The organism is Paractinoplanes bogorensis (assembly GCF_018829635.1).
Classification (GTDB): domain Bacteria; phylum Actinomycetota; class Actinomycetes; order Mycobacteriales; family Micromonosporaceae; genus Actinoplanes; species Actinoplanes bogorensis.
Genome location: NZ_JAHKKG010000006.1, coordinates 284,577 through 340,806, shown reverse-complemented (window position 1 = coordinate 340,806; position 56,230 = coordinate 284,577). Strand labels below are relative to the sequence as shown.

At 72.6% G+C, this 56,230-nt stretch carries 55 protein-coding genes (2 of these 55 only partly in view); 32 read left to right on the top strand and 23 right to left on the bottom strand.

Annotated elements, in window-relative coordinates:
* Window positions 1-1,223, top strand: the 3' portion of a protein-coding gene (locus tag KOI35_RS20700) for a serine hydrolase domain-containing protein (protein ID WP_215789146.1). The gene continues 82 nt to the left of window position 1, outside the view; the window shows 1,223 of its 1,305 coding nt (coding positions 83-1,305); the start codon falls outside the window, past its left edge; the stop codon is at window positions 1,221-1,223.
* Here the strand turns inward: KOI35_RS20700 and KOI35_RS20695 are convergent.
* Window positions 1,143-2,045, bottom strand: coding sequence for a DMT family transporter (locus tag KOI35_RS20695; RefSeq protein WP_215789145.1), 903 nt, complete (start codon window positions 2,043-2,045; stop codon window positions 1,143-1,145). The genes KOI35_RS20700 and KOI35_RS20695 overlap by 81 nt on opposite strands.
* Before the next feature lie 27 nt (window positions 2,046-2,072).
* Between KOI35_RS20695 and pdxR the strand changes: the two genes are divergently transcribed.
* Window positions 2,073-3,548 (top strand): MocR-like pyridoxine biosynthesis transcription factor PdxR, encoded by a 1,476-nt coding sequence (pdxR, locus tag KOI35_RS20690; RefSeq protein WP_215789144.1) that lies wholly within the window; start codon window positions 2,073-2,075, stop codon window positions 3,546-3,548.
* On the opposite strand, the gene KOI35_RS20685 is transcribed toward pdxR, so the two are convergent.
* Window positions 3,529-4,332 carry a DUF3097 domain-containing protein gene (locus tag KOI35_RS20685; RefSeq protein WP_215789143.1) on the bottom strand — a complete coding sequence of 268 codons (804 nt, stop codon included), beginning with the start codon at window positions 4,330-4,332 and terminating at the stop codon, window positions 3,529-3,531. The genes pdxR and KOI35_RS20685 overlap by 20 nt on opposite strands.
* Before the next feature lie 89 nt (window positions 4,333-4,421).
* Between KOI35_RS20685 and KOI35_RS20680 the strand changes: the two genes are divergently transcribed.
* Window positions 4,422-5,204 carry an Rv1486c family protein gene (locus KOI35_RS20680; RefSeq protein WP_215789142.1) on the top strand — a complete coding sequence of 261 codons (783 nt, stop codon included), beginning with the start codon at window positions 4,422-4,424 and terminating at the stop codon, window positions 5,202-5,204.
* Entirely contained in the window at window positions 5,197-5,682 is a 486-nt protein-coding gene (locus KOI35_RS20675) for an NUDIX domain-containing protein (protein WP_215789141.1), read from the top strand. The genes KOI35_RS20680 and KOI35_RS20675 overlap by 8 nt, the downstream gene beginning before the upstream one ends.
* Here KOI35_RS20675 and KOI35_RS20670 read toward each other — a convergent pair.
* Together KOI35_RS20670 and KOI35_RS20665 are read right to left on the bottom strand one after the other, a co-directional pair.
* Window positions 5,679-6,083, bottom strand: coding sequence for an NUDIX hydrolase (locus KOI35_RS20670; RefSeq protein WP_308121085.1), 405 nt, complete (start codon window positions 6,081-6,083; stop codon window positions 5,679-5,681). The genes KOI35_RS20675 and KOI35_RS20670 overlap by 4 nt on opposite strands.
* 30 nt (window positions 6,084-6,113) lie before the next feature.
* On the bottom strand, window positions 6,114-6,326 hold the full coding sequence (locus KOI35_RS20665) for a hypothetical protein (RefSeq protein ID WP_215789140.1): 213 nt from the start codon (window positions 6,324-6,326) through the stop codon (window positions 6,114-6,116).
* A gap of 125 nt (window positions 6,327-6,451) precedes the next feature.
* Between KOI35_RS20665 and KOI35_RS20660 the strand changes: the two genes are divergently transcribed.
* Window positions 6,452-6,757 (top strand): hypothetical protein, encoded by a 306-nt coding sequence (locus tag KOI35_RS20660; RefSeq protein ID WP_215789139.1) that lies wholly within the window; start codon window positions 6,452-6,454, stop codon window positions 6,755-6,757.
* Here the strand turns inward: KOI35_RS20660 and KOI35_RS20655 are convergent.
* Together KOI35_RS20655 and KOI35_RS20650 are read right to left on the bottom strand one after the other, a co-directional pair.
* The gene (locus tag KOI35_RS20655) at window positions 6,734-7,537 is read right to left on the bottom strand and encodes a L,D-transpeptidase (protein ID WP_215789138.1); all 804 of its coding nucleotides are present in this window, start codon (window positions 7,535-7,537) and stop codon (window positions 6,734-6,736) included. The genes KOI35_RS20660 and KOI35_RS20655 overlap by 24 nt on opposite strands.
* A 32-nt stretch (window positions 7,538-7,569) precedes the next feature.
* Complete coding sequence (locus KOI35_RS20650) at window positions 7,570-10,179, bottom strand: ATP-binding protein (RefSeq protein ID WP_215789137.1); 2,610 nt, start codon at window positions 10,177-10,179, stop codon at window positions 7,570-7,572.
* Between the two features lie 35 nt (window positions 10,180-10,214).
* Here KOI35_RS20650 and KOI35_RS20645 point away from each other — a divergent pair, with 35 nt between their 5' ends.
* Entirely contained in the window at window positions 10,215-10,745 is a 531-nt protein-coding gene (locus KOI35_RS20645; RefSeq protein ID WP_215789136.1) for an alpha/beta hydrolase, read from the top strand.
* Here the strand turns inward: KOI35_RS20645 and KOI35_RS20640 are convergent.
* From KOI35_RS20640 to KOI35_RS20625, 4 genes are read right to left on the bottom strand one after another with little or no spacing between them, the layout of a single operon-like run.
* Window positions 10,742-11,521 (bottom strand): HAD-IIA family hydrolase, encoded by a 780-nt coding sequence (locus KOI35_RS20640; RefSeq protein WP_215789135.1) that lies wholly within the window; start codon window positions 11,519-11,521, stop codon window positions 10,742-10,744. The two genes, KOI35_RS20645 and KOI35_RS20640, sit on opposite strands and share 4 nt — an antisense overlap.
* Window positions 11,521-12,546 carry a ferrochelatase gene (locus KOI35_RS20635; protein ID WP_215789134.1) on the bottom strand — a complete coding sequence of 342 codons (1,026 nt, stop codon included), beginning with the start codon at window positions 12,544-12,546 and terminating at the stop codon, window positions 11,521-11,523. Before KOI35_RS20635 ends, KOI35_RS20640 begins: the two co-directional genes overlap by 1 nt.
* A 20-nt stretch (window positions 12,547-12,566) precedes the next feature.
* Window positions 12,567-13,334 (bottom strand): enoyl-ACP reductase FabI, encoded by a 768-nt coding sequence (fabI, locus tag KOI35_RS20630; protein WP_215789133.1) that lies wholly within the window; start codon window positions 13,332-13,334, stop codon window positions 12,567-12,569.
* A 13-nt stretch (window positions 13,335-13,347) separates the two neighbouring features.
* Entirely contained in the window at window positions 13,348-14,052 is a 705-nt protein-coding gene (locus tag KOI35_RS20625; protein ID WP_215789132.1) for a beta-ketoacyl-ACP reductase, read from the bottom strand.
* 87 nt (window positions 14,053-14,139) lie between these two features.
* On the opposite strand from KOI35_RS20625, the gene KOI35_RS20620 reads away from it, so the two are divergent.
* The 3 genes from KOI35_RS20620 to KOI35_RS20610 all read left to right on the top strand — a co-directional run bounded on the left by KOI35_RS20620 (window position 14,140) and on the right by KOI35_RS20610 (window position 17,507).
* On the top strand, window positions 14,140-15,453 hold the full coding sequence (locus tag KOI35_RS20620; RefSeq protein WP_308121084.1) for a sensor histidine kinase: 1,314 nt from the start codon (window positions 14,140-14,142) through the stop codon (window positions 15,451-15,453).
* A complete protein-coding gene (locus KOI35_RS20615; protein ID WP_215789131.1) occupies window positions 15,450-16,103 on the top strand; it encodes a response regulator in 654 nt (217 codons plus the stop codon). The genes KOI35_RS20620 and KOI35_RS20615 overlap by 4 nt, the downstream gene beginning before the upstream one ends.
* Window positions 16,104-16,226: 123 nt before the next feature.
* Window positions 16,227-17,507, top strand: coding sequence for an HNH endonuclease signature motif containing protein (locus tag KOI35_RS20610; RefSeq protein ID WP_308121083.1), 1,281 nt, complete (start codon window positions 16,227-16,229; stop codon window positions 17,505-17,507).
* Between the two features lie 147 nt (window positions 17,508-17,654).
* Here KOI35_RS20610 and KOI35_RS20605 read toward each other — a convergent pair whose 3' ends face one another.
* Window positions 17,655-18,299 (bottom strand): hypothetical protein, encoded by a 645-nt coding sequence (locus tag KOI35_RS20605; RefSeq protein WP_215789129.1) that lies wholly within the window; start codon window positions 18,297-18,299, stop codon window positions 17,655-17,657.
* Window positions 18,300-18,668: 369 nt separating this feature from the next.
* Here KOI35_RS20605 and KOI35_RS20600 point away from each other — a divergent pair, with 369 nt between their 5' ends.
* From KOI35_RS20600 to KOI35_RS20585, 4 genes are all read left to right on the top strand, one after another.
* The gene (locus KOI35_RS20600) at window positions 18,669-19,196 is read left to right on the top strand and encodes a hypothetical protein (protein WP_215789128.1); all 528 of its coding nucleotides are present in this window, start codon (window positions 18,669-18,671) and stop codon (window positions 19,194-19,196) included.
* A 612-nt stretch (window positions 19,197-19,808) separates the two neighbouring features.
* A complete protein-coding gene (locus tag KOI35_RS20595) occupies window positions 19,809-21,167 on the top strand; it encodes a sensor histidine kinase (RefSeq protein WP_215789127.1) in 1,359 nt (452 codons plus the stop codon).
* Window positions 21,134-21,841, top strand: coding sequence for a response regulator transcription factor (locus KOI35_RS20590; protein WP_215789126.1), 708 nt, complete (start codon window positions 21,134-21,136; stop codon window positions 21,839-21,841). Before KOI35_RS20595 ends, KOI35_RS20590 begins: the two co-directional genes overlap by 34 nt.
* Before the next feature lie 110 nt (window positions 21,842-21,951).
* A complete protein-coding gene (locus KOI35_RS20585) occupies window positions 21,952-22,596 on the top strand; it encodes a helix-turn-helix transcriptional regulator (protein ID WP_215789125.1) in 645 nt (214 codons plus the stop codon).
* An 83-nt stretch (window positions 22,597-22,679) separates the two neighbouring features.
* Here the strand turns inward: KOI35_RS20585 and KOI35_RS20580 are convergent, their stop codons facing one another.
* From KOI35_RS20580 to KOI35_RS20565, 4 genes are all read right to left on the bottom strand, one after another.
* Window positions 22,680-23,357 (bottom strand): helix-turn-helix transcriptional regulator, encoded by a 678-nt coding sequence (locus KOI35_RS20580; protein ID WP_215789124.1) that lies wholly within the window; start codon window positions 23,355-23,357, stop codon window positions 22,680-22,682.
* Window positions 23,358-23,458: 101 nt separating this feature from the next.
* Window positions 23,459-24,166, bottom strand: coding sequence for a GPI inositol-deacylase (locus KOI35_RS20575; RefSeq protein WP_215789123.1), 708 nt, complete (start codon window positions 24,164-24,166; stop codon window positions 23,459-23,461).
* Window positions 24,167-24,177: 11 nt separating this feature from the next.
* Window positions 24,178-24,900 (bottom strand): sulfotransferase family protein, encoded by a 723-nt coding sequence (locus KOI35_RS20570; protein ID WP_215789122.1) that lies wholly within the window; start codon window positions 24,898-24,900, stop codon window positions 24,178-24,180.
* Window positions 24,897-25,682 (bottom strand): inositol monophosphatase family protein, encoded by a 786-nt coding sequence (locus tag KOI35_RS20565; protein ID WP_215789121.1) that lies wholly within the window; start codon window positions 25,680-25,682, stop codon window positions 24,897-24,899. The genes KOI35_RS20570 and KOI35_RS20565 overlap by 4 nt, the downstream gene beginning before the upstream one ends.
* A gap of 182 nt (window positions 25,683-25,864) precedes the next feature.
* On the opposite strand from KOI35_RS20565, the gene KOI35_RS20560 reads away from it, so the two are divergent.
* The 15 genes from KOI35_RS20560 to KOI35_RS48980 all read left to right on the top strand — a co-directional run bounded on the left by KOI35_RS20560 (window position 25,865) and on the right by KOI35_RS48980 (window position 42,133).
* Window positions 25,865-27,235 (top strand): aspartate aminotransferase family protein, encoded by a 1,371-nt coding sequence (locus KOI35_RS20560; RefSeq protein WP_215789120.1) that lies wholly within the window; start codon window positions 25,865-25,867, stop codon window positions 27,233-27,235.
* Window positions 27,232-28,263: a Gfo/Idh/MocA family protein gene (locus KOI35_RS20555; RefSeq protein WP_215789119.1), complete on the top strand. Its 1,032-nt coding sequence runs from the start codon at window positions 27,232-27,234 to the stop codon at window positions 28,261-28,263. Before KOI35_RS20560 ends, KOI35_RS20555 begins: the two co-directional genes overlap by 4 nt.
* Window positions 28,260-29,399 (top strand): hypothetical protein, encoded by a 1,140-nt coding sequence (locus KOI35_RS20550; protein WP_215789118.1) that lies wholly within the window; start codon window positions 28,260-28,262, stop codon window positions 29,397-29,399. The genes KOI35_RS20555 and KOI35_RS20550 overlap by 4 nt, the downstream gene beginning before the upstream one ends.
* A 115-nt stretch (window positions 29,400-29,514) precedes the next feature.
* Window positions 29,515-31,293 (top strand): fatty acyl-AMP ligase, encoded by a 1,779-nt coding sequence (locus KOI35_RS20545; RefSeq protein WP_215789117.1) that lies wholly within the window; start codon window positions 29,515-29,517, stop codon window positions 31,291-31,293.
* A gap of 1 nt (window position 31,294) precedes the next feature.
* The gene (locus KOI35_RS20540) at window positions 31,295-33,010 is read left to right on the top strand and encodes an acyl-CoA dehydrogenase family protein (RefSeq protein ID WP_215789116.1); all 1,716 of its coding nucleotides are present in this window, start codon (window positions 31,295-31,297) and stop codon (window positions 33,008-33,010) included.
* A complete protein-coding gene (locus KOI35_RS20535; protein WP_215789115.1) occupies window positions 33,007-34,716 on the top strand; it encodes an acyl-CoA dehydrogenase family protein in 1,710 nt (569 codons plus the stop codon). The genes KOI35_RS20540 and KOI35_RS20535 overlap by 4 nt, the downstream gene beginning before the upstream one ends.
* Entirely contained in the window at window positions 34,713-34,985 is a 273-nt protein-coding gene (locus KOI35_RS20530) for an acyl carrier protein (protein WP_215789114.1), read from the top strand. Before KOI35_RS20535 ends, KOI35_RS20530 begins: the two co-directional genes overlap by 4 nt.
* Window positions 34,982-35,911, top strand: a complete 930-nt coding sequence (locus tag KOI35_RS20525) for a 3-oxoacyl-[acyl-carrier-protein] synthase III C-terminal domain-containing protein (RefSeq protein WP_215789113.1) — start codon at window positions 34,982-34,984, stop codon at window positions 35,909-35,911. The genes KOI35_RS20530 and KOI35_RS20525 overlap by 4 nt, the downstream gene beginning before the upstream one ends.
* A gap of 10 nt (window positions 35,912-35,921) precedes the next feature.
* Entirely contained in the window at window positions 35,922-37,301 is a 1,380-nt protein-coding gene (locus tag KOI35_RS20520; protein WP_215789112.1) for a preATP grasp domain-containing protein, read from the top strand.
* A complete protein-coding gene (lysA, locus tag KOI35_RS20515; protein WP_308121082.1) occupies window positions 37,298-38,554 on the top strand; it encodes a diaminopimelate decarboxylase in 1,257 nt (418 codons plus the stop codon). Before KOI35_RS20520 ends, lysA begins: the two co-directional genes overlap by 4 nt.
* Before the next feature lie 17 nt (window positions 38,555-38,571).
* Window positions 38,572-38,847, top strand: a complete 276-nt coding sequence (locus KOI35_RS20510; RefSeq protein WP_215789111.1) for an acyl carrier protein — start codon at window positions 38,572-38,574, stop codon at window positions 38,845-38,847.
* Window positions 38,848-38,852: 5 nt separating this feature from the next.
* A complete protein-coding gene (locus KOI35_RS20505; protein ID WP_215789110.1) occupies window positions 38,853-39,701 on the top strand; it encodes a hypothetical protein in 849 nt (282 codons plus the stop codon).
* Window positions 39,698-40,345 (top strand): hypothetical protein, encoded by a 648-nt coding sequence (locus KOI35_RS20500; RefSeq protein ID WP_215789109.1) that lies wholly within the window; start codon window positions 39,698-39,700, stop codon window positions 40,343-40,345. The genes KOI35_RS20505 and KOI35_RS20500 overlap by 4 nt, the downstream gene beginning before the upstream one ends.
* Window positions 40,345-41,502, top strand: a complete 1,158-nt coding sequence (locus KOI35_RS20495; protein WP_215789108.1) for an acyl-CoA dehydrogenase family protein — start codon at window positions 40,345-40,347, stop codon at window positions 41,500-41,502. The genes KOI35_RS20500 and KOI35_RS20495 overlap by 1 nt, the downstream gene beginning before the upstream one ends.
* Window positions 41,495-42,133 carry a 4'-phosphopantetheinyl transferase family protein gene (locus tag KOI35_RS48980; RefSeq protein WP_215789107.1) on the top strand — a complete coding sequence of 213 codons (639 nt, stop codon included), beginning with the start codon at window positions 41,495-41,497 and terminating at the stop codon, window positions 42,131-42,133. The genes KOI35_RS20495 and KOI35_RS48980 overlap by 8 nt, the downstream gene beginning before the upstream one ends.
* Window positions 42,134-42,214: 81 nt before the next feature.
* Here KOI35_RS48980 and KOI35_RS20485 read toward each other — a convergent pair whose 3' ends face one another.
* The gene (locus tag KOI35_RS20485; protein WP_215789106.1) at window positions 42,215-43,294 is read right to left on the bottom strand and encodes an inositol-3-phosphate synthase; all 1,080 of its coding nucleotides are present in this window, start codon (window positions 43,292-43,294) and stop codon (window positions 42,215-42,217) included.
* A 152-nt stretch (window positions 43,295-43,446) separates the two neighbouring features.
* Between KOI35_RS20485 and KOI35_RS20480 the strand changes: the two genes are divergently transcribed.
* The 3 genes from KOI35_RS20480 to KOI35_RS20470 all read left to right on the top strand — a co-directional run bounded on the left by KOI35_RS20480 (window position 43,447) and on the right by KOI35_RS20470 (window position 47,503).
* Entirely contained in the window at window positions 43,447-44,592 is a 1,146-nt protein-coding gene (locus KOI35_RS20480; RefSeq protein ID WP_215789105.1) for a sensor histidine kinase, read from the top strand.
* A 25-nt stretch (window positions 44,593-44,617) separates the two neighbouring features.
* Window positions 44,618-45,283, top strand: coding sequence for a response regulator (locus KOI35_RS20475; RefSeq protein WP_215789104.1), 666 nt, complete (start codon window positions 44,618-44,620; stop codon window positions 45,281-45,283).
* A gap of 114 nt (window positions 45,284-45,397) precedes the next feature.
* Window positions 45,398-47,503: an MMPL family transporter gene (locus KOI35_RS20470; RefSeq protein ID WP_215789103.1), complete on the top strand. Its 2,106-nt coding sequence runs from the start codon at window positions 45,398-45,400 to the stop codon at window positions 47,501-47,503.
* Between the two features lie 55 nt (window positions 47,504-47,558).
* Here KOI35_RS20470 and KOI35_RS20465 read toward each other — a convergent pair whose 3' ends face one another.
* The 4 genes from KOI35_RS20465 to KOI35_RS20450 are packed head-to-tail and all read right to left on the bottom strand — an operon-like array spanning window position 47,559 to window position 52,186.
* Window positions 47,559-48,962 (bottom strand): condensation domain-containing protein, encoded by a 1,404-nt coding sequence (locus tag KOI35_RS20465; RefSeq protein ID WP_215789102.1) that lies wholly within the window; start codon window positions 48,960-48,962, stop codon window positions 47,559-47,561.
* Window positions 48,950-49,648 (bottom strand): hypothetical protein, encoded by a 699-nt coding sequence (locus KOI35_RS20460; protein ID WP_215789101.1) that lies wholly within the window; start codon window positions 49,646-49,648, stop codon window positions 48,950-48,952. The genes KOI35_RS20465 and KOI35_RS20460 overlap by 13 nt, the downstream gene beginning before the upstream one ends.
* Complete coding sequence (locus KOI35_RS20455; protein WP_215789100.1) at window positions 49,623-50,837, bottom strand: hypothetical protein; 1,215 nt, start codon at window positions 50,835-50,837, stop codon at window positions 49,623-49,625. Before KOI35_RS20455 ends, KOI35_RS20460 begins: the two co-directional genes overlap by 26 nt.
* A complete protein-coding gene (locus KOI35_RS20450; protein ID WP_215789099.1) occupies window positions 50,834-52,186 on the bottom strand; it encodes an MATE family efflux transporter in 1,353 nt (450 codons plus the stop codon). The genes KOI35_RS20455 and KOI35_RS20450 overlap by 4 nt, the downstream gene beginning before the upstream one ends.
* 224 nt (window positions 52,187-52,410) lie before the next feature.
* Here KOI35_RS20450 and KOI35_RS20445 point away from each other — a divergent pair, with 224 nt between their 5' ends.
* Window positions 52,411-53,373, top strand: coding sequence for an alpha/beta hydrolase (locus KOI35_RS20445; RefSeq protein WP_246613443.1), 963 nt, complete (start codon window positions 52,411-52,413; stop codon window positions 53,371-53,373).
* A gap of 362 nt (window positions 53,374-53,735) precedes the next feature.
* Here KOI35_RS20445 and KOI35_RS20440 read toward each other — a convergent pair whose 3' ends face one another.
* The 3 genes in view from KOI35_RS20440 to KOI35_RS20430 are tightly spaced (each overlapping or abutting the next) and all read right to left on the bottom strand, a layout consistent with a single transcriptional unit that may run on beyond the window.
* Window positions 53,736-54,686, bottom strand: a complete 951-nt coding sequence (locus tag KOI35_RS20440; protein ID WP_215789098.1) for a 26S proteasome regulatory subunit RPN10 — start codon at window positions 54,684-54,686, stop codon at window positions 53,736-53,738.
* Window positions 54,683-55,672, bottom strand: a complete 990-nt coding sequence (locus KOI35_RS20435) for a DUF58 domain-containing protein (RefSeq protein WP_215789097.1) — start codon at window positions 55,670-55,672, stop codon at window positions 54,683-54,685. Before KOI35_RS20435 ends, KOI35_RS20440 begins: the two co-directional genes overlap by 4 nt.
* A protein-coding gene (locus KOI35_RS20430; protein ID WP_308121081.1) for an AAA family ATPase crosses the window boundary here: on the bottom strand, window positions 55,654-56,230 show its 3' portion. 542 nt of this gene lie beyond the right edge of the window; only the last 577 of its 1,119 coding nucleotides appear in the window; its start codon lies beyond the right edge, outside the window; its stop codon occupies window positions 55,654-55,656. The genes KOI35_RS20435 and KOI35_RS20430 overlap by 19 nt, the downstream gene beginning before the upstream one ends.

The following is a 56,230-nucleotide window of genomic DNA, read 5'->3' as shown; positions in this document are numbered from 1 at the left end:
CCCTGGGGGTCGTGCGGGACCGCGCGGTGCTGCACCAGGTCTTCGCGGGCGAGCATCCCCGGCCCGACGCCAAGACGCAGTACCGGCTCGGCTCGATCACCAAGACGATCACCGCCACGCTGGTCCTGCAGCTGCGCGACGAGGGCTTCTTCGCGCTCGACGACCTGCTCTACCGGCACCTGCCGGGCACCCCGATCGGCAACGTCACCCTGCGCCAGCTGCTCGGCCACATCTCCGGCCTGCAGCGCGAGCCGGACGGCGCCTGGTGGGAGCGCACCACGGGCGGCGACGTCGACCAGTTGCTGGCCCGGCTCGGCTACGACAAGGTGGCCGGGCCGCCGTTCCGCCGCTACCGGTACTCCAATCTCGCGTACGGGCTGCTCGGCGCCGTTCTGGAACGGGTCACCGGCGAGACGTGGGCGACGCTGGCCGGTAAGCGGGTGCTCGACCCGCTCGGCATGAAGCGCACCACCTACGCGCCGGTCGAGCCGTTCGCCCGCGGTTACGTGGTGCACGAACTGGACGGTTCCCTGCACGAGGAGCCGCGCCTCGACGCCGGCGCGATGGCCCCGGCCGGGCAGCTGTGGTCGACGATCACCGACATGGCCAAGTGGGCCGCCTTCTGGACCGATCCCGCCCCCACCGTGCTGGCCCGCGAGACGGTCGACGAGATGTGCGCTCCCGTGGTGATCAAGGACCTCGAGTCGTGGACCGCCGCCCACGGGCTCGGCCCGCAGCTCTACCGGGCCGGCGAGCGGGTCTACGTCGGGCACACCGGTTCCATGCCCGGCTATGTCGCCCAGCTCGCCGTCCACCGGCGTAGCCGGCTCGGGGTGATCGCCTTCGCCAACTCGTACGGGCTGACCGGCACCACGATCAAGGAGGTCGCCCTGGAGGCCCTGACCGCCGTGATCGACGCCGAGCCGGTCGCCGTCACGCCGTGGCAGCCACCCGTCCCGCCCACCGGCGAGGCGGCGCTGCTGGTCGGCCGCTGGTGGTGGATGGGCCGCGAGTACGAGATCGCCCCGGACGGCGACGGCGTGGTGATGACCGGACCGCAGCACCGGTCCCGGTTCGTCCGCGAGACGCCGGACCAGTGGCGCGGGGTCGAGGGCGGCAACGAAGGCGAGGTGCTGCGGATCCTACGTACGGACGAGGGCGGGGTCGCGGCGCTCGACATCGCCACGTTCGTCTTCACCCGCGACCCGGCGCGCCTCGCCTAGCCCGAGCGCCAGGCCCCCGGCGACCACCGCGACGCCGATCCACACGGCCGGGCCGGGCAGCGGACCGCCCAGCGCCACCCCGGTGACGGCCGCGGCGATCGGCGCGATGCCGGTCAGCAACCCGGCGCGGGCCGAGCCGAGCCGCTGCACGCACGTGTACCAGAGGACGAACGCCACCGCGGTGACCAGTACGGCCAGGTAGACGCCGGCCAGCACGTCGTCGAGCCGCAGCCGCAGCACCGCGCCCGGCCCCTCGAACCACAGCCCGCCGATCCCGAACGCCACCGCGGCCATCCACGTCGAGTGCACCGACACACCCAGCGGTCCGTGGCGTCCCAGCACCGGGACGGCGAGCAGCGTGAACCCGGCCTCGCAGGCGAACGTCACGAACGCCCAGACCAGACCGATTCCGTCCGTACGCCCGAAGCCCTGCACAAGCGCAGCCCCGGCGGTGACCACGAGCGCGGCCACGATCAGGCGGGTCGCCGGGGCCCGGCCCTCGAGCAGCGGGCCGGCCACCGCGAGCAGCAGCGGCACGCAGGCCACGGCCACCCCGAGCACGGCCGGCTCGGCGTGCCGCGACCCGTGCACGAGCGCCACGTTGAAGACGACCATGCCGGTCAGCACGACACCGCCCAGCCACAGCCATTCGGTGCCCCGGGGCCGGAGCACCCGGCCCCGCGCGTACAGGATCAGCAGCAGGCAGGCCACCGCGTAGCGCAGCGCCTGGACGGTCAGCGAGGGCGCGTCGGCCAGGAAGCCGGAGACTGCGACGCTGCCCCCGACGAACGTCATGCCGGTCGCACCGGCAAGTGCACTCATCTTCACACCCTCGATGCTGTCCGCGATATGGTCCGGATCGAAGGACCAATCATTGCCTTCCTAGGGGGACCAATTTCCGACTTCCTTCAGCTGGATCCGGCCGACGCGCCGGCCAAGGGCCTCACCACCTGGCTGACCGACGGGCTGCGCTCGGCCGTGGCCGAGGGCCGGCTCGCGGCCGGGACCCGGTTGCCGGCCACCCGCGGCCTGGCCGACGAGCTGCGGGTGTCGCGCGGCGTGGTCGTCGACGCCTACCAGCGGCTCATCGACGAGGGCCTGGCCGCCGCGCGGACCGGGGCCGGCACCACGATCATCGCCCGTCCGCACGCCCGGGACACCCCGTCCGACCGCCGCCGCTCGCTCGACACCCTGCGGCTGCCGCTGCCCCCGGCCGAGGGCATCGACCTCGACCTCTCCCCCGGCGTTCCCGACCTTTCCGCCTTTCCCCGTACGGCGTGGTTGCGCGCCGAACGAGCCGTGCTCGACGAGATCACGGCGGCCGACCTGGGCTACGGCGATCCCGGCGGCACCCCGATCCTGCGGGCCGAGCTGGCCGGCTGGCTGGCCCGCACCCGGGGTGTGCACGCCGAACCGGACGACGTGATCGTGGTCGGCGGCGTCGCCCAGGCCCTGGCCCTGCTGGCCCAGACGCTGCGAGCGGCCGGGACGACCCGGATCGCCGTCGAAGACCCGGGTTCCCGGGGCGCCCGCGACCAGCTGGCCCATTGGGGCGTACGCCCGGAGCCGGTCCCGGTCGACGCCGAGGGCCTGGTGGTGGACGCCCTCACCCAGTCCGCGGCCGTCCTCACGCCCGCGCACCAGTTCCCGACCGGGGTCGTGCTCAGCCCGGCCCGGCGGCGCGCGCTGCTGGCCTGGGCGGCCGGCGGCAACCTGGCCGTCGAGGACGACTACGACGCCGAGCACCGGTACGACCGCGCGCCGGTCGCCGCGCTGCAGGGATCCGCTCCGGACCAGATCGCGTACGCGGGAAGCGTCTCCAAATCTCTGGCCCCCGGGATGCGGCTCGGCTGGCTGGTGGCGCCGCGCCGGATGCAACCCGAGCTGCTCACCGCCAAGCACGACAGCGACCTCGGCAACCCGGCGCTACCGCAGCTGGTGCTGGCCCGGCTGCTCGCGACCGGTGACTACGAACGGCATCTGCGCAACGTCCGCACCCGGCAGCGGCGACGACGGGACGCGCTGCTGGCCGGGCTGACCCGCTTCCTTCCCGACGCTCGTGTCACCGGTGTCGCGGCCGGGCTGCATCTGCTGATCATGCTGCCCGGGGAGATTCCGGATGTTTCCGCGGCGGCGCTGGCCGCTGACGCCGGTGTTCTCGTGCACCCGCTCTCGTGGCACCGGTTCGCCGACGGGCCGCCCGGCCTGATCCTCGGCTACGCGGCCAACCCGCCCGACCGCCTGACCGAAGCGGCCGAACGACTCGGGCGGGCGCTCAGCCCCGGCCGGCTCGGCCCCGGCCGCCTCACTCGTCGTACACCGTGACGAAGTCGATCAGGCGCTCCATCGAGTTGATCAGCGGGGTCTCGACGTCCTTGTAGCTGCTGACCGACTTCAGGATGCGCCGCCACATGTCGGCCGGCTCGCGCACGCCCACGGCCGCGCAGATGCCCTCTTTCCACGGCCGGCCGGGCGGGATGACCGGCCACTTGGACAGCCCGACCCGTTCCGGTTTCACGGCCTGCCAGATGTCCACATACGGGTGGCCGGTCACCAGCACGTTCGGATCGGTCACGGCGGCCACGATGCGGCTCTCCTTGCTGCCCGCCACCAGGTGGTCGACCAGCACGCCGAGCCGCCGCTCCGGACCGGGCCGGAATTCCCGTACGGCTGCGGCCAGGTCGTCGATGCCGTCCAGCGGCTCGACCACGATGCCCTCGATCCGCAGGTCGTCGCCCCAGATCCGCTCGACCAGGGCGGCGTCGTGGATGCCCTCGACCCAGATCCGGCTGGCCTTGGCCACCTGCGCCTGCACCCCGGCCACGGCGATCGACCCGGAAGCCGTGATCCGACGCTGCGGGGCCACCGTCGCCTGGGGCCGGCGCAGCGTCACCGGCTTGCCGTCGAGCAGGAACGCGGCCGGCTCGAGCGGGAAGTTGCGCCGCTTGCCGTGCCGGTCCTCGAGCACGACCGCGCCCAGTTCGAACCCGACCACCGCCCCGCAGAACCCCGAATCCACGTCCTCGACGACCAGATCGCGGTCGGCGTCCACCTCGGGCACCACCTTGCGGCGCCGCCAGTCCCCCTTGAGCACGTCCTCCCCATACATGCAAGGCACGGTAACCCGTGCGTTGGGACACGACCTTTCTGACTCTCCGGCCGAGACAGACTTCCCGATCGCCACGTACCCTTTCTCGCATGTCCCCCGCAGCCGATGCGGCCACCCGCGTAGCGCGACGCTCCACCCGGTTCGTGTCCTGGGTGCGGGCCTGGCGCGCCGGTCTCGTGCCGTTCGACGAACTGGCCGACGAGATCGCCCACGACGAGGAACACCTGGTCGCCGACGCGCCCGGCACGTGGACCGACGTGCCGCTGCCGCAGGGCCTGCCCGCGTTCGCCAAGGTGCACCCCGACGACATCCGGCTGGTGCTGCCCGCCCCCGGCGACCCGCGCGGCCTGCCCGGCCCGGGCCCGCTGACCGGCGCGGCCATGCTGGCCGGCGAGGCCGTGATGACGCCCCACTTCGGCATCGTGCCCGAGGTGCGCCGGCACGTGTCCGGCTCCGGCGTCGAGTTCGAGACCGTGCTGTGGCGCTACTTCCCGGTCGACGACTACAAGCCCGTCTTTCAGATGGGCGCGGCCGAGGCCGAGGGCGAGCTGACCCTGGCCCTGGGCGAGGCGACCACCCAGCTCACCAAGCTCGACGTGGCCCAGTGGAAGCCCGAGCTGGCCGGCGCGCTGCAGGCGTTGCGCCGCCCCGAGAGCACGGCCACGCTGCCCGCCGGTTTCGACCCGCGCGCCCGCCGCCTGTTCGCCCGCGCCTCCGTCCTCGACCAGGTGCTCGCGCTGGCCGAGACGAACGCCCCCGGCGGCGCCGTCAACGGCTACGAGGCCCAGCAACGCGACGCCGCCCTGCGCCCCCTGATGAACGCCTGCCGCCAGGCCCTGGTCGCGGCCTGCAACTCGCCGCTCCATGCCTGATCTCGTCAAGCACTGCACCTTCTGCGGAGCGCGGTTCGTGCCCGGGCAGCCCTGGCCACGCCGCTGCACCGCCTGCGGCGAGACCAGTTACCGCAACCCGGCCCCGGTCGCCGTGGCCCTGCAGCCGGTGGCCGACGGCCTGCTGGTGGTGCGCCGGGCCATCCCGCCCGCGGCCGACCGGCTGGCCCTGCCCGGCGGTTTCATCGACTACGGCGAGTCCTGGCCGGACGCCGCCGCCCGCGAACTCCGCGAGGAGACGGCCGTCGTGGCCGACCCGGCCACCGCGACCCTCTACGACACGATCAGCGCTCCGGACAGCACGCTGCTGGTGTTCGCCCTGTTCCCGCCGCTCGCCGACGTGCCCCTGGAAGCCCCGAGCGACGAGACCCACGGTTCCGAGATCCTGAAGGGCCCGGCCGAGCTCGGTTTCAGCCTGCACACCGAGGTGGCCAACCGCTGGTTCCGCGAGAACGCCTAATCGATGAGCCCGGCCGTGACCAGTTCGGCCAGGAGCAGGCGGATGGCCGGGGCGCACCGCCCGGCCTGAGCCGACGTGAACCAGTCCAGTTCGGCGATCTCGTTGGCCGCCACCGGGGTGTCGTCGGTCTTGCCACCCAGGAAGCAGATCAGCCGTACGGTGGTGCCCGCCGGCCGGTTGTGCGCGGGCGCCACGATCTCGGTGAACAGTGTCAGGTCGGCCGGGTCGACCACGATCCCGACCTCTTCGCGCACCTCGCGCGCGGCCGCCTCGGCGTACGACTCGTCCGGCTCGGGCTTGCCGCCGGGCAGATAGAACGCGTCCGAGTTGGCCGGCCGCGCGACCAGCACCCGCCGATCCCGCACCAGAACCCAGGCCGCCGCGACCACCACTCCGCTCACGGGCCCGAGCCTACGATGCGCCCTCGCGCCTCAGGCCATGTGGTAGTGGGTCGGCTCCGGCAGCGTGACCACGATGCGGCCGGACCGCAGGAAGTTGTCGACCTCGAAATCGGTGAGCTTCTCGCCGTTGTGCGCCCGCCACGGGAACATGCCCGCGGGTTTCTTGACGTACCAGCGGTCGAGCGTTTCGTCGTGGACGGTCGTCCCGTCGGGCAGGTCGACGGATTTCATGATCGCGGTCATGGACCCTGACGCTAGGGCCACGCTCGGCGACTTCGCCGCCATCTGGTCGGACGTCACCCCCTCGGCGGAACGACGGTTTGCCGGGCGGGCCGGAAAAGGTGGGCCGGAAGACTTACCGTGACAGGATGCGGAAGCCGGAGCTGGACGAGCTGCAGCGTTCCCAGGCGGCCCGGGTGCGGGCGCTCATCGAGGAGCTCGGGCCGGCCGACGACCACTCCGGCGCGCTGCCCGCCGTCCGGGCGATCAGCCGCGACGGTCTGGTGCTCGGCGACGTGCTGGGCGACTATCTGCATCGGGTGGTCACCGGCGGGCAGTCCGAGACCATCTCGTACTGGCCGGTTCTGGAGCTGCTGCGGGCGGCCGGCGCCGACGAGGAGCGGGCCGCGTCCCGGGCCCAGTGGCTGCGGTCATCGGACGACGTGGACCACTGAGCCGGTCTCGAGATGCGACAGCAGCACCCGCTGGGCCTCGGCGGGCATCCGGATGCAGCCGTTGGAGATGCTGCGGCCGAAGGCGGAGCGCCGGGACCAGCCGTGGATCGCGGTGTGGCCCTGCTGCAGCGAGGCGGCCAGGGCTTCCTTGTCGTCGGGGACGGCCCCGAGCACCAGGGCGTCCAGTCCGGCGTAGACATGACCGTGGGTCGTGGTGCGGCCGAGCACGAAGGTGCGGCCCAGTGGTGTGGGCGTACGGGAGGAACCGACCGCGACTGTCCACGCGCCGTGCGGGCGGCCGTCGCGCAGCCAGGTCAGCCGATGGTCGCTCAGGTCGACGATCACCTGGTCGCGTAGCGGCCGCGGCTCCCAGCCGGTGGCGGGCAGCCAGCCGATGCGGCGGTTGACCGAGGGCAGCAGGATGGCGACCCAGCCGTCGCGCCGCTCGACGACGGGCACGACGACCGGCAGGCCGCTGATCGAACGGGGCAGGAACGCACGCGGCCGGCCGCCGGGGGCGTCGTAGACGGCGAGCGTCTTCCGCGGATGCAGCCCGTCGGCGATCGAGGCCAGCGACTCGGGCGTCGCATCGTGCGGGAAGCCGTGCGCGGGCTCCCAGTAGTTGATCCGCGGCAGGTCGGCGGGTGCGGGCCGCGCCGGCAAGGGCGACGGTGCCGCGGACGGCGACGCGGCCGGCGCCTGGCGGGCCGTGAACTGGCCGGGTGGCGGGGCGCAGGCCGTCACGAGCGCCACGGCGATCAGGGGCAACAGACGGCGCATTGCACCACACTATGTCGGAAAAATGCGAAACATCACTCGAAACGGCGCACGACTTCATCCCACGTGAGCGCGGAGGCGGCCCGGTACGCCTCGGCGGCCTCCTCGGCCGAGAGCGCGGCCCGGGCCGTACGCTCGGCCTCGTCCCGGTCACGGACCTCGTCGGGGGTGAAGATGGGCGACCCCAGCGCGGACCGTTCCCGTTCGGCCACCACCAGCAGGGTCAGCGCCTCGGCGGGCGGCGCGAGCTGGGCCAGCCCCTCGATCGCGTCCAGCTGCCCCTCGGGAATGGCCAGTTCGGTATAGATGCCCAGCGCCTCGATCATGTACGCCCGCGACGCCTCGGCCCGGGCGAGCCGGCGGGCCACGATGCCCAGATTGGACAGCGCCGCGGCCGTGCCCCGGGCGTCGTTGATCGCCCGGAACGCGTCCAGCGCCCGCGCGAACATCGGCCCGGCCTCGTCGAGCCGGTCGAGGCAGCGCAGCGTCCCGGCCGTGTTGTTCAACGCGGCCGCGGTCATCCGCGCGTTGCCGTCGGCCTCGGCCAGTTCGAGGGCCTCGTAGCCGAAGGTGAGCGAGGCCGGGTAGTCGGCCTGCCCCTGAGCCGTGATCAGCAGGTTGTTCAGCGCGGCGATCACCCCGGGCCGGTCGCCGAGCGCCCGGAACGCGGCCAGCCCCTGCTCACCCAGACGCCGTGCCTCGTCGAGGTCGCCGCTGCTGCGGGCCAGCGACGCGGCCACCCGCAACGCGCGGGCGCGCAGGGCGGTCGGCTCGGGCGCGGCGCCGAGCGCGCGGCCCAGCCAGGCCCGGCCCTCGACCATCCGTCCGGTGACCCACCAGTACCACCACATCGCGGCCGCCATGGCCAGCCCGTCGGCCGGGTCACCCGCGGTCAGCGACCAGTCCAGGGCGGCCACGATGCTGTCGTGGGTGGCGCCCACCTCGGCCAGCCATTCGGTGTGGGCCGGGCCGTCGGGCGGTGGGGGCGCGGCGAGCCGTTCCACCCACAACCCGGCGAACCGCCGCCGGGCCGGGTCGCCGGGGGCGAGCAGTTCGGCGGCGTACTCGCGGATGGTCTCGATCAGGCGGTACCGCTCGCCGGTCCACTCCACCATGGACCGGTCGGTCAGCTGGGTCAGCGGGTCGAACGCGTCGGCGCCGTAGACGTGCGACGCCGCGGCCAGGTCGAACCCGCCCGCGAACTGGCTCAGCCCGGCCAGCAACTCCTGCTGCGGCTGGTCGAGCAGGTCGTAGCCCCAGTCGATGGCCGCCCGCATGGTGCGGTGCCGTTCCACCGGGGACGCGCCGACGAGCAGGTCTAGGCGCCGGTCGAGCCGGGAAACGATCTCACCCAGGGGCAGCGCGCGCAGCCGGGCCGCGGCCAGCTCGAGGGCCAGCGGCAGGCCGTCGAGGCGGCGGCACAGCTCGGTGGCGGCCGGGCGTTCCTGCGGGCGCAGACCGGCCCCGCCCCGGGCCGCGGCCACCCGGCCGTCGAGCAGGCGGACGGCGTCGGCGCTGCTCAGCCCGCCGAGCGGGAACATCACCTCGCCCACCACGCCGAGCGGCTCGCGACTGGTGGCCACCACCCGCACCCCGGGGGCGGCCAGCAGCAACGCGTCGACGACCGTGGCCGACTCCGCCCGTACGTGCTCGCAGTTGTCCACCACCAGCAGCACCCGCCGATCGCCCAGGTGGCGGGCCATCGCGGCCACGGCGGTCGTGCCGGGCTCGTCGCGGACGCCCAGCGCGGCCGAGAAATGCGCGTCGAGCAGCGACCGCCCGGCGCCGGCCAGCTCGACCACGTGCACGGCGTCGTAGTCGGCGGTCACCTCACGGGCCAGCTCGAGCGCGAACCGGGTCTTGCCGCTGCCACCCGGCCCGGCCACGGTGAGCAGCCGCGCCTCGCCCGACAGCGTGATCGCCCGGTCGAGCTCGGCCCGCCGCCCGATGAACCGGGTCCGCGAGCCGGGCAGCCCGGGTCCGGGCCGGTCCAGGGTCGGATCGTGCCGGCGGATCGCGGCGGCCAGCGCGACAAGTTCGGCGCGCGGCTCGGTCTCGTACGCGGAAAGGGCTTTCTCCGTACGGGCGAAAACCTCGAGCGCGTCCGCCGTACGCCCGTCCCGGTGCAACGCCAGCATCAAGCGCTGGGCCAGCGGCTCGGCGGCCGGCTCGGCGACCAGCCACGCGCTCAGCTCGGGCAGCACCGGACGCCCCTCCGCCAGCTGCTGATCGGCCCAGGCCAGCCGGGCCGCGAGAAGTTGCTCGGTCAGCCGGGCGGCGGCCGCTCCGACGATCGGGCCGGCGTCGGTTCCCTCGTACGCCGGACCCCGCCACAGACGCAGATCACCGGTCCGCTCGAACTCGAGCGCGTCGAGCTCGCCGGCCCGGACGGCGTAACCGCCCGAGGTGAACGACAGCCGGTCGCCGACCACCTTGCGCACCGCCGACGCGTGCACCTGCAGGGCGGTCGCGGCCGACGGCGGCACCTCACCCGGCCACAGCTCGGCCATCAGGCGCTCGGCCGACACCACCTGGCCGCGGGCGGCGATGAGCACCGCCAGCAGCGTGCGGGGGCGCGGCGCGAGGGCAGCCACGGACCCGTCATCGGTGATCACCCGCACCGGGCCCAGCACCTCGAAGCGCACGGCACCAAAGTAGCGGTGTCTGCCACACTGACGGGATGGGCCGGAGAGCGATCATTTTCCATGGCACCGGGGCCGGGCCGGGCGTCGCCTGGTATCCCTGGCTGGCGAAACGGCTCGAGGAGCGGGGCTGTTCGGTCGAGGTGCCGCACTATCCCGGGCTCAACGTGGAGCCGATCGCCACGTTCCTGCCCCAGGTGCTGGCCGCGCACCGGTTCGACGACGAGACCGTGCTGGTCGGGCACTCCGGCGGGGCGGCCTTGCTGCTGGCCCTGCTCGAACGGGTGCCGGCCGCCCAGGCGATCCTGGTGGCCGGCTACTGCACCCGGCCCAACGACTCGGACGAGCCGGTGCTGCAGGACACGTACGACTGGGAAGCCATCCGCGCCCACTGCGGTGAGTTGATCTTCATCAACTCACGCCAGGACCCGTACGGCTGTGACGAGCACCAGGGCCGGGCCATGTTCGACCGGCTCGGCGGCACCCAGATCGTCCGCGACGACGGCCACTTCGGCGACTGGAACCAGGTCTACGACGAGTTCCCGCTCCTCGACCGCCTGATTCGTTAGATCTCGTCGATCAGGTCGGCCACCGAGTTGATGATCCGCGACGGCCGGTACGGGTAGCGGTCGGCCTCCTCGCGCGTGCTGATCCCGGTCATCACCAGGATCGTGTGCAGCCCCGCCTCGAGACCGCAGAGCACGTCGGTGTCCATCCGGTCGCCGATCATCGCGGTGGTCTCGCTGTGCGCCTCGATCGTGTTCAGCGCCGACCGCATCATCATCGGGTTCGGCTTGCCCACGAAGTACGGCTCGACGCCGGTCGCCTTGGAGATCATCGCGGCCACCGAACCCGCCGCGGGCAGAGCGCCCTCGTTGGACGGGCCGGTCGCGTCGGGGTTCGTACAGATGAACTTGGCCCCGCCGTCGATCAGCCGGATCGCCTTGGTGATCGCCTCGAAACTGTACGTGCGGGTCTCCCCCAGCACCACGTAGTCGGGGTCGAACTCGGTCAGGATGTAACCCGCGGCGTGCATGGCCGTGGTCAGACCCGCCTCGCCGATCACGTATGCCGTGCCGCCCGGCCGCTGATCGGCCAGGAACTGCGCGGTCGCCAGCGCCGCCGTCCAGATCGCCTGCTCGGGCACGTCGAAGCCCATCCGGTTGAGCCGGGCCTGCAGGTCGCGTGGCGTGTAGATCGAGTTGTTGGTGAGGATCAGGAAGGGCTTGCCGGACTTCTTCATCCGGTTCACGAACTCGGGGGCGCCCGGCACCGGCACACCCTCGTGGACGAGCACGCCGTCCATGTCGGTGAGCCAGCTCTCGATGGCCTTGCGCTCAGGCATCATGCTCCTCGTCGCTGTGGTGGTGGGCAGCAAATGGCCGGGCAGTCGTTCCAAGCCGGGAGCGTACCGAGCCGCTGTGACGGAACGCTGTCGGTCCGCTCACGTACGAGGTCGCTGACCATGGAGACGAAGCGCGGATCGACGCCCGGGGTCGCCGCGCGGGCGTAGCCGAGACCGAGCCGTTTCGCGGTGTCAGCGGCCTCGTTGTCGAGATCCCAGATCACCTCGAGGTGATCGGAGACGAACCCGATCGGGCTCACTACGACATCGGTCACACCCTGCTCTTCGAGTGACTCCAGGTGGTCGTTGACGTCGGGCTCGAGCCACGGCACCTGGGGCGGGCCGCTCCGGCTCTGCCACACCAGGTCCCACGGCAGATCGGGCGCCGCGGCGGCGTGCACCAGGCGGGCCGTCTCGTGCAGCTGAGCCTCGTAGCGGCCGCCGTCCGGACCGGCCGTCCTGGCCATGCTGGTCGGGATGGAGTGCGCGGTGAACACCAGACGGGTCGTGGCCCGCCGGCTCTCGTCGAGGGTGGCCAGCGACGCCCGTACGGCATCGGAATGGGGTTGAACGAAACCGGGGTGATCCCAGAACTGGCGCAGCTTCGAGATCACCGGCGCGCCCGGACCGACCTTGGCCCGGGCGTCCGCGATGTCCTCCCAGTACTGCTTGCACGACGAATACCCGCCGTACGCGCTGGTCGCGAACCCGAGCGCGTGGCTGACCCCGTCGTCGCGCATCTGCGCCACCGTGTCGGCCAGCATCGGATGCCAGTTGCGATTTCCCCAGTACGCCGGCAGGTCGATCCCGTTCGTCGTGAAGTCGGCGCGAACGGCCTCGAGGAGGTCGCGGCACTGCTGGTTGATCGGTGAGACGCCGCCGAAGTGGTAATAGTGCTCGGCCACCTCGGCCAGGCGCTCATCCGGGACGCCGCGCCCGCGCACCACGTTACGCAGGAACGGCATCACGTCATCGGGCTTCTCGGGCCCACCGAAGGACAGCAGGACGAACGCGTCGTAAACCACCCGCCCATCCTCCCACCGGGTCACGCACCGAGCGCGTGGTAACCCCCGTCGACGTGCACAACCTCACCCGTCGTAGCCGGGAACCAGTCGGACAGCAGCGCGCAGATCGCCTTACCGGCGGCCGACGTGTCGTGCAGGTCCCAGCCCAGCGGCGCCCGGTTGGCCCACGCGTCCTCGAACTGCTCGAAACCCGGGATCGACTTGGCCGCCATCGTGCGCAGCGGGCCGGCCGACACCAGGTTGCTGCGGATCCCCTTGCTGCCCAGGTGCAGGGCCAGGTAGCGGTTGGCCGACTCCAGGCCCGCCTTGGCCACGCCCATCCAGTCGTAGACCGGCCACGCCTTGGTCGCGTCGAACGTGAGGCCCACGACACTGCCACCCGGCTGCATCAGCGGCAGGCAGGCGACCGCCAGCGACTGGTACGAGTACGTCGAGACGTGCAGCGCCTTCGACACGTCCTCCCACTGCGCGTTCAGGAACTCCCCGCCGAGCACGCTCTGCGGACCGAACGCGATCGAGTGCAGCACCCCGTCCAGGCCGTCCACGTGCTCGCGCACCTTGTCCGGCAGCGCGGCCAGGTGCTCGGTGTCGGTGACGTCGAGCTCGATGACCGGGGGCGGCTCCGGCAGCCGCTTGGCGATCCGCTCGACCAGCGACATCCGGCCGAAACCGGTCAGCACGACCTGCGCGCCGTTCTCCTGGGCGATCTTGGCCGCCGAGAACGCGATCGACGCGTCCGTGATCACACCGGTGATGAGCAGCCGTTTGCCACTCAGCAATCCAGACACTGTGCTCCTTTGGTTAGTGGCCCATTCCGAGGCCGCCGTCGACCGGCAGGACCGCGCCATTGATGTACGCCGCGCCGTCACCGGCGAGGAAAGTCACTGCGGCCGCCACCTCGTCGGGGTTTGCGAGCCGACCGGCCGGAACCGCCTTGATGATCTCCGCCTGCCGTGCCTCGGACAGGACGGCGGTCATCTCCGTCTCGATGAAACCGGGCGCCACCACGTTCGCCGTGATGTTGCGGCTGCCCAGCTCACGGGTAATGCTCCGGGCCATGCCGACCAGCCCGGCCTTGCTCGCCGCGTAGTTCACCTGACCGGGTCCGCCGTAGAGGCCCACCACCGACGAGATGAAGATGATCCGGCCCCACTTGGCCCGCAGCATCTTCGAACTGGCCCGCTTCGCGACCCGGAACGAGCCCTTCAGGTTGGTGTCGATGACCCGCTCGAACTGCTCCTCGCTCATCCGCAGCAGCAGCGTGTCGTCGGTGACACCGGCGTTCGCCACCAGCACCTCGACCGGGCCGAGCTCCTTCTCGATCTCGGTGAACGCCGCGTCGACCTGAGCCGGGTCGGTGATGTCGCACTGCACCCCGAACAGCCCCTCGGGCGCGCCGCTGCCCCGGTGCGTGACCGCGACCCGGTCACCCTGCTTCTCGAACGCCCGCGCGATGGCGAGGCCGATACCCCGGTTGCCGCCTGTCACCAGAACCGTGCGCGCCACGACCTTCGCTCCTCATACCCAGGTAGGGGGTGCCGGCTGGCACCACGGGGGCACGACGACGGCGCAATACCGCCGTAACCTGCCGGGGTGGAGACTATCGGCCCGGTGACCCGGCGCAACGCCACGGGGCCGCTCAGACGCCTGCTCTGGTCACGGGAAACGGCCAGGCCGACCCCGCACGGGCGATTCTGGACGTACGCACTGCCCCTCGGCCTGCTCGCCCTGGCCGGCCTGGGTCTGGCCGCCGGCGCCTACCTCAGCGAGAACCGCTACCTCGACGGTCTCTGGATCGGCGTCATCGCCGTCGGCTCGGTGCTCCCTGTCGCCCTCACGCTCCGCCTGCCCCTGCTCGCCTGGCGGCTGGGCTTCCTCATGCTGTTCCTCGGCTCGATCCAGACCGGCCCGTACGAGCCCTGGCCGTGGAACACCGTGCAGATCCTCGGCTTCCTCGTCGTCCTCGGCCGGCTGGCGATCGTCGAGGACTCCGGGCTGACCATCTGGGCCACCACGCTCAGCCTGATCCCGGTCTTCCTGTACGCCCCCGACGCCAACGCCTGGGGCGCGGCCGTGCTGCTGATCGCCATCGCGGCGCTGGGCGACATCGTGTCCCGCCGGCGCCGTACGCGGGCCCTGCTGGCCGAAAAAGAGGAACTCACCGAACTCGAACGGGCGAAACGGGCCGTACTGGAGGAACGCACCCGGATCGCCCGGGAGATGCATGACGTGGTCGCCCACCACATGTCGATGATCGCCGTACGGGCCGAGACCGCCCCCTACCGCGTCGGCGACCTGTCCGACCCGGCCAAGGAGGAGCTGGCCACGATCGCCGGGGCCGCGCGGGAGGCCCTGACCGACATGCGGCGCCTGCTCGGGGTGCTGCGTTCGTCGTCCGCCGCTCCTGATGGCGACGCTCCGCTGGCGCCCCAGCCCGGGCTGGCCGACGTGGACGACCTGGTTGCGAGCGCGCGGGCGGCCGGGGTCGACGTCTCGTACAGCGCAAGTGGTCTGCCCCGACCTGTGGACAACTCCGTTTCCGTCGGCGCGCCTGTGGACAACGAAATTCACGGCGGCGGCGAACCCGATAGGGTCCCCACCCTGGGCGGGGCGGCGGCGGAACTGGCGGCTTACCGGATCTTGCAGGAGGCGCTGGCCAACGCGTCCCGCCACGCACCTGACGCCCCGGTGACCATCGACGCCCACGGCCACCACGACCGCCTCGAGCTCACGGTGCGCAACCGCCTGACCGTCCCGGTCCCCGACACCACGAGCCGCGGCCACGGCCTCAACGGCATGCGCGAGCGGGCCGAGCTGCTCGGCGGCACACTCACCGCCGGGCCCGAGGACGACCATTTCGTCGTACGGGCATCCCTGCCCCTGACCACGCCGGGAGAGCAGCCGTGATCAAGGTCCTGATCGCCGATGACCAGGCGATGGTCCGCGAGGGTTTCGGCGCCCTGCTCGGCGCCCAGCCCGACATGCTGATCGTCGGTGACGCCGCCGACGGAGAGGCCGCCGTGGCCCGGGCGCGCGAGCTGCGCCCCGACGTGGTGCTGATGGACGTACGCATGCCCGTGATGGACGGCCTGGAAGCCACGCGTCGTCTGGCCGCGGTCGACGGAGGCCCCCGCATCCTGATCCTGACCACGTTCGACCTGGACGACTACGTCTACGCGGCACTGCGCGCCGGTGCGAGCGGCTTCCTGCTCAAGGACGCCCCAGCCGCCGACCTGATCAACGCCGTACGCGTCGTGGCCGCCGGCGAGGCCCTGCTGGCCCCCAAGGTGACTCGCCTGCTCATCACCGAGTTCGCGTCCCGCCCGACGACCGACCGCCCCCGCCCCGCAGCACTGAACGCCTTGACGCCCCGCGAGACCGACGTCCTGCTGCTGATCGCCAAAGGCCGCTCCAACCAGGAGATCGCCGCCGAGCTGATCGTCGCCGAGCAGACGGTGAAGACACACATCGGACGCATCCTGGCCAAGCTCAACCTGCGGGACCGAGCCCAGGCAGTCATTTTCGCGTACGAGACCGGCCTGGTCACACCCGCGTAAATTGCCCGATTCGCCCACCCGTTTGGCGCCGGTTCGCAGATGGTGGATGTCGATCTCCTAGAGCGTTTCCCGTACGAATTTTTGTCGTACGTATGTTCGAAGATGCTCCCCATGTTGGCCGACGTGACACAGCTGGGACAGGACGCGGCAAAGCTCGCCGCCGCCTCGCTGTGGCCCCTCGGCGACGACGACCTGACCGCCTGTCTGGACGCCGCCTACCGCCTCGAACAGACCGCCTTCGCCCTGCAGACGCGGTTGGTCCAGCACGCCGAACGCCGTGGCCTGCCCACCGCTCACGGCCATCGCAGCACCGCCACCTGGCTCCGCGCCCGCCTGCGGCTCGATCTCGGCCCGGCCCGCCGGCTGGCCGAACGCGCCGCCGACCTGACCCGCCAACCCGCCGTCGAACAGGCCCTGCTCGACGGCCACATCGACGCCCGCCAGGCCACCGCGATCGCTACCGCCCTCGACTCCGTGACCACCGGCCTGATCGAGCTGGACGAGACCACCGACCGCGCCGACGCGGTTGACGCCGACACGATCGTCGAGCAGGCCGGCACGACTCTGATCGCCATGGCCGGCCGGCTGACCGCCAACCAGCTCAGCCATGTCGGCGACCGCATCCTCACCTACGTCGCCCCGCACCTGGCCGACCGCGCCGACGAACTCGCCCTGGCCCGTCAGGAAGCCCGCGCCCACCGCAACCGTGGCCTCACCCTCTCCGCCCCCGACGCCGGGATCGTGCGCCTGACCGGACTCCTCGGCCAGGAGGACGCCGCCATCCTGCAAGCCGCATTGCTCCCCTTGTGCGGGCCCACCCCCGACGACAACCGCCGCCCGGCCCAACGCCGCGCCGACGCCCTGATCGATATCTGCCGGCTCGCCCTACGCACCGGCGAGCTGCCCGAGTCGGGCGGCGAACCCGCCCAACTGTCAGTCACCCTCGCCTACGACCCACTCACCCGGGCCCTGGGCACCGCCACGACCGACACCGGACTGCGGTTGTCCGCCGCCACGGCTCGACGGCTGGCGTGCGACGCGAGGATCCTGCCCGCCGTCCTGGGCAGCGCCGGCCAGGTCCTGGACCTCGGCCGCAGCAGCCGCCTCGCCTCCACCGTCCTGCGCCGAGCCCTGACCCTGCGCGACCGAGGGTGCGCCTTCCCCGACTGCGATCGCCCGCCCCGCTGGACAGACGCCCACCACATAACGCCATGGAGTTCCGACGGCAGCACTGCCCTCGACAACCTGGTCCTGCTGTGCCGCCACCATCACCGGCTGGCCCACGACCCGACCTCAGGTTGGAAGATCCGCCTCGGCACCGACCGGCAACCCGACTTCATCCCGCCACGCCACATCGACCCGGCGCGGCAGCCCCGCCGCAACCTGTACCACCCCCGCGCGTAGGCCGATCACCCGCACACCCGCACACCCGCACACCGCCGCCGAAACGCGCCGTACGCCCGCGCCCGTCGACTCGTAGCAACGCGCCTGATCGCGTGATGCGAGTAGCTGCGGACGCCCTGGCCATGCGGAGTCCGCTCGGTGACGGCGTCAACTCGCCCAGTGGACTCCCGGCAACGCCGCACGGATCGCTTCCAGGTCGTCCGGCGTCTGGCCGCGGACCCACAGCCAGGCGCCGCCCTCACCGTGGGTGCGTATCAGTCGCCCAGGCCGGGAGTACCACCGCACCGGACCCTCCTCCACGTCAATCCACATCGGATGATCCTCCAGCGGCACTCGTTCGAACTGGGCCACCGCGGCGGCGACCTCGTCCGCGTCCAGTTCGCAGGCGGCGACCGCGTCGCCTGGGCGGTCGGTCTCCACCGCCGCGGTGAGCGCCAGCGTCACGCACGCCGTCGGCAGGTCTGGTGCATAGGGCATCCAGCCGGCCCCGTTGTCGATCAGCACGGCCGGATCGGCGCCGTCGAGCGTGATACCCCAGCTTGCCTCGGCCACGAGCGGATCCGCGCTGTGGAAGACCAGAATTCCGTCCTCGGCGTGCAGGCCGCGCAGGTCGAAGACGCCAGTTCCGTAGGCCACGCACAGCATTTCAGGAATCGGCCGGTCGAGGCGCTGCTCGATCGCCGCCTGATCCCACGCCGGCCGGGCCGGCAGTTGCCACGCTCGCGCGAAACTTCGGAGAAACTCCCACGGCCCCGCGCGGCGCAGCTCGGCCACGGTGTCATAGCCCGTCACGCGCGCAGTTTAGCCGCGCCCCCGAACGGCCCGGGGGGCATGAAGACGCGGGCCGGCGGCCTTCAACCCGAACTCGAACGGACCGACCGGGGTGGGCGAGCGGGCAGCAAGGCGGGCGAGCAAGCAGGCGAGCAAGCAAGCAGGCAGGCGGGCAAGCAAGCAGGCAGGCGGGCGAGCAAGCAGGCAGGCGGGCGGGCGGGCGGGCGAGCAAGCAGGCAGGCGGGCGGGCGAGCAAGCAGGCGGGCGGGCGGGCGGGCAAGCAGGCAGGCGGGCGGGCGAGCAAGCGGGCGGGCGGGCGAGGGACTGGCGATCCGGGGCGGCACGAAACCGTGATCACAACACGTCACCGGATGCCTACCGTCAACAGGCATGAAGACGCAGCTGACGGTTCTGGCGCTGGCCGCCACCACGATCGCCACCCTCGCCGCCTGTTCCTCCGGCGGCGACTCCTCGTCCGAGCACCGGGTGGTCGCGGCCAACGCGAACCCGGTCGCCACGAAGTCCGTCAGCTCCAACCAGCCGAGCCACAGCGCGAAGCCCAGCCACAAGGCGAAGCCGAAGAAGAAGAGCGCGAAGGTCGTCTCGTTCAAGCTGGTGCAGAAGCCGAAGTGTCCGGAGGGCACGGCGGTGTTCCGCGCGCCGGCGGTTCCGGCGATCATCAAGTGGAAGATCACCGGCGCGACGGGGGCGGCGCTCAGCGTGGACGACCCGACCGGCACGCCGGGCACGTACGGGCCGGTGGAGCTGTCGGGCACCGAGACGTTCATGTTCCAGTGCAACGGGCCGGTCGGCTCGGTCGAGAAGCACACGTACGCGATCTACACGGTCGGCGGCGGCAAGCAGCGTTCGATGACCATCACGGCCACGGCCAAGGTTCTCGACAACGGCAAGCCCTGAACTACGCCGGAAAACGCATTGAATGCATCCCACCCGGGGACGTTAATCCGCTGAACAATCGGTTATCCGACATGGGCGGACGACGTCGAAAAGGCTGGCCGGATTGCGAACCGCACGCACTGCCGAGCTTCGGTTCGGCAGTGCCCTGACCTCGCGTCCGGCGGTCCGCTATTCATACCCTACTTGTAGGTAAAGGCGGAATATCCTAGTCCGATTCGCACGGTTGGGGCGATTAAGATGGGGTAGCCCGACAATGGGGGCTTAACGCGGAAAACTGATTTGCCACGCTCACCCTTAGACCGATATCACTGCGTTATATTGCTTTCGATCGCGCGGGAGCCGGTCCCGGGGGAATGATTGAGCCGAGCGTGCGCAGCGCCTGGTTCCACATCGGAGTGTCAGCCGTTTCCCAGGTTCCGGCTCGTTTCGGCTACCGACCACGGGGGAACGATCGTGCGCCTTTCGGTGCCCAGAACTGGTCGACTCCATCCCTTTCCGGCCTGGCGAAAGGCCATCCCAGCCTGGCTAAGGGCCGTCCCAGCCTGGCGAAAGGCCGCCCCGGCCTGGCGAACACCCTGGCGAGGACTGGCTTTCACCCTGCTCGGCTGTGCGGTGCTGGCCGTCAGCGTGGCCGGCGTCGTCCGCGCCGTGCAGGCCGGCGATCCGGAGACCACGCTCTTCGTCGTGACCGCGCTCGTGCTCGTCTGCTCGTACAGCACCGCCGGCATGATCCTGATCGCGCCGGCCTCGACCGCCCTGACCGGTGTGCTGTTCTTCGCCATCGCGCTGGTCTGGCTCGCGCGGGCCACCGGCCCGCTGGACGGCTCGACCGGCATAGACTTCTCCGCCGTCGCGCATCCCCTGGTATGGACACTGCTGGTGGTCACGCTGGTGGTGCACCCGGAGCGGCGGCCGTTCCGCCGGTCCGAGCGGGCGCTGCTGACCGTCGGCGTGGCCGTGCTGCCGCTGCTGATCGCCGACAGCCGGCTCGCCCCGTCCAGCCCGACCGACCCGTGCCTGGTCTGCCTGCCCGCGCCGGACTGGACGGTGGATCCGTACCTTCCGGTGGCGGCGCGCGTGGCTGTGGTCGTCGTGGCCGTCTGGCTCGCCGTTCAGCTGGGGCGGCGCTGGCCCAGCGTGCAGCGGATCGTCGCCCTGCCCGGCCTGATGCTGTGCGGGGTGGTGGTCACGGCCGCGGTGGTGCCGCTCGTGGCCATGCCGCCGCTGCCGGTCTGGCTGGCCGGCAACGCCGTCGGCGTGATCCTCCAGATGGTGCTTCCGCCGCTGGTCCTGCTGACCAACGCCCGCGGCTGGCAGGCCGACGCGGCCCTCTGGAAACGCCGCTACAAGCAGGAGGCCTCGGACGGCCACCGGCGGGCCCGGACCGAGATCGAGCGGGACCTGCACGACGGCGCGCAGCTGCGGCTGGTCAACGCGACCATGCTGCTGCAGATGGCGCGCAGCGCGATGAGCGAGTCCAAGAACGAGGCCGGCACCCATCTGGACACCGCGGCCACCGAGCTCACCCTGGCGCTGAGCGAGTTGCGGCTGCTGAGCCGCGGGCTGCGGCCGCCCGCGCTGAACCGGCGCGAGCTGCACGAGGCGCTGGGCGTGCTGGCCGCCAACACCCCGGTTCGCGTACGGATCGAGGGCCGCCCCCGGGCCATCCCGACGCTGGTGGCCGAGGTCGCCTACTTCACCGTGGCCGAGGCGTTGTCCAACGCGATCCGGCACGGCGCCGCGCGCAACGTGGTGATCCGGCTCCGTAAGGAACGCGGCTGCCTGCACGTGGTGATCTGCGACGACGGGACCGGCGGGGCCCGGGTGAACGCCGAGGGCGGCCTCGGTCAGCTGGGCCGCCGGGCCGAGCGGCTGGGTGGCCGTCTCGGACTGGAGAGCCGGCCGGGGGCCGGCACGACACTACGGGTGGTGATTCCGTGCGCATCGTCATTGCAGACGACGCGGTACTGATCCGGGAAGGCCTGACGGCCATGCTGCGCGGGGCCGGCATGGAGGTGCTGGCCACCGTCGGGGATGCTCGCGAGCTGCTGGAGGCGGTCACCGCGCACCGGCCGGACGCGGTGATCGTGGACATCCGGATGCCGCCGACCTATACGACCGAGGGGCTGGCCGCCACCGAGCGGATCCGGCGCGAGTACCCGGACATCGCCGTGCTGATCCTGTCGATGCACGTCGAGACGGAGTACGCGCTGGCGATCGTCAACTCCGGCGAGGGCGGTGTCGGCTATCTGCTCAAGGAGCGCATCCTGCACGTCGATCAGATCGTGTCGGCGTTGCGCGACATCGCCGGCGGGGGCGCGCTGATCGACGAGACGCTGATCGAGGAGCTGATGGCCGGGCACCGCACGGGCGGCCGGTTCGACCGGCTGACCGAACGCGAGCAGGAGGTGCTGGCCCTGATGGCGCAGGGCTTCACCAACCGGGCCATCGGCGACCGGCTGAACCTCAGCATCAAGACGGTCGAGTCCTATGTGACCAGCATCCTGGGGCGGTTGCAGATCGAGGCCGCGGAGGGCGTGCACCGTCGCGTACGGGCCGTTCTGATGTATCTGCGTCTCAACGGTCCGGCCCGGCCGGGTGGTCCGCTCCAATTGAGACGGTCGGGCCGAAATCCGATGCGCTGAAGCAGGGATTCCCCGGTACCCGGCACGCCCAGCGGTCGTTAGGTTTCTCTCCGTAGGCCGCCCGGCGCAGCGTTGCGAGAGTGGGGCGGTCGCACGGGGGAGGAAGAGAAATGTCTGTTGCGACAACGGATCCGGACACCGCCGGCGCCGAGGGCGAGGCGTGGCGGCTGGCCAACCGTCTGATCCGCTCGGCGCGGGACGAGGTGCTGGCCCTGATTCCGGCCAACTGCACGCTGCTGTCCGAGGAGGAGGACCGGGTCCGGCCGGCCGGGGGCGGGTGGGCCGGGGCCGACCGGGTGCTCGCCGTCGTGGCCGGGGAGACCCTGCTCGACCGGGGGAAGCGGCTGCGCGCGCTGCTCGGCAAGCGGGCCGACGTGCGGAGCGGGAAGCACTCGCCGACGCTGATGGTGCTGCTGGACCGTAAGCTGGCGATCGTCTCGCGCGGGGCCGGCACCGCCCCGCTGGCCGTCCGCTCGCCCAGCGCGGTGCAGACGCTGGTGACGATCTTTCACCATCACTGGTACGAGGCCCGGCCGGACGACGACGGCCTGCACGGGCGGTTGAACGCGTTGCAGCGGGACGTGCTGCGCCGGTTGACCAGCGGCGCCACCGACGATGTGGTGGCGCGGGAGCTGGCCGTGTCGACCCGTACGGTGCAGCGGCACGTCACCCAGATCATGCAGATGGTGGGCGCCCGGAGCCGGCTCGAGCTGGGCATCCAGCTGGCCGTGCACGGTCTCTACGAGCAGGTCTGAGAGACGGCACAGAAAAGGTGGCCTCCGCTGATCGGCGGGGGCCACCTTCTTTCCGTACCAGAAGGAGCATTTTCCCGTACGGGCTAAGCGCACTCCACCAGTCCGGAGCGGATGGCCGTGACCACGGCTGACGTCCGGTTGGTGGAGCCCAGCTTGAGCAGCACCCCGGCCACCAGACGCTTCGCGCCGTGGTCGGAGATCTTGAGCCGCCGGGCGATCTGCTTGTTGCTCAGCCCCTCGACCAGCAGCACCAGCGTCTCGTGCTCGCGCGGGGTCAGCGTGATCGGGGCCGGCGCGGCCGGGGCGCGCCGGATGCCCGCCTGGGCCAGGAGCTGCTGGGCCAGCACGGCCGGCATCGGCACCTCGCCGGTCATGATCGCCCGCAGTGCGTTGTCCAGGGTGCGGCCGGACAGGTCTTGCTGGAGCAGGAAGCCGTCGACCACGACCCCGCCGGCCAGCACCGCCTCGGCCGCCCGGGCGTCGTGGATCAGCATGACAATCTTGGCGCCGGGGGCCAGCAGCGAGCCGGCCGCGATGCCCGCGATGCCGTCGGCGGCGTTGACGACGAGCACGTCCGGTCGCTCGCCGGTCGACTCGGCCAGCTCGTGCATCGAGCGGTAGGCGCGGACCGGCCCGGCCACGGACAGGCCGCGCAGGGCCACGTCCAAGCCGTCCCGGAGGATGTCGTTGCCCATCACCAGGGCGATGCTCAGGCGGTCCGACTCGCGGTGCACGGGCGGTTCGATGATCGTCGCGGTCATGACCGCGCTCCTCTCGCTCGGGGAGTACGCGATTCATCGAATCCGACGGCGGCCGTCCCCAGCCAGGACCATGTCTCGTTCCGGACATGCTCCGGGCGGTTTCAAGCCGAACGGCCCACCTCCAGCACGCTGCCCAGGACCTTGCCGAACTCGGGCGAGGCCAGGTAGTTGCGGGCGCCCCGGAGCCGGGGATCGCAGTCCAGCGACACCTTCTCGGTGATGCCGGGCGGTTCGGCGCCGGCCGCCAGCACCAGTGTGTCCTGCACGTCGGTGACGGCGACCCAGGTGGTCCCGCCGCCCGACGGGCCGCCGGTCGCGGCGTGCGGGGACCCGAGGGTGATCAGTGTGTGCACAGTGGGAAGAGGCTCGGTCAGGGCGGCCGCGGCGGCGACCCCGCCCAGGCAGTGCCCGATCACGATCCCGATGTCCGGGGTGAACGCGGCCCGGATGTCCGGGGTGACCTGAGCGCGGCCCAACGTGGTGGTCAGCTCGGCCGGGGTCAGCCCGCAGAAGTAGCGCGACCAGGCCAGCCGCTCGGCCAGCGCGTCGGAGCCGACCGGTTCGGGACCGGGCTCGGAATCGAAGGTGGCGTTCTGCCAGAGGCGCCGCAGAAGCCGGGGATCGGCGCCTTCGGCCGGAGGCCAGTCCCGGCCCGCGGCGTCGAGGTTCACCACCGCGACGTCGAGGTCGGCGACCGGGTGGCCGGCCAGCATCAGGCCGTCCTGGATCGAGGTGATCCACTCCAGGCGGACCGAGGCGTCGCTGCGCCGCGGTCCGCCGGTGCCGTGCACGATGAGCAGCCGGGACATCGGTTCCCCTCTCACACGAAGTATCCGTACCGGGCCATCCGGCCGGTCAGGTCGCCGAGGTCGTCGTCGACGGCCGGGCCGCGGCGCCAGGCCCGCAGGTAGCGGTCGTCGGCCGCCCGGTCCAGCTCGCCCAGGCGGAAGCCGGCCCCGATCCCGGCGAAGGCGGCGATCCCGTCCAGCACCCGGGCCGGGTCGGCCATCAGTTCCTCGTAGCGGACGGTCAGCAGCTGGTCCAGGTGCGCGCCGTCGGCCGCGGCCAGGTCCTGGGCGTACAGCCAGTGCTCGACGAGTTCCCGTACGGTCAGCGCCGGCGTCCACTTGCGGGTGCTCATGGCCACGGCCACCGGATGACGCAGCACCAGCACGAACCGGGAACCCGGGAACAGGTGCTGGAAGAACCGGAACCGCAGCATGTTGGGCGGCGACTTCTCCAGCGCCACCGGGCGGCCCGGGTCGAGGTAGCGGCCCCACTGTTCGCGCAGCAGGCGGGCGGTCTCCGGGGTGGCGAGTTCGTCGTGCTCGGTCATGTGCGCCTCGGGCGTGTACGCGAACCGGCCCGGGCCGCCGTGCTGTTCGTCGTACGGGCAAATGGTCTGCAGGTATTGCCCCTCGTCCATCGGGGCGCCGGTCCGCCGGAAGCCGGCCACGGACGGATTCGTGCCGGCCAGCGAGGCCAGCAGGGTGGTGCCGCTGCGGTGCAGCCCGCCCATGAACACGAAACGCTGGTCGGTCACGACATCTCCCTCAAAAAGTCGCCGACGGCCCGGCCGAGCTTCTCGTGCGGCGCGGTCCAGGCCACGAACGCGCCCTGACGGGTGGTCGGCAACGGGTCGGGATGGCTCAGGTAGCCGCCGCCGGTCGCCGTCACCAGTGCCCGGCCGGCCGCGGTGTCCCAGTCGTAGACGTCCGCGTTGGCCGCCAGGTCGGCCCGGCCCGCGGCCACCCAGGCCAGAGCCAGGGCGGAGGAGCCGAGACGCCGTACGTCCGCGGCCTCGGTCAGCAGGGTGGCCAGCAGATCGGTCTCGGCGGCCCGCGGCGGGCGCCCGGCGTTGGGGATGTCGCACAGCACCAGGGGTGGTCCGGCCGCGGCGGGCGGGGCCGGCAGCGGGGTGCCGTTGAGCCAGGCCGAGTCGCCGGCCGCGGTGAAGAGCTCGTCGTGCACCGGGTCGTAGACGCACCCGCCGGCCGTCCGGCCGCCGATCCGCAGGCCGATCGACACCGCGAAGAACGGGATGCCCCGGACGAAGTTGTAGGTGCCGTCGATCGGGTCGACCACCCACACCGGGGCGTCGTCCCGGCCGGGCGCGGCGCCGCCCTCCTCGCCGATGACCGTCGAGTGGGGAGAGAGCGCCAGCAGGGCCGAGCGGATCAGTTCCTCCGCGGCCCGGTCGGCCCCGGTCACGACGTCGTGCGCCGCGCCCTTGGCGGAAACCGTGACGGGGCCCCGGAACGCGCGCCGGATCACGCGGCCGGCGTCCACGGCGGCCTGCGCCGCGGCATCGATGAGGTGCTTCACGGCGCCACGCTAAACCGGCCCGGCCCGGTACCGCGCTGCCCAGACGTGCCCGCCGTCCGGGCATGCCCATTCGTCGGGCCCGTTCGACTCTCCCGCGTCCCCGGTCCGGTCCCGAGCATGAACGGGAGCGGCCGGCGGTCGAGGCGACCGGCGACATACGGACCGCACCGGAAAGGCGTGCCATGGCAAACATTTCAGGCGATGGTCAGCGGTTCGGACGGGCCCCGGACCGGCCGCTCGGCGCCGAGCACTGGGCGGCCGAACAGGAGGTGATCGGGCCCGGTCTGCAGGCCGTGATGCTCTGGTCGCAGTTGTGCGTGCAGTCGGCGTCGGGCGCGGTCCTGACCGACGTGGACGGCAACGAGATCATCGACTTCCAGGGCGCCGGCGGCGTCAACTCGATCGGGCACGCCAACCAGCGCCTGATCGACGCGCTCACGGCCGAGCTGGCGACGGCGCCGGCCGGGGCGTTCGGGTCGGCCGGGCGGCGGGCCATGGCCGAGTCGCTGCGCGAGTTCCTGCCGCCGCCGCTGGACCGGATCCAGCTCTACAGCGGCGGCACCGAGGCGGTCGAGGCGGCGCTGCGGCTGGCCAAGTCGATCACCGGCAAGCACGAGTTCCTGTCGTTCTGGGGCGGGTTCCACGGCAAGACGCTGGGCAGCCTGGCGCTCACCGCCGGGGCGCGGGCCGGGCTCGGGCCGCTGCCGTCGGGCTATTTCAGCGCGCCGTACGCGAACTGCTACCACTGTCCGCTCAAGACGACGTTCCCCGGCTGCGGTTACGCCTGTGTCGAGACCGTGCGGGACACCATCAAGGAGAACTCCACCGGCGCGCTGGCGGCTCTGGTCGTCGAGCCGGTGCAGGGGCGGTCGGGCAACGTGGTGCCGCCGCCGGGCTATCTGAACGCGCTGTCGTCGGTGGCGAGAGAGTTCGACGCGCTGCTCATCGTGGACGAGATGATGACGGGCTTCGGGCGTACGGGAGAGCCTTTCGCCTACATGCGGGACGAGGTCCGGCCGGACATCGTGACGGTCGGCAAAGGCATGGGGGCCGGCTATCCGGTGACCGGGGTCATCTCGACCGCCGAGCTGATGGCGGCCGCGCCGTTCTCCGACCCGAGCGCGAGCTCGTCCAGCTTCGGCGCCTTCCCGCTGGCCTGCCGGGCCGTCGCCACCGTGACCGACGTGCTGGTCGACGAGGACCTGCCGTCGCGGGTGGCCAAGGTGGGGGCCGGGATGCTGGCCGCGCTGGAGCCCCTGGTCGACGAGTCGCCGCTGGTCGGCGACGTCCGCGGGGCCGGGTTCGCGATCGGCATCGAGCTGGTGGCGGACAAGGCGGCCCGGACACCGCTGGACAAGCCCGCCTTCCGCGAGACGTTCCTGAAGCTGGTCGACGCCGGGGTGCTGGTGATGACCGGCGGCACCACGCTGCGTCTCTATCCGCCGCTGACCGTGGACCCGGAACTGGCCGACGAGGCCGTCGAGATCATCCGCCGCGTGCTGATCGACGGCGTGGCACCGCAATCCACGACCGGTACGGAGGAGACGGCATGAGGACAGCCATCATCGGGTTCGGCACCGCCGGGGAGGGCCGGCTGCACGCCTACCGGACGGTCACCGGCGGCCGGGTGGTCGCCGTGCTGGACCCGTCGCCGCAGCGCCGCGAACGGGCCCGGCAGATCGACCCCACGGTGGCCACGTACGCCGGGCTGCCCGAACTGCTGGCCGCGGAGTCGGTCGACGCGGTCGACATCTGCACCCCGCCGCTCTACCACGTCGAGGTCGAGCGGGCCGCGCTGACCGCGGGCCTGCACGTGATCTGCGAGAAGCCGGTCGCCGTGCACACCGACGAGGCGCTCGACCTGGTCGCCCTGGCCGGGCAGCGGGGACGGCTGCTCTACCCGGCCCACAACTACGGCTTCTCGCCGATGATGCGGGTGCTGACCGGGGCGGTCGCCGACGGGCGGATCGGCCGGCCGATGCGGGCCTCGTTCCGGATCGCCCGGGACTCGCACGCGCGGGGTGTGCCGGGCTGGCAGCCGGACTGGCGCCGGGACGTGTCGGTGGCCCGCGGCGGGATCATGCTCGACCACGGGACGCACTGCGCGTACATGGCGACCCGGTTGTTCGGCGAGGCTCCCCGCACGGTGTCGTGCGTCGCCCAGTGGGCCGACGGTGACGCCTCCGGCGGCATGGACGTGGCCGCCCGGATCAGCCTCGAGTTCACCACCGGCGAGTGCGAGATCGATCTCAGCTGGGTCAGCGGCACCCGGTCCAACCGCTACCTGGTGACCGGCCCGGACGGCACGGCCGACGTGCACGACGGGGTGGCCGAGGTGCGCTCGGCCGGCCGCGTCGAGCGGACCGACCTGACTCCCCCGACCCGGGACCAGACCCACCAGGAGTGGTTCGGCGGCATGTTCGCCGACTTCGCCGGTCTGGTCGCCGCGGGCACCGGCTGGGACCGGCCGATGCGCGAGGTGGTCACGACGACCGCGCTGATCGAGGCCGCCTACCGGTCGGCCGCCCTGGGCGGGGAGCCGGTCGTCCCGGCCGGTCGCGCGACCGCGGAAGCGCGGTGACGGCCGCCGAGATCCGGCTGAGCGTGGCGATCATGCACCACCCGCGGCGGCGGGAGCGCATCCCGCCGCTGGTGCGGGACTGCGCCCCGCTGGAGGCCCGGGTCGTCACCGATCCGGACCCGGACGGGGTGCCCAGCCCGCTGCGGACGGCGAAGGTGGCCTGGCGGTCCATCCAGGACGGGGCCACCCATCACCTGGTGCTGCAGGACGACATCGTGCTGATCCCGGGGTTCGCCACCCAGCTGCACCGGGTGATCAGCTCGCGGCCCGGGCACGGCATCTCGCTCTACTCGCACTGGGACAGCCCGCAGAACTCCTACCTGGTGCGCCGGGCGGCGATCGCCGGGTGGTCGTTCGCGCCGCTGTCGAAGTCGGAGTGGACCCCGACCCAGGGGTTCGTGCTGCCGGTGGCCCTGGCCCGCGAGCTGGCCGACTTCCTGCGGGACATCCCGGACGAGGTCAAGGACGACGACGAGATGGTGGTGCGGTTCTGCCGGGAGGCCGGCATCCCGGTCGTCGGCACCGTGCCGCACCTGGTCGACCACCGGTTCGATCCGACCATCGTCGGGCATCCGGGCCGGTTCCACGCCACCGTGTTCCTGCCGTCGCCGGTGCTGTCGGCCGACTACTGGCAGTTCAGCGCGAGCGCCGAGGCCGCCCTGGGCCGCCGGGTCGAGCCGGACGAGAAGCTGGCCTACACCGTGCAGATGCACCGCAGCCGGTGCCTGCTGCGCCCGCTGCGCCCCGGCACCGGGGAACCGGTCGAGCACGGCTTCGGCTGGTACTGGGCCGACCACTGCGGCCTGGTCGGGGTGGCCGTGAGCGACGTGCTCGACGGCTTCGAGAACCTGATGGAGACCCAGGACCTGCCGTGGCGGATCGCGCTCGAGGTGTGGGCCGCGGGCTACCTGCTGGGCGCCGACGCGGTAACGGTGCGCCGCGGCGGGGCGGCCGGGATCTGGCCCCCGGCCACGGTCGGCGCCGTCCTGGCCGAGGCCGTGATGAGCAGCTGGATCGCCTCCGGCCTGGCCGAACCGGACGCCGACCGGCTGGACGCCGGCGATCGCGCGGCGCTGGTGGCCGTCGGCCTGGCCGGCGTCGCCCAGGGCTGGCTGAGCGGATGGCACACGTCGTGACGAACCGGCATACCTGTTCGGCTAGGCCGACTGCCCGCTCGATCGAGTCTTATGCACCCGCCGGACCCGGCGCGACGCTGGTCCGGCACGTCACCGACCTGCGGGGGAACGCCTGATGCCCGATCACGAGACGTTTGTCGACCTGTTGCAGCACCGTGCGGCGATCCACCCGGACCGGCCGGCGCTGATCTTCGACCCCGACCCGGCGGACGACACCGCGCCCGTACGGACCGTGTCCTGGGCCGATCTGGCCGCCCGGGCCCGGCAGATCGGCGCCCGGCTGACCGCCACCGTGCGGCCCGGCGACCGGGTGCTGGTGCTGAACGAGCCCGGCACGGTGTTCGCCGAGAACTTCCTCGGGGTGCAGCACGCCGGGGCGATCCCGGTGCCGGCGCCGCTGCCCGACGGCTATCGGCGGCAGCGCGACCGGCTGGCCGGCATCGCCCGCAACGCCGAGGTCGCCGCGGTCCTCACCGATGCCGCGGCTCTCGGCCCGGTCCGCGAGTGGGCGGCCGAGTCCGAGCTGGCCCACGTGCCGTGCCTGGCCTTCGACGACGTGGCCCCCGGCCCGGCCGCCGACTGGCAGCGGCCGGCGATCGACGGCTCGGCCATCGCTTTCCTGCAGTACACGTCGGGCTCGACCAGCGCGCCCAAGGGTGTCGTGGTCGATCACGCCAACCTGCTGCACAACCTGCGGATGTTCCACGAGATCCTGGGCGGCTCCGAGGGCGAGCGGGTCGGCGGCTGGCTGCCGATGTACCACGACTTCGGGCTGATCGGTCAGCTGCTGGCCCCGCTGTCGGTCGGCGGGTGCAGCGTCGGGATGTCGGCCACGGCGTTCCTCAAGCGCCCGTACACCTGGCTGCGGCTGATCGACCGGCACGACGTCCGCATCTCCCCCGCGCCCAACTTCGCCTACGACCTGTGCACGCGGCGGGTCACCGACGAGCAGATCGCCGGGCTCGACCTGTCCCGCTGGGCGCAGGCGGTCAACGGGTCCGAGCCGGTGCAGGCGGCCACCCTGGACGCGTTCGCGCGCCGGTTCGCGGCGGCCGGGCTGCGCCCCGAGTCGCTCTGCCCGGGCTACGGCATGGCCGAGGCCACGCTCAGCGTCAGCGGGGCCGTCGAGGGCCGCCCGCCGGTGGTCACCGCAGTCGACGCCGATCAGCTCGAGCGGGACACGGTGGTCGCGGTCGGTGAGGCGTACGAGGGACCGGTCCGTCACCTGGTGAGCAGTGGCACGGCGCCGGCTGACATCGACGTCCGGATCGTCGACCCGGCCACCCGGCGCTCGCAGCCGGCCGACCGGATCGGTGAGATCTGGCTGCGCAGCGCGAGTGTGGCCCGCGGCTACTGGGGCAACCCGGAGGCCACCCGCGAGGCGTTCGGCAACGCCCTGGCCGACGGCGAGGACGGGTTCCTGCGGACCGGCGACCTGGGTCTGCTGCGCGACGGCGAGCTCTACGTCACCGGCCGGATCAAGGAACTGCTGATCGTCAACGGGCGCAACCTGTATCCGCACGACATCGAGGCCGCCCTCCGCTCGGTCGACGACCGGCTGTCCAAAGGGGTCGGCGCCGCCTTCACGATCGAGGTGCCGCACGAGGAACTGGTCGTGGTGCAGGAGTGCCGGGCCCGGTCGATGGCCCCGGAGGCGCGGGCCGAGCTGGTGACCGCGATCCGGCGTCTGCTGTCGACCGAGTTCGGGGTCGGCGCGGCCAGCGTGGTGCTGGTCCGGCCGGGCGCGGTGCCGCGGACGACCAGCGGCAAGATCCAGCGCGGGCTGGCCCGGATGCTCTTCCTGACCGAGGCCCTCGGGGCCGAGCACGAGCAGCTCACGAGCGCGGCACAGGGCGTACGGGCCGGGCAGACCGCCGACCGGGTCCGGTCCTGACATGGCCGCACCCACCATGCCGCTCGCCGGGGCCGCGGCCCGGCGGTTCGAGGAGCGGCTCGGCGACCCGGAACACGCGGACACCGTGTTCAACCACGCCCGGGTCGCCGCCGCCGACGAGGCCGAGGCGTTCCCGGACGAGATCTGCGCGGAACTGGACCGGCTCGGGCTGCCCGCGCACTACGTGCCGGCGGCCTACGGCGGCGAGCTGCGCGGCTTCGACACGCTGGTCCAGGTGCTGCGGACGGTCGCGGGCCGCGACCTGACGACGGCGGTCGGGCACGCCAAGACGTTCCTGGGCTCGGCCTCGGTCTGGGCCCGGGTGCCCCGCGACGAGGCCGACACGGCCCAGGCCAGGCGGCTCGCCGGGACCGTGCTGGCCGGGATCCCGGTCTGCTGGGCCCTCACCGAGCCGGGGCACGGCAGCGACCTGATGGGCGGCGAGGTCACCGCGGTGCGGCGGGACGACGGCTACCGGGTGGACGGCACCAAATGGCTGATCAACAACGCCACCCGGGCCGGGGTGGTCTGCCTGCTGGCCCGCACCGAGGCGGCCGGCGGGCCGCGCGGGTTCACCGTCGTGCTGGCCGACAAGCGCGAACTGCCCGCCGAGGCGTACCGGTGCCTGCCCCGGGAGGCGACCCACGGCATCCGGGGCGCCGACATCAGCGGCATCTCGTTCGTGGACGCGCCGCTGCCGGCGACGGCGCTGGTCGGTCCCCGCGGATCGGGTCTGGAGACCGTCCTGCGGGCACTGCAATTGACCCGTACGGCCTGCACGGCTCTTTCGCTCGGCGCCGCCGACCACGCCCTGAGCCTGATCCGGCAGTACCTGGCCGAGCGCGAGCTCTACGGCCGGCGCCTGGCCGACGTGCCCTACCTGCGGCGCGGGGTGGGCCGGCTGCACACCATGCTGTTCCTGGCCGAGGCGGTGACCGCGCTGGTGTCGCGGGCCGTGACGGCCGAGACCCAGGAGCTGAGCGTGCTGGCCCCGGTGGCCAAGGCGTTCGTGCCGACCCTGACCGACCAGCTGATCCAGGGATGCGGCGAGCAGCTCGGCGCCCGCGCGTTCCTCACCGGGATCCCCGGCTACGGCCGCTTCCAGAAGATCGAGCGGGACCACCGGATCGTCGGCATCTTCGACGGCAGCACGCCGGTCAACCGGCACGCCGTGATCAACCAGTTCCCGCAGCTGGCCCGGGGCTGGTCCGGCGGCGCGGCCGGCGTGGAGCGGCTGCGCCCGCTGGCCCGGCTGAGTGAGCCGGTGCCCGGACTGGACCCGGCCCGGATCGCGCTGACCGGGCGCGGCGGATGCCTGCCGCTGCTCGGTCTGGCGGCGGCGGTGGCCGGGGTCCACGCGGCCGGCGGGCCCGGGGCGGCGGCCCAGGCGCTGCTGACCGCGACCGACGGGGTGCACGCCGACCTGGCCGCCTACCGCCCGGCGCCGCGCGATGTGGACCCGGCCGCCTACGACCTGGCCCAGCGGTTCGAGCTGTGCGTCGCCGGGGCGTCGGCCGTGCATCTGTGGCTGCACAACCACGACCGGGCCGGCGACGACCCGCTGTGGCGCGACGGGCTGTGGCTCGAGGCGGTGCTGGCCTGGGTGCTGCACCGGCTGGGGGCCGGGCCGGAGGGCACCGACGTCTACGAGCGCGTGTTCGCGGCGCTGAGCCCCGACCGGCGGCCGTCGATCCTGGAAGCCGGGGAGACCGCATGAGCACCGTGACCGACCTGGAACGCCGGTTCGGCGACCCGTGGGACCCGGCCAACCCGCTCGGCCACCGGGCCGTGCTGGCCGCCGACGAGCGGTCGGAGATGTTCGCCGACGGCGAGCGGATGCTCGACGACTTCGCGCTCAACGCCGAGTTCGTCCCGACTGCCCTGGGTGGCCGGCTGACGGGCCTGGACCGGCTCATCCGGGTGATGCGCTCGGTGTTCCGGCACGACCCGTGCCTGGGGCTCGGCTACGGCGCCAGCTCGTTCATCGCCTCGGTCAACGTGTGGGCCGGCGGCGACGCGGCCCAGCACCGCCGGCTGGCGGATCTGCTGCTGGGCGGGCACAAGGTGGCCTCGGTTTATCACGAACTCGCGCACGGCAACGACTTCGCGCGGGTGGATTTCCGAGCCGACCCCGGCCGTACGGGGGAACTGCTGCTGACCGGCCGCAAGGAGGTGGTGACCAACGCACGGCGGAGCAGCGCGATGGTCATCTTCAGCCGGACGTCGGACGCGCCCGGCGGACGCAGCCACACCCAGCTGTTCGTCGAGAAGGATCAGCTGCCGCCGGGCGCGCTGCGCTACCTGCCCCGTTTCGCCAGCAGCGGGATGCGCGGGGTGCAGCTCGGCGGCATCGAGGTGGACCGGTGCCCGGTCGGCGCCGGGGTGGCCCTGGGCGCCCCCGGCTCGGCCATGGAGATCGCGCTGCGCTCGTTCCAGCTGACCCGGACCGGACTGCCGGCCATGACGCTGGGCGCGCTCGACACCGGCCTGCGGGCGGCGGTGCGGTTCGGCGACGACCGGGTGCTGCGCGGGCGGCCGGTGGCGGCGATGCCGGTGGTGCGCGGGGTGCTGGCCGAGTCGTTCGTGGACCTGCTGATCGCCGACTGCCTGGCCACCACCGTGGCCCGGGCCGTGCACCTGCTGCCCGAGGACACCAACGTCTACGCCTCGGCGGTCAAGTACGTCGTCTCGGGCCGGGCGATCCAGGCCATGGCCCGCCTCGGCGAGGTGCTCGGCGCCCAGAGCTATCTGCGCACCGGCGAGTACGGCATCTTCCAGAAGCTGTCGCGCGACCTGGCCCCGGCCGGTTTCGGGCACGCGGCCCGGGTCGCCTGCCTGGCCACCGTGCTGCCGCAGCTCCCCCGGCTGGCCCGGCGCTCGTGGGCCGCCGGACAGGCATCACCGGAGGACCTGTACGACCACCGGGCCGAGCTGCCGCCGCTGCCGTTCGAGCGGCTCCGGATCGCCTCGGGCGCCGACCCGCTCACGGCGCAGCTGCTCGCCGCGGCCGAGGCGCTGCCGCCCGGCACCGGGGAACTGCTGCGCGAGCTGACCCGCACCTTCACCGGCGAACTGGCCCGGCTGCGGACGGCCGCGCTCGCGCTGCGCCCGGCCGACCTGGCCATCGGTGGTGACCCGGCCGCGCTCGACCTGGCCGCCCGCTACACCACCGTGCTGACCGCGTCGACCTGCCTCAACCTCTGGCTCGCCGAGCAGGGCCGGCCGGGGACGTTCCTGGCCGACCAGGCCTGGGTGACCGCGGCCCTGCTGCGGCTGGCCGGCGAACTCGACGGCGTGCACCGGGCGCTGCCGGCGTCGCTGGCCGGCCCGATCCACGCCGAACTGGCCGGCCGGTATCAGGCCGGCCGGGCCTTCGATCTGTTCCACGACACCCTGCCCGACCGCCCGAGGAGCCGGAATTGACCACCTTGCCGAACCACCAGGACGCCGGACAGCTCCGCCCGTGGCTGCTGCTGCGGGTCGCCGAATTCACCGAACGCGACCCGGCCACCATCGACGCCGCCACGCCGCTGGCCGACCTCGGCCTCGACTCGGTGTACGCGCTCGCGCTGTGCGGCGAGATCGAGGACCACCTCGGACTCCGGCTCGACCCGACCCTGGTCTGGGACCACCCGAGCATCGACGCGCTCACCGCGTACCTGAGTGCCCTGCCGCGGGACCACGGCGCATGACCGCACTCGCCGCGGTCTCCGCCTACCATCCGCCGCAGCGGGTGCCGATCGCCTCGCTCGCCGGCGACCTGGGCCTGTCCGACACCCAGATCCGGATGTTCCACCGCTACTACGGCCTGTCCGAGGTGCTGCGCGAGCCGACCGGCACGATCGCCGACCTGATGCTGCACGCGGCGGCCAAGCTGGACGAGCTGCGCGGGCGCGAGCACCAGGTGAAGTACGTGGTGCAGGCCCGCACCCTGCAGGCGATCGCGCCGTACCCGGAGGACCCGCTGCACGACGTGGCGGGCGCGCTCGGTCTGCGGCACGCGCAGGCGTTCGCGGTCACCCAGCACGCCTGCGCCTCCGGACTGCTCGCGGTGGAGCTGTGCGGGCGGCTGCTGGCCGAGGACGACGACCCGGACGCCCTGGCCCTGATCTTCGTCGGCGAGAAGGCGTTCACCCCGTCGGCCCGGATGATCCCGGGCACGGCGCTGATGGGCGAGGGCTGCGCGGCGGTCCTGATCGGCGCGGGCGGCCGGGACCGGATGCTCTCGTACGCCTCGGCCACGCACGGCGAGTTCAACGCCGGGCTGTCGCTGACCGCGGAGATGTCGCTGGAGTTCCAGCAGCGCTACCCGGACGCGCTGACCGAGGTGATCCTGGCCGCCGTGGCCCGGGCCGGGATCACCGTGGCCGACCTCGACCTGGTGCTGCCGCACAACGTCAACCGGGTCTCGTGGGTGCGGGTGGCCCGGAAGGCCGGCATTCCGGTCGACCGCCTGTTCCTGGACAACATGCCGGTCACCGGGCACTGCTTCTGCGCCGATTCCTTCCTCAACTACGTGTCGGCGCGGGACCTGGGCCGGCTCCGGCCGGGCGACCACTACCTGATGGCCGCGGTCGGACTCGGATCCACGTTCAGCGCGATGGTCTTCCAACATTGAGAGGCACGAGATGACGACCGTACGGGAACCCTTCGTACGCCGGCTGCGAACGGCGCTGCTCGGCACCGACCGGACCGCCCTGCTGTTCCTCGGCAACTTCGAGGTCGAGCAGCGCTGGGGCGGCGACGAGCTGGGCCTGCCCAAGGTGGCCCTGTCGGCCGGGGACGCGCTGGTCAACCGGATGGACGAGTTCACCCTGCTGCTGGCCGGACCCGACGACTACGTGCTGCTCAAGGACGCGCCCGACCCCGGCCACCTGGCCTATCTGGAGTCGCTCGGCGTCGGCCTGCCGCACCTGCTGATCACCGACCAGCAGGACCCGCACCACACGGTCACCCAGGACGCGCTGCTCAGCCCCGGCCTGCTGGCCCGGCTGACCGCCCTGACCGGGTCGGTGGCGATCTTCCCGCACGGCGTCTCGGCCGACGAGGAGCAGCTGGCCGAGCGGACCGGACTGACGCTGGCCGGGTCGCCCGCCGCCACCTGCAAGGCGGTCAACGGCAAGATCTACAGCCGGAAGATCGCCACCGAGCTCGGACTGCGCCAGTCCACCGGCTGGACCTGTGAGTCGATCGCGGAACTGGACGCGGCCGTGGAGCAGGCCCGCGGACTGCTCGAGGCCGGGCGGACCGTCGTGCTCAAGGACTCGTACGGCGTCTCGGGGAAGGGTCTGCTCGTGGTCCGGGATGTGGCCCGGCTGGAGCAGATCCACCGCAAGCTGCGCCGCCGCGCCGACCGTTCCGGCGATCAGCGGCTGGCCCTGCTGGTCGAGGAGTGGGTGGCCAAGACCACCGACCTCAACTACCAGTTCACCGTCGGGCGGGACGGCTCGGTGCAGTTCGACTTCGTCAAGGAGGCGGTCACCGAGAACGGCGTCCACAAGGGGCACCGGATGCCCGCCGGCCTGGACCAGCGCCAGCTCGCGACCGTGACGGAGACGGCCGGGGCGCTCGGTCGCCGGCTCGCCGCCGACGGCTACCACGGCGTGGTCGGGGTGGACGCGATGGTCGACCCCGAGGGCGGCATCTACCCGGTGGTCGAGATCAACGCCCGCAACAACATGTCCACCTACCAGGTCGGGCTGCAGGAGCGGTACGTGCCGGCGGGCTGGTGCGCGCTGGCCCGGCAGTACCCGCTGCACCTGGCCCGGCCCCTGCGGTTCGCCGAGGTGCGCGACGCGCTCGGGCCGTGGCTGCTGAGCGCGGCCGGTGACGCCGGGATGGTGGTGCAGAACTTCTCGACGGTGAACGCCCTGGTGCGGGCGGGGGACGGACCGGCCGACGGGCGCCTCTACGGCTTCCTGATCGCGCCGACCACCGACGAGCTGATGGCGATGGACGGCGAGATCGCGGACCGGCTGGCGGCCGCGGCGGAAGGAGCACGACCGTGACCGCAGAGATGAGCATCCAGGGCATCGGGGTGACCGAGCTGGCCGCACAGTTCGGCACGCCGTTCTACGTCTACGACGGGGACGTGCTGCGCCGGCAGTACCAGGACCTGCGGGACCGGCTCGACCCGGCGCTGGAGATGTTCTATTCGCTCAAGGCCAACCCGAACGTCGCCGTGTGCGCGCTGTTCCACTCGGCGGGCGCCCGGGCCGAGGTGTCGTCGCTGGTCGAGCTGCGCACGGCGCTCATGGCCGGGGTGGCGCCGGGCGACATCATCTTCCTCGGACCGGGCAAGAGCCGGGCGGAGCTCGAGGCGTGCCTCGACGAGGGCGTGTACGCCGTGGTGTGCGAGTCGTTCGGCGAGCTCGGCGTGCTCGACGAGCTGGCCCGGTCGCGGGGGATCACGGCGCCGGTGATGCTGCGGGTCAACCCGAGCTTCGCCGTCAAGGGGTCCGGGCTGACCATGGGCGGCAAGGCCCGTCAGTTCGGCATCGACGAGCTCCAGCTGTTCGACGAGCCGGATCTGGTGAAGAACTTCCCCGGGCTGCGGGTGCTGGGCGTGCACGCGTACATGGGAACCCGGATTCTTGATCCTTCGGTGATCGCCGAGAACGCCCGCCGGATCATCGACCTGGCCGAGCGACTGGCCGAACGCCTGGACTTCCCGCTCGAGGTGGTCGACGTCGGTGGCGGGCTCGGCGTGGCGTACTTCCCGAACGAGTCCGACCTGGACCCGCAGGCGGTGGCCGACCAGCTCAATCCGGTGATCGAGCAGTTCCGCGCCGCCCACCCGCAGGCCCGGCTGCTGCTCGAGCTCGGCCGCTACCTGGCCGGTCCCGGCGGCACCTACGTCACCCGGGTCCGCTATGTGAAGACGTCGATGGACGAACGGTTCGCGGTCACCGACGGCGGCACCAACCACCACATGGCGGCCGTCGGCATCGGCTCGTTCGTCAAGCGCAACTTCCCGATGGAACTGCTCAACCGGGCGGGCGGCGAGACCGGCCCGTGGAACGTGACCGGACCGCTATGCACGCCGAACGACACCATCGGCCGCAACGTGGAACTGCCCGAGCTGGAGCCCGGCGACCTGGTCGGCGTGCTGCGGTCCGGCGCGTACGGGCCGACCGCCTCCCCCGTCCTGTTCCTCAGCCACGGCTACCCGGCCGAGGTGCTGGTGGACGGCGGCCGGGCCCGTCTGGTCCGCCGCCGCGACACCGTCGAAGACCTGCTCAGCCCTCAGATTCTCGACTGACCCCTTAGGAGACAGCCATGACCATGGCCTCGGAAGCGACCGTCGACCGCGCCGCGGTCGTCGACCACGTGATCGGCGCCGTCATCGCGGTGCTCAACCGCGACGACGTCGAGGTGACCGAAGGGACCCGGCTGATGGACGAGCTGGGCCTGGACTCGACCAACGTGCTCGAGCTGCTGATGCACCTGGAGGACCAGCTGGACGCCGTGATCGACTCGGACACGCTGGAGCAGCACCACTTCGCCACGGTCGGCACCCTGGCCGACTACGTGCTCGAGCAGGGTCTGGCCTGACCCCGATGTTCCTGTCCACCGCCCCGGCCGCGCCGGCCCGCACCGGCCGGCTGCGGCCGACCCAGGTGATCGTGCGGCATTTCGAGCCCGATCCGCAGCCGTACTCCGGCGATCCGCTGCTGGAGGAGTACCTGTCGGACATGACCGCGCTGTACGGCCGCCGGTTCGATCGGGACCGGCACGCCGCGTCGGCCCGCGTCTCCTACACCGAGATGGCCGACCGGCTGGTCGCCGAGCTCGACGTGACCGGCCCGGTCGATCTCGTCGTGCTCGCGCACGCCACCTCGGACGCCGATCCGCGCCGGGTCACCGCCTGCTATCTGAACGAACTGCTGCCCGGGGATCCGCTCGCGTTCGCGGTGTCCGACCAGGGGCCGATCGCCCCGTTCACCGCGCTGCGGCTGCTGGGCTCGTACGCCGGCGACTTCCCGGGCTGCCGCGCGCTGCTGCTGATCATGGAGCAGACCACGATGCCGTACGAGATCATCGGCGCCCGCTATCCGGTGCCGGCCCACGACATCGGCGTGGCCATGCTGCTGGAACCGGCCGGCACCGACGGGATCGCCGTGGAGCAGTATCCCGATGTCGCTGACCCCGGCGAGCGCCTGCATGATCTGGTGCCGCCCGACGCTGCCCTGATCACCGGTCCGGGCCTCGAGACCGGTTCTCCCGTACGGGATCTGGGTGCGGCCGGGGTCTGGGCGGAGTTCGCGCGACGCCGGGCCGTCACCTCCGGGCCGATCGCGGTCGCCGATCGCGACCCGGTCTCGGGCACCCTCGCGCTCGCCGTCCTGCCCGCCGCCGACGTCGTTCTGCGCTCGATCGACGTGGAGATCGGGGAGGCCGGCCGATGAGCGCCGAGGAAGCCCGCCGCACGGCCCGGGAGCGGGGGCTGACCGCCACGCTCACCGGGCTGCACGGCACCCTGCCGGGCGGGACGCTGCCGTGCGGCCCGACCGGCTGCTGCGTGCTGCCGGAACCGATGCTGCGCACCGCCGACCGGGTCTGGGCGGGCGGCACCGTCGCCGTGCTCGACCCGGCCGGCGTCGAGCGGCTCGGCACCGTCGACACCCCCGACGGTCCGCTGACCGCGGTCCGCTACCGGGGCTCGCCCGGCCCGGGTGGGGATCCCGCGCCGTGGCCGGACTGGCTGGCGCAGCTGGCCGGACTGCGGCTCGGCCTGTCCGAGGCACTGCTCGACGCCACGGTCGTGCACCTCGGCGAGCGCCGGGCAGGCGACACCGCACTGCTGCTCCAGCAACTGATCAAGGGCGCCCTGGCCGACGTGGTGACCGAGCAGCTCGAGATCCGGACGGTGCTGACCGGCACCCCACCGGACGTCGAGACGCTGGCCGACCTGCACCGGCAGATCACCCGGACCGACCGGATGCTGCTGCGCCTGCTCGGGGCGGGCGGGTTCCTCGCGTCCGGGCCGGGCGCGGTCGTCAACGCGTCCGAACTGCTGGCCGACGCGTGGATCGGTGGAGGGGAGAACTGATGATCGAGCTGGACGACCGGCTCCGGACGGCCCGCGGGCACGCCCGGGACTGGGGACGCGACCTGCGGGCGACCGCGCTGGACCTGGACCGCGACCCGGACACCGTCCGCCGCTGCCTGGACAACCCGGCCGTACGCCACCTGTCCACCATGCTCATCCCGGACGAGTGGATGCCGGACCGCCCGCTCATCGGGGGCTACCGGTTCGACGGCATGACCGCGATGGAACGGGTGGTGTTCGCCGAGGAGATCGCGGCCGGGGACGCCGGCATGATGCTGGCCGCGCCCGGGCCGTCGCTGTCCGGGGTGCTGATCGACCTGCTGGCCGACCGCGAGCAGAAGGACTGGTTCTACGGCCGGATGCTGGCCGAGCCGACCTGGACGTTCTTCGCGCTGACCGAACCCGACCACGGCTCGGACGCGGGCGCGATGCAGACCGCGCTGGAACCGGACGGCGAGGGCGGCCTGCGGCTGCGCGGGGCCAAGCGTTACATCGGCAACGGGGCGCGGGCCTCGATCGGGATCGTGTTCGCCCGCGACCGGCCCGGCCCGCTGGGCGCCACCGCCGTGCTGGTCGAGACCGGCTCGGCGGGATTCAAGGCCGAGCCCATCCCGACCGTCGGGCTCCGCGGGGCCCAGCTCAGCGCGATCCTGCTGGACGACGTGCCGGTCCCGGCCGGCCGGGTGCTCGGCCGTCACCTCAGCCCGACCCGGCGCGGGGTGTGGAGCGGCGTGCAGATGTTCAACCGGCTACGGCCCGGGGTGGCCGCGATCGCGCTCGGCATCGCCCGGGCGGCCCACGAATACGTGGCTTCGCAGCGCGGGTCGTTGTCCAAGAGCGAGCGGCTGCGCTGGGAGCGGACCGGGCGGCGCATCGACGGCGTCCGGCAGCTGATCTGGCGGGCCGCGGCCGTGGTGGACGCCCGCCCGGCCGACGGGCACCTGGCGTCGGCGGCCAAGGCCCGGGCGGCCCGGCTGGCCGAGGAGGTGACGCTCGAGGCGCTGGGCTACTTCGGCCCGGGCGCCCGGCTGACCCAGCCGATGCTGGACAAGCTGGTGCGCGACGCGCGCGGGGTCGAGTTCATGGAGGGCACCGGCAACATCCAGCGGCTCAACACCTTCCAGGGCCTGGTCCAGGGCAAACTGGACCGTGGCTGACGTCTGGACGGTCCGGCTGGATGTGGCCGCTCCCGCCGCCCGCAGCCTCACCGCCGACGACCGCCGGCGCGCCTCCGCGATCAAGGATCCGGAGACGCGCCGGCGTTTCGTCGTGGCCCACGCCGCCCTCAACGCGATCCTGGCCGACCTGCTCGGCGTACGGCCGCAGGATCTGCCGCTGGACCGCACGCCGCGGGGCCGGCCGTTCCTGACCGGGACCCCCGTGCACTTCAGCCTGGCCCACGCGGGTGAGCTGGCGCTGGTCGCGGTGGCCGGGCGCGAGCTCGGGGTGGACGTCGACCATCCCCGTCCCGGGCTGGACCCGCGACAGATGGCGGCCCGCTTCTTCACCGCCGACGAGGCGTCCGAGGTGGACGCCGCGGGCACCAGCGCCTACCGCCGTTACCTGCGGCTCTGGACGCGTAAGGAAGCATGCGTCAAGGCGGCCGGGTCACGACTGGCTCTGGGACTGCGGCTGCCGGTGGCGGGCGAGGTGGTGCACGACCCCACCGGGCGGCTGGGCGGCCCGTTTTTCGTCCGGGACCTGCCGATCGTCGGCGACCACGTCGGCGCCGTGGCTCTGGCCGGGGCCGAGCCCGCGGCATGCCGGGTGCATTCCTTCTACCGCTGACACGGCCGAGACTGGCACCGCAGACACAGAAGAGGGGGAGCCGGTCACCCCCGGCTCCCCCTCAGCTCTGGTGCGGCGTGCTCAGCGGTCGATCTCGCCGCGGATGAAGCGCTCGACGGCGTCGCGGGCGGTGGCGTCGTCGTACTGCTCGGCCGGCGACTTCATGAAGTAGGACGAGGCGGAGAGCAGCGGCCCGCCGATCCCCCGGTCCAAGGCGATCTTGGCGGCGCGGACGGCGTCGATGATCACGCCGGCCGAGTTGGGCGAGTCCCACACCTCGAGCTTGTACTCCAGCTGCAGCGGCACGTCGCCGAAGGCCCGGCCCTCGAGCCGGACCAGCGCGTACTTGCGGTCCTCGAGGAACGGCACGTAGTCGCTGGGCCCGATGTGGACGTCGCTGTTCGCCATCTCGCGCGGCACCTGCGACGTGACGGCCCGGGTCTTGGAGATCTTCTTGGAGGCCAGCCGCTTGCGCTCCAGCATGTTCATGAAGTCCATGTTGCCGCCGAAGTTGAGCTGGTAGGTCCGCTCCAGCCGGACCCCGCGGTCCTCGAACAGCTTGGCCAGCACCCGGTGGGTGATGGTCGCGCCGACCTGCGACTTGATGTCGTCGCCGACGATCGGCACCCCGGCCTCGGTGAACCGGGCCGCCCACACCGGGTCGGAGGCGATGAAGACCGGCAGGGCGTTGACGAACGCCACCCCGGCCTCGATCGCGCACTGGGCGTAGAAGCGGTCGGCCTCGTCCGAGCCCACCGGCAGGTACGACACCAGGACGTCGGCCCCGGATTCGCGCAGCGCCCGGACCACGTCCACCGCCTGCTGACCGGACTCGTCGATCACCTCCCGGTAGTACTCGCCGAGACCGTCCAGGGTCGGACCGCGCTGGACGGTGACCCCGGACGGGGGAACGTCGCAGATCTTGATGGTGTTGTTCCCGCTCGCGACGATGGCCTCGGACAGGTCCTGGCCGACCTTCTTGGCGTCCACGTCGAAGGCGGCGACGAACTCGATGTCGCCGACGTGGTAGTCGCCGAAGACGACGTGCATGAGACCGGGAACGGAGTCGCCGGCAGAAGCGTTCCGGTAGTACTCGACGCCCTGTACCAGCGAGGCGGCACAGTTGCCGACCCCGGCGATGGCGACGCGGACTGTGCCCACGTGGTGTCTCCTTCTCATTCAGGAGTCTTCATCCAACCGATCCGGCGAGCGGCCGGGCCACCTCGATGTCCTAAACAGGACATCGGGGCTCATCGGAGCGGGCGGGCCGGCGCCATACTGGGGTCCCCTCGCCCCACGGTCAGGAGCCGCTCGTGCCGCTGCCCACCTATCTGCGGGCGGTCGCCCGGTCGTGGCCGCCGCGCCTGCCCCGCAACGCGGAACCGTGGCTGGACGGGGTGATCGCGGTCGGCGTGTTCGTCGCCACCGCCCTGCCCGTGCTGCTCTCGCGGGACGGGCAGTGGTGGCATCTGGTGGCCGCGGCCGGGGCGTCGCTGCCGCTGTTCTGGCGCCGCCGCAACCCGCTGCTCACCACCGCGATCGTGGGCGCGGCGATCAGCGTGCTCGGGCTGGCGCACCAGTTGCCGCCGCTGCCGTTCGGGTCGCTCGTCGCGACGTACACGTTCGCCCTGATCAGCCCCTCGCCCTGGCGGCAGATCGCGATCGGGGTGCAGTCGGTGGCGGTGGTGGTGTCGCTGATCGTGCCGGGCGAGGACTGGGCCACCTTCGGCTACGTCGGGATGGCCTACGTGGCCGCGTACAGCCTGGGCATCGGGACCCGCGGCCGGCGCGACCGGATCGCCATGCTCGAGGAACGCTCGGCCCGGCACGAGGAGGAACGTGCCGCCGCCGCGGTCCGCGACCGCAACCGGATCGCCCGCGAGGTGCACGACATCGTCGCCCACACGGTGGCCGTGATGGTGGTGCAGGCCGAGGCCGGACCGGTGATGACCCGCAACGATCCGGAACGGGCCGAGAAGACGTTCGAGGTGATCGCGGAGAGCGGCCGGACCGCGATCGCCCAGCTCCGGCGTTCGCTGGCCGCGCTGCGGTCGGCCGAGGGCGAGGTGTCGGCCCGCCCCGGGCCCGGCCTGGCCGACGTGCCCGGCGTGCTCGACGACGCGCGGCGCAGCGGGCTGGTCGTCACCCTGCGCCGGCGGGGACGGGAACGCCCGCTGGCCTCCGAGGCCGACGCCACCGTTTACCGCGTCGTCCAGGAATCGCTGACCAACACCATCCGGCACGCCCACGCGTCCAAGGTGGACGTACTGATCGAGTTCACCGAGGACGACCTGCGCCTGACGATCACCGACGACGGCACCGGCGCGACCGACGTCAAGAGCGGGTACGGAATGATGGGCATGCGGGAGCGGGTCACGGCGTGCGGCGGCGAGGTCTACGCCGGGTCCGACCCGGCGGGCGCCGGCTTCGTGGTGAGTGCCGTCCTGCCCACCGAGTGATTCACCGATCGAGGAGTGCCCGGACATGTTGCGCATCGTGGTCGTCGACGACCAGGAGCTCGTCCGGGGCGGCTTCGCCATGATCCTCGACGCCGAGGCCGACATGACGGTGGTCGGCGAGGCGGCCGACGGCCTCGAGGCGCTGCGGGTGGTGGCCGAGAAACAGCCCGACGTGGTGGTGATGGACATCCGGATGGACGGCCCGATCGACGGCATCGAGGCCACCCGGCGGATCTGTGCCACCACCGACGCCCGGGTGCTGATCCTGACCACCTTCGACGTCGACGAGCACGTCCACGACGCGTTGCGGGCGGGCGCCAACGGCTTCCTGCTCAAGACCATGCGCCGAGCCGAACTGGTCGACGCGGTGCGGGTCGTCGCCCAGGGGGAGGCGTTGCTGGCGCCCACGGTGACCCGGCGGGTGATCGCCGACCTGCTGCGCCGGCCGCACGCCGCGCTGCGCCCACCGGCCCTGCTGGACGAGCTGACCACCCGCGAGCGGGAGACGTTGCGGCTGGTCGCGCGCGGACTGTCCAATGCCGAGATCGCCACCCACCTGAGCGTGAGCGACCACACGGTCAAGACCCACGTGAGCAACGTGCTGACCAAACTCGGCCTGCGGGACCGGGTTCAGGCGGTGGTCTTCTCGTATGAGGCCGGCCTGATCAGCCCGGGCGAGGCGCTCGACTGAGGCTCGTCTCCCCCGCTGGGGGGAGATCGGATTTCGCTCTCGTCGGCGATCCGCCGGACGGCCCGGATCACCAGGATGAAGTCACAGCGATCTTCCCGTCTGAGGAGCTTTGTGATGATCCGTGCCGTTACCCGCTTCGCACGCAGGCGACCCGCCTTCGTGCTCGTCATCTGGCTGGTGATCGCCGCGGCCGGCTTCACGGTCGGCAACGGCGTGTTCGCCCGGATGACCACCACCGTCGGCGCCATCCCCGGCAGCGAGTCCCAGCAGGGGGCCAAGGCGATCGGCGACGCCAAGCTCTCGCCCCCGGTGATCAACGCCGTGGTGAGCGGCCCCTCGACGACCGACCCGGCCTTCAAGAGCGCGGTCACCGGGGCCGTCACCGACCTCAAGGCCATCGACGGCGTCCTGGCCGTGAACGACCCGTTCGGCCCGGCCTCGCCCAAGGCCGTGGACGGTCAGGCGGTGCTGCTCAACGTCGAGCTGGCGCACAGCGGTGACCTGCTCGCCGACAAGGTGCAGAAGGAACTGACCAGCATCTCCGGCGCCACCGTGACGGTGTCCGGCGGTCCGCTGACCGACCGCGAGTTCAACAACCAGGCCACCTCGGACACCCGGCGCGCCGAGATCATCTCGGCCCCGCTGCTCCTGCTGTTGCTGCTGCTGGTCTTCATGTCGCTCGTCGCGGCCGGCCTGCCGCTGCTGATCGCCCTGGTCGGCGTGGGCGGCACGTTCTCGGCACTGCTGGTGATGAGCTTCTTCACCGACGTCTCGATCTACTCCATCCAGGTCACCACGATGCTCGCCATCGGTCTCGGCGTGGACTACGCGCTGCTCATGGTCAGCCGGTTCCGCGAGGAACGGGCGACGATCAGCGACCCGGCCGAGGCCCTCGCCAAGGCGTCCGAGCGGGCCGGCCGCACCATCGTCTTCTCCGGCCTCACCGTGGCGGTCAGCCTGGTCAGCCTGGTGGCGTTCACCGATCCGTTCCTCCGGTCGATCGGCGTGGCCGGCGCCGCGGTGGTGCTGATCGACATGCTCGCCGCCATCACCCTGCTGCCCGCGCTGCTCCAGCTGCTGCGCAACAAGATCAAGCCGGCTCGCGGCAAGGGCGAGAAGGGCCGGGCGTTCGCCGCGGTCGCCCGCGGCGTCCAGAAGATGCCCGCGCTGACCGCCTTCCTGGTGCTGATCGGCCTGGTCGTGGCCGGCCTGTCGATCACCGGCCTGCAGCTGGACACCAGCAACCCGAAGTCGCTGCCCGCCGACAGCGCGACCCGGCAGCTCACCGAGGCGCTGCGCGAGCACTTCCCGGCCCAGGCCGGCCCGAGCGCCATCACGGTGGCCGCGCACACCGCCCCGGACAGCCCCGAACTGGCCACGCTGCAGCGGCAGATCGCGGCCGTCCCCGGCATCGAGGTGGTCAACCCGGGCCGCAGCGGCGGCGGCCTGACCGTCCTGCAGGCGACCCCGAAAAACCCGACCAGCAGCCCGGACACCGCGCAGGCGGTCCGTGACATCCGCGCCCTCGACGCGCCGTTCGAGGTGCAGGTGACCGGGGACGCGGCCCGGCTGGTCGACTACAAGCAGGAGCTGCGCGACCGGGGACCGATCGTCGGCGGCATCGTCCTGCTGGCCACCTTCGTGCTGCTGCTGGCCTTCACCCGGTCGGTGCTGATCCCGCTCAAGGCACTCATCACCAACGTGCTGAGCCTGGTCGCCTCGCTCGGCGTGGTGGTCTGGGTCTTCCAGGACGGGCACCTGGCCGGGCTGCTCGGCGGCGAGAAGCAGGACGGCATCGACCTGACCGTCCCGGTCGTGGTGGCGGCCATCGCGTTCGGGCTCTCCACCGACTACGAGATCTTCGTCCTGTCCCGGATCCGCGAGCGCCGGATGGCCGGCGTCGCGCCCGATCTGGCCGTACGGGAAGGTCTGCAGCGCAGCGGTGGCATCGTGACCGCGGCCGCCCTGCTCCTCGCGGTCACCTTCGCCGGGTTCATGACCGGTGGTTTCGCGCCGATCAAGGAGGTCGGCCTGGGACTGGTGCTGGCCGTCGTGATCGACGCCGCGATCGTCCGGATGCTGCTGGTGCCGGCGACCATGACACTGCTCGGGCGCGCCGCCTGGTGGGCCCCCCGCTTCCTGGGCGGACGGCCGCCGGAGTCCCCCGCTCCGCAGGCCGATCCCGCCCGGCCGGAGCTGGCCACCACCGCCCAGCAGTGAAGACCGGGGCGGGACAGCAACCGCTGTCCCGCCCCGGCCCCTTACGGTGACCCCGTCAGCCGGCGGCCACCACCCCGCCGGGGAGTCCGGCGGCCCGGGCCACCTCGGAGAGGAGCAGATCGGTGTCGAGCAGGCGCACGAGCAGACGATCCACTCCGAACAGCACGGCCCGGATGGTGTCCGGCGGCAGCAGCGTCGTGTCGGCGAGCAGGGTCCAGCGCAACCGGCCCGGCGCGTGGAGCACGTCGCCGAGCTCCATGAAGAACGACGAGCCGGCCGCCCGGCGCTCGGTCCACCGGAACTCTGATTCGGCCGGTTCCGGGATTTCCTGGTCCTGGCCGCCGCGCATGTCGTTGAAGAACGACCGGATCTCCGGCTCGGCCCCGCGCTCCCGGGTCACCTCGTCGAGCGCGGCCCAGCCGTCGACCGGATCGAACCGGCCGTGCCGGAACGCCCGCATCGCGGTGCCCCAGCAGTGCCGGACCAGGTCGGAGAAGTTCGGGCCGGTCAGGTCGACCACGGCCGGCATGTGCTGGGTCAGCGTGCCGACCGAGGCCCGCAGCGGCGCCGTGGTGCGGTTGCCGGTCACCAGCAGCAGCGCGCACCGGTCGGTGCCGGCGACCGAGCCCAGCAGGGCCGCGGTCACCGCCAGGGCGACGGTGGCGGTGCTGGTGCGGTACCGCTCGGCCAGCATCCCCAGTGCGGGTCCGGACACCGCCGAGTCGACCACGCCCCGCCAGAACCGGGGCTCGGCCGGGGCCACCGGCCGGACCGCGGCGAAGTTGTCCAGCGGCACCGCCGTCAGCTGGCGGCGCAGGTGGGCGACCGCGGCCGCGCTGACCGTACGGCCGCGGGCCGACCGCTCGAAGACCGCCAGATCGGCCGGCTGCACCATCTCGGGGACGTCCGGATCCGGCGCCCCGGTCGCCCGGGCGGCCAGCAGCTCGGACAGCACCCGTGCGGCCAGCCGGCTGCTCTGCAGGTCGGTCACCAGGTGCGAGATGCAGAGCACGAGCGCCCGGGGCACCTCGTGATGGACGCACACGAGGACCCGTACGGGAAAATCTCTCTCGTGGTCGAAAGCGGTCGCCTCGAGCTGCTCGTCGAGGTCGCGCGCTCCGGCCGCGAACTCGCCGGGCGGGCCGTCGTCCGACCAGACCGCGATCGGGACGGCCCCGGTGGCCACGACCTCCTGGACCAGGTGGCCGTCGTGACGCGGGAATCTGGTCCGCAGGGCCTCGAACCGGCTCGCCAGCGCCCCGACCGCGGAACAGACGTCGGCCAGGCCGACGCCCTCGGGGATCAGCACCGGCACCGTGACGTTGTAGGCGGTGCCCGGAGGCATCCGTCGCATGTCCCGTTCCACCAGCACCTGCCCCCACGTCAGGTGCTCGGTGATCGCGCGGGAACCGGTGAACGGCGCCTCCCGCCACCGCACGTCCGAGGTCAGGCGGGGCATGTCGCGTACCCCCGCAGGGTCTGCGCGGCGGTGGTCCGGCGGATCTCCAGATAGCGCGCGTTCCAGCGGCCGTCGTCGGTGTCGGAGGCGTGCGGGCCGGCGAAGCGGGCGGTGAGCGAGTCGCGGTAGGCGCCCCAGGTGACGGCCGGGCTGACCGGACGGCTGGCGGCGGGCACAGTGCACGCCGTACGGGCCGGGAAGCCGTCCGCCGTGCCCGCGAGCACCACGTCCAGCCAGTCCTCCTGCTGGTCGATCTCGGCCAGCGCGGCGCCGAACGGCCACCCGGGCAGTTCGGTCAGGGCGACCGCCCGGCTGCGGAACCCGCTCGCCACGACCGGGCCGAACCGCTCGATCGCCAGGGCCACCGGCAGCAGGGCCCGCGGCGCGAACCACTCGCAGCCGAGCAGGGTCATCGTGGGCAGATCCCCGGCACCGGTCTCGTCCGCGTCGACGATCCGCCACTCCGCGAAAGGCAGCGGAATGCCGGACGCCCGGAAGGTGCCGGAGTCGGCCCGGCAGACCGGACAGGTCCGGATCCGCACGGCCATCGGGGGCGCCGGGGGCCGGATGACCCCGGGCGGCTGGTCGGCCGGAATCAGGAAATGCGCCGCGACCTCGCGACGCGCCATCCGGTCGACCACGGTGCCGAGCGCCGGCTCCTCAGTTGTGGTGGTAAGGGTTGTCATGCGGGATGTCCTCTCCATGGGCGCCGGCCGGAACGCCGGCCGCGACAAGGGGGTCCGGTCTCCGGCGGCGCAGCCCGAGGGCGACCGCAGCCGAGCCGAGCTCGATCAGTGCCGCCCGGTCGGCGGCGTCCAGCGGCGCGGCCAGGCCCGCGTGCACCCACGAGGAGACCGCGGCCCGGATCGCGCCGGGCGTGGCGACGGCCAGCGGCGCCGACAATCCGCGGCGGACCTGCGCGGCGTCCAGGCCGAGCAGGTAGCCGGCGGCCCAGATCTCGGTGGCCACCCGGGGCGGTGGCCGGTGGTCCAGGGTGTCCAGACAGGCGGCCAGCCCGGCCGTCACCTCGCGGCCGCCGACCCCGATCAGGTCGCACCAGTCGTCCCAGTACCAGCAGAACTCGTTGCCGCCCGGCTCGCCGGTGCGCGGCCGGAGCAGCCGGATCGAGCATCGCGAATCCTTGACCTGCACCACGTACTCGTCGTGCCGCCGGTACTGCGACCGCGCGGCGAGGGCCTCGTCGATCCGCGGGTCGACGTCCCAGTGCCCGGCGGGCGGCACGGCCGGTGCGGCCCACACGGTGGCGTGGTGCCGGCCGCCGTGCCCGCTGATCAGCGTGGGCATCCCCCGGTTGTCGACCAGGTGGGGCACGGTGGCCAGCAGCGGCACCGACCGCTCGCGGCAGAACCGGGCCATCATCTGGTCGTCGTCGGTCACCTCGTCCGGGATCGGTGCCAGATAGCTCGCCAGTTCGGCCGCGGTGCCGGCCGGCAGCAGGAAGGCCAGCGCCGGGGTCCACTCCATCGGCGACAGCGGCGCCCACGGCGACCCGGCGACCGCCGCCAGCCGGGACAGGTAGCTGTTCTGCGGGCTGATCCAGTCGGTGTAGAGCGCGATGCCGTGCCGCGGGCGGCCGGCGATCGCCTCGGCCACCAGATCGGCGAAACCGTCGGCGACCCGCGCGTCGTCCTGCAGCACCAGGTGGTGGGTGGCCCCCTCGGCGATCGCGGCCCAGGCCACTTTGGCCGTCCGCAACGGACTGCGGACGGCGTTCGGAGCCGGATCGGTCACCACCCGCGCGACCAGCGGGCGGCAGGCCTCGACGATCCGGTCCGCGGCGTCGCCGCGGACCGGGTGGTGCATGATCGCCACGCTGAGCCGGACGTCGCCCGGCCGCCAGGACAGCCGGCTCATCGAGCCTCCGCCCGGCTGATCCGGCGGACGTGCCGCCACGTGACGAACGGGACGATCAGCATGCCGCAGATGTTCAGCACGGCGATGGTCCAGTACAGCGCCGACGGGTCGTGCTGGCTGCGCGCCAGGTAGCTGCCCAGCACCACCATGCCGCCGAAGTAGGGCACGTTGAGCACGAGCGCGATCACCCCGCCGCCGATCTGCTCGATCAGCAGCAGCGTCATCACGTTCAGGCCCAGGCAGAAGTACGTCAGCCCGACGATGGTCAGGAAGGTCACGGTCTGCGAGGACACCGCCGCCTCACCGGCCAGCAGCTGGGACAGCGGTTCCCGGCCCAGCCAGATGGCGGCCGCCAGCACCGCGTAGACCGCCGCGGTCAGGCCGATCCCGGCCCGCAGCACGGCCGGCCCGTCGCCCGGCCGGCCCGCGCCGCGGAGCTGGTTGAGCACGATGGCGGTGGCCGACCCGAGCGCCGAGGCGGGCACGATGAGCAGGTTCTGCAGCGCGCCGGCGGCCGAATAGCCGGAGACCACGTCGGACCCGAACGGACCGAGCGCCCACAACAGACCGGCGTTCGCGACCGCCATGATCACGAAGGACATCGCGACCGGCAGCCCGACCGAGGTCAGCTTGCCGACCGCCTCGGGCCGCCACACCATCGGCGCCCGCGCCCGCCACAGGCCGCTCCGGTAGACCTGCACCGCGCCGACGGTGAGCGCGGCCACGCCCCCGGCCCCGATCGCGACCGGCAGGGCGAAGACCCCGAGATCGGTGCCGAAGCCCAGGATCGCGACGCCGCCGACCTCGACGATCGCGCCGGTCAGCACGACCGCGGCGGCCGACCGCGGACGGCCGAAACCCCGCAGGCTCGACGACAGCAGCACGGTCGGGAAGAAGATCAGGTTGGCCAGGGCGGCCCACCGGGTGAAGGCGACGAAGTCACCGGCCGAGGCGTCCGGCACGCTCAGCAGCGACGCCAGGCCGGGCGCGGCGACGATCAGCGCCACGCTGACCGTTCCCCAGACGGCCAGGCCGATCCGGGCCATGCTGGCCGCGACCGGGAGCACGTCGTGCGGCCGGCCGGCGCCCCGGCTGACCGACGCCGCCACCTGGTTGCTCACGTCAAAGCCGACCTGCAACGCGGCGAACAGCAGGGCCAGCGGCACATAGAGCGACCGAACATACATGGCCTCGGTGCTGATCCGGGCCATCAGCGCGATCACCACCACCGGCACCAGCACGCCGGCCGCCTCGCCGAGCGCGATCGCGGTGGCGAGACGCCGGATCTGCCCCGGCCCGGACCAGACCACCGCGGGCGGAGCCGCCGGAGTCGTCTCGGCTGTGCTCATCGCAACACCGCGGCCGGCAGACACATGGGCATGACCCACCCCCATTGCTCGGGTTCGGAATTGCACCGACGGTAGGTCCGCGTGAATCCGGCTCACAAGCTGCCCGATGGGCTATGCCCAAGGCGTCGGGGCCGGTCAAAGGGGCTGTCATACCCAGGTATCACTATCGATTGCGGTCTGTGGTGTGACGATCCGGGGGTCACCTCGGACCGACGCTCCGGGGCATGCGAATCCTGCCGCTCGCCGTTGCCCTGACCAGTGTGGTCGCGCTGGCCGCGTCCGTACCGCCCGCCGCCGTCGATGCAGTTGCTGTTGCTGCCGCCGCCGCCCCACCCAGGGTGGGCAGCCTAGCCGCAGCGCAGCGATCTTGGCCGCAGTTGTCCACAGCAGACGCATACCGCGAGACCGCCGTCCGCATGTTGTCCACAGGCTGCCCGTACGCGAACTGGGCCGCCGAGGGCCGCCACTTCCTCGAGTTCGACCCCTCCGGCGACGGCCGCGCCGTGGAGGTGCTGGGTGACCTCGCCACCGCCACCCGGGTCGCCGTCCTCGTCCCCGGCGTCGACACCACCCTGGCCGACTTCGACCGGGGACTCGGCGGTGTCCCCCGGCGGGCGCCCGGCCGGCAGGCCCGCGCCCTCTTCGACCTGGTCAGCAAGCGCGACCCGCACACCGCCGTGATCGCCTGGCTCGGCTACGACCCGCCGGAGGGCATCGGTCTGGCCGCGGCCACCGAGGGCCGCGCCCGGGCCGGGGCGGTCGCCCTCACCACCTTCGTCACCGAGATCCAGAGCATGCGGCCCGGCGTAGCGATGACGCTCATCGGACACAGCTACGGCTCGATCGTCGTCGGGCTGGCCGCCAAGGCACTGCCCGGGGTCGGCGACGTGGTCACGCTGGGCGCGCCCGGCATCGGGGTCGCCGGCGCGGACGAGCTGGGCGGCGCGCGGTTGTGGTCGGCGCTGGCCCCGACCGACTGGATCCGCCGCATCCCGCAGGTGCGCGTGTTCGGCCTGGGGCTGGGGCGGCGCCCGACGTCACCCGGGTTCGGCGCGCGGGAACTGCCCACCGACGGGGTGGCCGGGCACGACTACTACCTCGTTCCGGGAAGCTCCACCCTGAAGGCGGTGGGCGACATCGTCCTCTCGGGTGGTCCTCGACACGAGACGCCGGGGCGCGTTTCTTAGGAGCGGCTTAAGGGGTAGAGTCGCGTGCGGTCCTGACGCCGATTCGACTTGCTGGAGGTGATCGCTGTGCGAGATAGCGATCCTCCTAGTCGTGGCCGGGCCGTTCGTCAGCGCGCCTGACCGCTGACATTCAGAAAACCCCACATCCCTTTCCCGTACGCCGTGAGACCGCGGCCCGGGTCTGAGTCGTGTGCGCCGCGACGCCGGATGCATGGGTGCCGGCCGCGACGTGACGTGCGCTGAAACGCCAGTCACCGAGCGGAAGAAGTCTCCCGATGAAGAAGATGATCGCGCCCCTGACGTTCACGTTCGCGGCCATGTACGTGGTCGTGCTGTTCGTGCTCGCACACAGCACGCCCTGATCAGGGCAGCCGGGACGTCCACAGTAACGAGAGCCCGGCCGCCACCAGCCCCAGCAGCAACGCCAGCCCCGCGTACCACTGTGTCACCTCGCGGGGCTCCACCCGGTGGCCGATCGAGCTGCCCATGTCCTCGTACACCTGCTTGAGCTCGCTGACCGACGCCGCCTCGTAGAAGTAGCCCTTGGTGTTCTCGGCCAGCTGCTGCAGCGACAACCGGTCGACCGGCACCCGCTGCAGGGCACCGCGGATGTCGACCACGCCGGTGTCGGTGCCGAAGGCAATCGTCGAGACCGGGACGTTGGCCTGGGACGCCGCGGTGGCCGCGTCTTCGATCGAGCGGCCCGACGTGCGGTAGCCGTCGGAGAGCAGCACGATCCGGGCCGGGGGCGCGCCGTCGGCCCCGTCGGCCGGCACCGAGCGGATGGCGTCGAGCGACGTGAACACGGCCTCGCCGGTCGCGGTCGCCTCGGCCAGGGTCAGCCCGTCGATCGCGGTGATCACCTGCGAGCGGTCCTTGGTCGGCGGCACCAGCACGTTGGCCGCCTTGGCGAACGAGACCAGGCCCAGGTTGTAGGTCTGCGGGAGCTCGTTGACGAACGCCTTGGCCGCCTCCTGAGCCGCCTCGATGCGGTTGGGGGCGACGTCGTCGGCCTCCATCGAGAGCGAGACGTCGATCGCCAGCATCACCGTGGCGCGTTCGAGCGGCTCTTCCTTGTCGACCGACGGGCGGGCCAGGGCCGTGCCGAGGGTCAGCAGGGACAACAGGAACGCGGCCGCGGACACGTGCCGGCGCCAGCCCAGGCCCTTGGGGGCGAGCGTGCGCAGCAGGTCCACGTTGGTGAAACGCATCGCGTACTGCCGCTTGCGGAACTGCCGCCACGTGTAGAGGCCGGCGAAGATCAGCACGGGCAGCACTGCCAGGAGCCACCAGGGCTCGAGGAAACGGATCATCGGGTCGTCCCCCGGGTGCGTGCGTGTCGCTGGGCGGCCACGAATCTAACCACGTCCAGCAGCCAGTCGGTGTCGGTGCGCAGGCGAAGATGGGCGGCGCCGGCCGCGCGCAGCGTACGGGCGATCGCGCCGCGCTGCTCGGCCGCGGCCTCGGCGTAGCGCCGGCGCAGCGCCGGGTCGGCCGTCTGCACCTCGTGCAGGGCGCCGGTCTCGGGGTCGGCCAGGGTGAGCACGCCGACGTCGGGCAGTTCGAGCTCGCGCGGGTCGACGACCTCGACGGCGAGCACGTCGTGCCGTACGGCGAGCTTGCGGACCGGCCGCGACCAGCCGTCGACCGGGGCCATGAAGTCGGAGATGACCACGGCCACCCCGCGGCGGCGGGGCGGCCGGTTCAGCATGTCGATCAGGGCGCCGAGGTCGGTGCGGCCGGGCCGGATCTCGGTGTGGGCGATCGCCCGCAACAGCCCCTGGGCCTCCTTGCGGCCGGGGCGGGCGGGCATCCGGACGACCGACGGGTGCGGATCGGGAGCGGGCTCCCGTTTGCGGCCCCACCGGCTCGGGGCCGGCAGCGGGGAGGACCCGGTGCCGACGACAGCACCGATGCGGTTCCCGCCGCGTACGGTCAGATGGGCCATCGCCGTGGCCGCGGCCAGCACCAGGTCACGTTTGAGCATCTTGGCGGTGCCGAAGTCGAGGCTGGCGCTCAGGTCGATCGCCATCCAGGTCTCGAGCTCGCGGTCGGCCACCGTGCGGCGGACGTGCGGCATCGTGGTGCGCGCGGTGACCGGCCAGTCCATCCGGCGCACGTCGTCGCCGGGCCGGTATTCGCGCGACTCGCCGGCCTCGCTGCCCGGACCGGGCAGCAGACCCACGTAGTCGCCCTGAAGCAGGCCGTCGAGTTTGCGGGTGACCAGCAGCTGCAACCGGGAGAGGACGGCCTCGGCCCGGGCGGTGCCGGAGTCGGCGCTCAGTGCTGGGCCGGCCATACGGCACCGATCTGGGGCTGCGGGCCGCCGCTGACCGGCGCGGCCGGGTGGGTGCCGTTGGGCGACGTGCCCTGCCGGGCGGCGACCGACGGCAGCGGCACGCTCTGCATGATGCGGGCCACGATGTGGTCGGCCGGGATGTCGTCGGCCAGCGCGTCGTAGCTGAGCACCAGGCGGTGCCGCAGGATGTCGGGGGCGATGTCCTGCACGTCCTGGGGCAGGGCGTAGTCGCGGCCGCGCATCAGGGCCAGGGCCCGGGTCGCGCGGACGATGCCGAGCGAGGCGCGCGGGCTGGCGCCGTACTGGATCAGCGAGGCCACGTCGGGCATGCCGTGCTGGGCCGGGGCGCGGGTGGCCAGCACCAGGCGGACCGTGTAGTCGACCAGGGCGTTGTGCACGAACACCTGGTCGGCCCGGCGCTGCAGGCCGAGCAGGTCTTCGGTGGTGAAGACCGTCTTGGGCTCGGGGGCGCTCACGCCCATCCGATAGACGATCTCGCGCTCCTCGGCGTCGGTCGGGTAGCCGACCAGGATCTTCATCAGGAACCGGTCGCGCTGG

Coding starts and splice junctions, on each gene's coding strand:
- KOI35_RS20685 (WP_215789143.1), bottom strand. CDS start 4,332: ATGTATGGGGAGGACGTGCTCAAGGGGGACTGGCGGCGCCGCAAGGTG.
- KOI35_RS20655 (WP_215789138.1), bottom strand. CDS start 7,537: ATGCGCCGTCTGTTGCCCCTGATCGCCGTGGCGCTCGTGACGGCCTGC.
- KOI35_RS20600 (WP_215789128.1), top strand. CDS start 18,669: ATGAAGACGCAGCTGACGGTTCTGGCGCTGGCCGCCACCACGATCGCC.
- KOI35_RS20645 (WP_215789136.1), top strand. CDS start 10,215: ATGGGCCGGAGAGCGATCATTTTCCATGGCACCGGGGCCGGGCCGGGC.
- KOI35_RS20540 (WP_215789116.1), top strand. CDS start 31,295: ATGGCCGCACCCACCATGCCGCTCGCCGGGGCCGCGGCCCGGCGGTTC.
- KOI35_RS20640 (WP_215789135.1), bottom strand. CDS start 11,521: ATGCCTGAGCGCAAGGCCATCGAGAGCTGGCTCACCGACATGGACGGC.
- KOI35_RS20510 (WP_215789111.1), top strand. CDS start 38,572: ATGACCATGGCCTCGGAAGCGACCGTCGACCGCGCCGCGGTCGTCGAC.
- KOI35_RS20450 (WP_215789099.1), bottom strand. CDS start 52,186: ATGAGCACAGCCGAGACGACTCCGGCGGCTCCGCCCGCGGTGGTCTGG.
- KOI35_RS20660 (WP_215789139.1), top strand. CDS start 6,452: ATGCGGAAGCCGGAGCTGGACGAGCTGCAGCGTTCCCAGGCGGCCCGG.
- KOI35_RS20560 (WP_215789120.1), top strand. CDS start 25,865: ATGGCAAACATTTCAGGCGATGGTCAGCGGTTCGGACGGGCCCCGGAC.
- KOI35_RS20555 (WP_215789119.1), top strand. CDS start 27,232: ATGAGGACAGCCATCATCGGGTTCGGCACCGCCGGGGAGGGCCGGCTG.
- KOI35_RS20585 (WP_215789125.1), top strand. CDS start 21,952: ATGTCTGTTGCGACAACGGATCCGGACACCGCCGGCGCCGAGGGCGAG.
- KOI35_RS20545 (WP_215789117.1), top strand. CDS start 29,515: ATGCCCGATCACGAGACGTTTGTCGACCTGTTGCAGCACCGTGCGGCG.
- pdxR (WP_215789144.1), top strand. CDS start 2,073: ATGGTCCGGATCGAAGGACCAATCATTGCCTTCCTAGGGGGACCAATT.
- KOI35_RS20505 (WP_215789110.1), top strand. CDS start 38,853: ATGTTCCTGTCCACCGCCCCGGCCGCGCCGGCCCGCACCGGCCGGCTG.
- KOI35_RS20580 (WP_215789124.1), bottom strand. CDS start 23,357: ATGACCGCGACGATCATCGAACCGCCCGTGCACCGCGAGTCGGACCGC.
- KOI35_RS20445 (WP_246613443.1), top strand. CDS start 52,411: ATGCGAATCCTGCCGCTCGCCGTTGCCCTGACCAGTGTGGTCGCGCTG.
- KOI35_RS20525 (WP_215789113.1), top strand. CDS start 34,982: ATGACCGCACTCGCCGCGGTCTCCGCCTACCATCCGCCGCAGCGGGTG.
- KOI35_RS20455 (WP_215789100.1), bottom strand. CDS start 50,837: ATGAGCCGGCTGTCCTGGCGGCCGGGCGACGTCCGGCTCAGCGTGGCG.
- KOI35_RS20675 (WP_215789141.1), top strand. CDS start 5,197: ATGCCTGATCTCGTCAAGCACTGCACCTTCTGCGGAGCGCGGTTCGTG.
- KOI35_RS20500 (WP_215789109.1), top strand. CDS start 39,698: ATGAGCGCCGAGGAAGCCCGCCGCACGGCCCGGGAGCGGGGGCTGACC.
- KOI35_RS20695 (WP_215789145.1), bottom strand. CDS start 2,045: ATGAGTGCACTTGCCGGTGCGACCGGCATGACGTTCGTCGGGGGCAGC.
- KOI35_RS20665 (WP_215789140.1), bottom strand. CDS start 6,326: ATGACCGCGATCATGAAATCCGTCGACCTGCCCGACGGGACGACCGTC.
- KOI35_RS20435 (WP_215789097.1), bottom strand. CDS start 55,672: ATGGCCGGCCCAGCACTGAGCGCCGACTCCGGCACCGCCCGGGCCGAG.
- KOI35_RS20495 (WP_215789108.1), top strand. CDS start 40,345: ATGATCGAGCTGGACGACCGGCTCCGGACGGCCCGCGGGCACGCCCGG.
- KOI35_RS20460 (WP_215789101.1), bottom strand. CDS start 49,648: ATGACAACCCTTACCACCACAACTGAGGAGCCGGCGCTCGGCACCGTG.
- KOI35_RS20575 (WP_215789123.1), bottom strand. CDS start 24,166: ATGTCCCGGCTGCTCATCGTGCACGGCACCGGCGGACCGCGGCGCAGC.
- KOI35_RS20520 (WP_215789112.1), top strand. CDS start 35,922: ATGACGACCGTACGGGAACCCTTCGTACGCCGGCTGCGAACGGCGCTG.
- KOI35_RS20680 (WP_215789142.1), top strand. CDS start 4,422: ATGTCCCCCGCAGCCGATGCGGCCACCCGCGTAGCGCGACGCTCCACC.
- KOI35_RS20475 (WP_215789104.1), top strand. CDS start 44,618: ATGTTGCGCATCGTGGTCGTCGACGACCAGGAGCTCGTCCGGGGCGGC.
- KOI35_RS20465 (WP_215789102.1), bottom strand. CDS start 48,962: ATGCCCCGCCTGACCTCGGACGTGCGGTGGCGGGAGGCGCCGTTCACC.
- KOI35_RS20535 (WP_215789115.1), top strand. CDS start 33,007: ATGAGCACCGTGACCGACCTGGAACGCCGGTTCGGCGACCCGTGGGAC.
- KOI35_RS20440 (WP_215789098.1), bottom strand. CDS start 54,686: ATGATCCGTTTCCTCGAGCCCTGGTGGCTCCTGGCAGTGCTGCCCGTG.
- KOI35_RS20470 (WP_215789103.1), top strand. CDS start 45,398: ATGATCCGTGCCGTTACCCGCTTCGCACGCAGGCGACCCGCCTTCGTG.